General features: G+C 70.9%; 65 protein-coding genes (1 of these 65 only partly in view). 50 read left to right on the plus strand and 15 right to left on the minus strand.

Translation table 11 applies throughout. From position 1 onward, the window contains the following. Positions 1-310: 310 nt before the first annotated feature. Positions 311-2,452 (minus strand): S8 family serine peptidase, encoded by a 2,142-nt coding sequence (locus EJF31_RS19880; RefSeq protein WP_185736360.1) that lies wholly within the window; start codon positions 2,450-2,452, stop codon positions 311-313. A gap of 108 nt (positions 2,453-2,560) precedes the next feature. On the opposite strand from EJF31_RS19880, the gene EJF31_RS19885 reads away from it, so the two are divergent. The 3 genes from EJF31_RS19885 (at position 2,561) to EJF31_RS19895 (ending at position 5,198) form a co-directional block, all read left to right on the plus strand. Then, positions 2,561-3,994 (plus strand): HAD hydrolase-like protein, encoded by a 1,434-nt coding sequence (locus tag EJF31_RS19885; RefSeq protein ID WP_221767674.1) that lies wholly within the window; start codon positions 2,561-2,563, stop codon positions 3,992-3,994. 2 nt (positions 3,995-3,996) lie between these two features. Beyond that, complete coding sequence (locus tag EJF31_RS19890; protein ID WP_221767675.1) at positions 3,997-4,695, plus strand: M50 family metallopeptidase; 699 nt, start codon at positions 3,997-3,999, stop codon at positions 4,693-4,695. Positions 4,696-4,802: 107 nt separating this feature from the next. Next, entirely contained in the window at positions 4,803-5,198 is a 396-nt protein-coding gene (locus EJF31_RS19895) for a cold-shock protein (protein WP_125038941.1), read from the plus strand. A 6-nt stretch (positions 5,199-5,204) separates the two neighbouring features. On the opposite strand, the gene EJF31_RS19900 is transcribed toward EJF31_RS19895, so the two are convergent. Beyond that, positions 5,205-6,668, minus strand: a complete 1,464-nt coding sequence (locus EJF31_RS19900) for an MFS transporter (RefSeq protein WP_125038942.1) — start codon at positions 6,666-6,668, stop codon at positions 5,205-5,207. A 107-nt stretch (positions 6,669-6,775) separates the two neighbouring features. On the opposite strand from EJF31_RS19900, the gene EJF31_RS19905 reads away from it, so the two are divergent. After that, positions 6,776-7,549: a DUF3027 domain-containing protein gene (locus tag EJF31_RS19905; RefSeq protein ID WP_185736379.1), complete on the plus strand. Its 774-nt coding sequence runs from the start codon at positions 6,776-6,778 to the stop codon at positions 7,547-7,549. A 4-nt stretch (positions 7,550-7,553) separates the two neighbouring features. On the opposite strand, the gene EJF31_RS19910 is transcribed toward EJF31_RS19905, so the two are convergent. Then, the gene (locus tag EJF31_RS19910) at positions 7,554-8,180 is read right to left on the minus strand and encodes a bifunctional 2-polyprenyl-6-hydroxyphenol methylase/3-demethylubiquinol 3-O-methyltransferase UbiG (protein WP_125038944.1); all 627 of its coding nucleotides are present in this window, start codon (positions 8,178-8,180) and stop codon (positions 7,554-7,556) included. Next, positions 8,173-8,487 (minus strand): DUF2530 domain-containing protein, encoded by a 315-nt coding sequence (locus EJF31_RS19915; RefSeq protein WP_260430987.1) that lies wholly within the window; start codon positions 8,485-8,487, stop codon positions 8,173-8,175. Before EJF31_RS19915 ends, EJF31_RS19910 begins: the two co-directional genes overlap by 8 nt. A 74-nt stretch (positions 8,488-8,561) precedes the next feature. Here EJF31_RS19915 and EJF31_RS19920 point away from each other — a divergent pair, with 74 nt between their 5' ends. The 8 genes from EJF31_RS19920 to trmB all read left to right on the plus strand — a co-directional run bounded on the left by EJF31_RS19920 (position 8,562) and on the right by trmB (position 17,159). Beyond that, positions 8,562-10,046 carry an NCS2 family permease gene (locus EJF31_RS19920; RefSeq protein ID WP_125039204.1) on the plus strand — a complete coding sequence of 495 codons (1,485 nt, stop codon included), beginning with the start codon at positions 8,562-8,564 and terminating at the stop codon, positions 10,044-10,046. A 90-nt stretch (positions 10,047-10,136) separates the two neighbouring features. After that, positions 10,137-10,586, plus strand: coding sequence for a MarR family winged helix-turn-helix transcriptional regulator (locus EJF31_RS19925; RefSeq protein WP_260430989.1), 450 nt, complete (start codon positions 10,137-10,139; stop codon positions 10,584-10,586). Between the two features lie 5 nt (positions 10,587-10,591). Continuing rightward, complete coding sequence (locus tag EJF31_RS19930) at positions 10,592-11,884, plus strand: MFS transporter (RefSeq protein WP_125039205.1); 1,293 nt, start codon at positions 10,592-10,594, stop codon at positions 11,882-11,884. Between the two features lie 124 nt (positions 11,885-12,008). Next, the gene (rpsL, locus tag EJF31_RS19935; RefSeq protein ID WP_011757353.1) at positions 12,009-12,383 is read left to right on the plus strand and encodes a 30S ribosomal protein S12; all 375 of its coding nucleotides are present in this window, start codon (positions 12,009-12,011) and stop codon (positions 12,381-12,383) included. A gap of 1 nt (position 12,384) precedes the next feature. Then, complete coding sequence (gene rpsG, locus EJF31_RS19940; RefSeq protein WP_125038947.1) at positions 12,385-12,855, plus strand: 30S ribosomal protein S7; 471 nt, start codon at positions 12,385-12,387, stop codon at positions 12,853-12,855. Positions 12,856-12,989: 134 nt separating this feature from the next. Continuing rightward, a complete protein-coding gene (gene fusA, locus EJF31_RS19945) occupies positions 12,990-15,050 on the plus strand; it encodes an elongation factor G (RefSeq protein ID WP_373994736.1) in 2,061 nt (686 codons plus the stop codon). A gap of 69 nt (positions 15,051-15,119) precedes the next feature. Next, on the plus strand, positions 15,120-16,313 hold the full coding sequence (gene tuf / locus EJF31_RS19950; protein WP_125038949.1) for an elongation factor Tu: 1,194 nt from the start codon (positions 15,120-15,122) through the stop codon (positions 16,311-16,313). Positions 16,314-16,436: 123 nt separating this feature from the next. Beyond that, the gene (gene trmB / locus EJF31_RS19955; RefSeq protein WP_125038950.1) at positions 16,437-17,159 is read left to right on the plus strand and encodes a tRNA (guanosine(46)-N7)-methyltransferase TrmB; all 723 of its coding nucleotides are present in this window, start codon (positions 16,437-16,439) and stop codon (positions 17,157-17,159) included. 6 nt (positions 17,160-17,165) lie between these two features. Here trmB and EJF31_RS19960 read toward each other — a convergent pair whose 3' ends face one another. Continuing rightward, positions 17,166-17,564 carry a hypothetical protein gene (locus tag EJF31_RS19960; RefSeq protein ID WP_125038951.1) on the minus strand — a complete coding sequence of 133 codons (399 nt, stop codon included), beginning with the start codon at positions 17,562-17,564 and terminating at the stop codon, positions 17,166-17,168. A gap of 50 nt (positions 17,565-17,614) precedes the next feature. Then, on the minus strand, positions 17,615-18,325 hold the full coding sequence (locus tag EJF31_RS19965) for a tetratricopeptide repeat protein (protein WP_125038952.1): 711 nt from the start codon (positions 18,323-18,325) through the stop codon (positions 17,615-17,617). 96 nt (positions 18,326-18,421) lie between these two features. Here EJF31_RS19965 and EJF31_RS19970 point away from each other — a divergent pair, with 96 nt between their 5' ends. Then, positions 18,422-19,756 carry an MFS transporter gene (locus EJF31_RS19970; protein ID WP_260430990.1) on the plus strand — a complete coding sequence of 445 codons (1,335 nt, stop codon included), beginning with the start codon at positions 18,422-18,424 and terminating at the stop codon, positions 19,754-19,756. A gap of 109 nt (positions 19,757-19,865) precedes the next feature. Here the strand turns inward: EJF31_RS19970 and EJF31_RS19975 are convergent, their stop codons facing one another. After that, entirely contained in the window at positions 19,866-20,675 is an 810-nt protein-coding gene (locus tag EJF31_RS19975; protein ID WP_125038953.1) for an RDD family protein, read from the minus strand. Positions 20,676-20,698: 23 nt separating this feature from the next. On the opposite strand from EJF31_RS19975, the gene EJF31_RS19980 reads away from it, so the two are divergent. Then, positions 20,699-21,694 (plus strand): stage II sporulation protein M, encoded by a 996-nt coding sequence (locus EJF31_RS19980; protein ID WP_125038954.1) that lies wholly within the window; start codon positions 20,699-20,701, stop codon positions 21,692-21,694. Between the two features lie 111 nt (positions 21,695-21,805). Continuing rightward, complete coding sequence (locus EJF31_RS19985; RefSeq protein ID WP_182536264.1) at positions 21,806-22,222, plus strand: cyclic nucleotide-binding domain-containing protein; 417 nt, start codon at positions 21,806-21,808, stop codon at positions 22,220-22,222. Between the two features lie 9 nt (positions 22,223-22,231). On the opposite strand, the gene EJF31_RS19990 is transcribed toward EJF31_RS19985, so the two are convergent. From EJF31_RS19990 to EJF31_RS20015, 6 genes are read right to left on the minus strand one after another with little or no spacing between them, the layout of a single operon-like run. Next, a complete protein-coding gene (locus EJF31_RS19990) occupies positions 22,232-25,429 on the minus strand; it encodes an adenylate/guanylate cyclase domain-containing protein (protein ID WP_125038956.1) in 3,198 nt (1,065 codons plus the stop codon). A gap of 55 nt (positions 25,430-25,484) precedes the next feature. Then, positions 25,485-26,777: a DUF58 domain-containing protein gene (locus tag EJF31_RS19995; RefSeq protein WP_125038957.1), complete on the minus strand. Its 1,293-nt coding sequence runs from the start codon at positions 26,775-26,777 to the stop codon at positions 25,485-25,487. After that, complete coding sequence (locus EJF31_RS20000; RefSeq protein WP_125038958.1) at positions 26,777-27,772, minus strand: MoxR family ATPase; 996 nt, start codon at positions 27,770-27,772, stop codon at positions 26,777-26,779. Before EJF31_RS20000 ends, EJF31_RS19995 begins: the two co-directional genes overlap by 1 nt. Then, positions 27,769-28,887, minus strand: coding sequence for a DUF4350 domain-containing protein (locus EJF31_RS20005; RefSeq protein WP_125038959.1), 1,119 nt, complete (start codon positions 28,885-28,887; stop codon positions 27,769-27,771). Before EJF31_RS20005 ends, EJF31_RS20000 begins: the two co-directional genes overlap by 4 nt. Continuing rightward, on the minus strand, positions 28,884-29,489 hold the full coding sequence (locus EJF31_RS20010; RefSeq protein WP_125038960.1) for a DUF4129 domain-containing protein: 606 nt from the start codon (positions 29,487-29,489) through the stop codon (positions 28,884-28,886). Before EJF31_RS20010 ends, EJF31_RS20005 begins: the two co-directional genes overlap by 4 nt. Next, entirely contained in the window at positions 29,486-30,466 is a 981-nt protein-coding gene (locus tag EJF31_RS20015) for a hypothetical protein (RefSeq protein ID WP_125038961.1), read from the minus strand. The genes EJF31_RS20010 and EJF31_RS20015 overlap by 4 nt, the downstream gene beginning before the upstream one ends. A gap of 599 nt (positions 30,467-31,065) precedes the next feature. Here EJF31_RS20015 and rpsJ point away from each other — a divergent pair. The 33 genes from rpsJ to rplQ all read left to right on the plus strand — a co-directional run bounded on the left by rpsJ (position 31,066) and on the right by rplQ (position 49,876). Beyond that, positions 31,066-31,374: a 30S ribosomal protein S10 gene (gene rpsJ / locus EJF31_RS20020; RefSeq protein ID WP_008360994.1), complete on the plus strand. Its 309-nt coding sequence runs from the start codon at positions 31,066-31,068 to the stop codon at positions 31,372-31,374. An 11-nt stretch (positions 31,375-31,385) separates the two neighbouring features. Beyond that, on the plus strand, positions 31,386-32,045 hold the full coding sequence (gene rplC, locus EJF31_RS20025) for a 50S ribosomal protein L3 (RefSeq protein ID WP_125038962.1): 660 nt from the start codon (positions 31,386-31,388) through the stop codon (positions 32,043-32,045). A 2-nt stretch (positions 32,046-32,047) separates the two neighbouring features. Continuing rightward, complete coding sequence (rplD, locus tag EJF31_RS20030; RefSeq protein WP_125038963.1) at positions 32,048-32,740, plus strand: 50S ribosomal protein L4; 693 nt, start codon at positions 32,048-32,050, stop codon at positions 32,738-32,740. Next, positions 32,737-33,042, plus strand: coding sequence for a 50S ribosomal protein L23 (gene rplW, locus EJF31_RS20035; RefSeq protein ID WP_125038964.1), 306 nt, complete (start codon positions 32,737-32,739; stop codon positions 33,040-33,042). The genes rplD and rplW overlap by 4 nt, the downstream gene beginning before the upstream one ends. A 27-nt stretch (positions 33,043-33,069) precedes the next feature. After that, complete coding sequence (gene rplB, locus EJF31_RS20040; protein ID WP_125038965.1) at positions 33,070-33,906, plus strand: 50S ribosomal protein L2; 837 nt, start codon at positions 33,070-33,072, stop codon at positions 33,904-33,906. A gap of 5 nt (positions 33,907-33,911) precedes the next feature. Beyond that, positions 33,912-34,193, plus strand: coding sequence for a 30S ribosomal protein S19 (gene rpsS, locus EJF31_RS20045; RefSeq protein ID WP_125038966.1), 282 nt, complete (start codon positions 33,912-33,914; stop codon positions 34,191-34,193). Further along, positions 34,190-34,615 (plus strand): 50S ribosomal protein L22, encoded by a 426-nt coding sequence (gene rplV / locus EJF31_RS20050; protein WP_125038967.1) that lies wholly within the window; start codon positions 34,190-34,192, stop codon positions 34,613-34,615. Before rpsS ends, rplV begins: the two co-directional genes overlap by 4 nt. Beyond that, on the plus strand, positions 34,615-35,454 hold the full coding sequence (rpsC, locus tag EJF31_RS20055; protein ID WP_125038968.1) for a 30S ribosomal protein S3: 840 nt from the start codon (positions 34,615-34,617) through the stop codon (positions 35,452-35,454). Before rplV ends, rpsC begins: the two co-directional genes overlap by 1 nt. Before the next feature lie 5 nt (positions 35,455-35,459). After that, positions 35,460-35,879, plus strand: coding sequence for a 50S ribosomal protein L16 (gene rplP, locus EJF31_RS20060; RefSeq protein ID WP_125038969.1), 420 nt, complete (start codon positions 35,460-35,462; stop codon positions 35,877-35,879). Further along, positions 35,873-36,118: a 50S ribosomal protein L29 gene (rpmC, locus tag EJF31_RS20065; RefSeq protein ID WP_373994737.1), complete on the plus strand. Its 246-nt coding sequence runs from the start codon at positions 35,873-35,875 to the stop codon at positions 36,116-36,118. Before rplP ends, rpmC begins: the two co-directional genes overlap by 7 nt. Next, positions 36,115-36,384 carry a 30S ribosomal protein S17 gene (gene rpsQ / locus EJF31_RS20070; RefSeq protein ID WP_125038971.1) on the plus strand — a complete coding sequence of 90 codons (270 nt, stop codon included), beginning with the start codon at positions 36,115-36,117 and terminating at the stop codon, positions 36,382-36,384. Before rpmC ends, rpsQ begins: the two co-directional genes overlap by 4 nt. 94 nt (positions 36,385-36,478) lie before the next feature. Further along, on the plus strand, positions 36,479-36,847 hold the full coding sequence (gene rplN / locus EJF31_RS20075) for a 50S ribosomal protein L14 (protein ID WP_090849740.1): 369 nt from the start codon (positions 36,479-36,481) through the stop codon (positions 36,845-36,847). 2 nt (positions 36,848-36,849) lie between these two features. Next, positions 36,850-37,212, plus strand: a complete 363-nt coding sequence (rplX, locus tag EJF31_RS20080) for a 50S ribosomal protein L24 (protein ID WP_220481223.1) — start codon at positions 36,850-36,852, stop codon at positions 37,210-37,212. Continuing rightward, positions 37,212-37,784: a 50S ribosomal protein L5 gene (rplE, locus tag EJF31_RS20085; RefSeq protein WP_125038972.1), complete on the plus strand. Its 573-nt coding sequence runs from the start codon at positions 37,212-37,214 to the stop codon at positions 37,782-37,784. Before rplX ends, rplE begins: the two co-directional genes overlap by 1 nt. Position 37,785: 1 nt before the next feature. Beyond that, a complete protein-coding gene (locus tag EJF31_RS20090; RefSeq protein ID WP_011757321.1) occupies positions 37,786-37,971 on the plus strand; it encodes a type Z 30S ribosomal protein S14 in 186 nt (61 codons plus the stop codon). A gap of 94 nt (positions 37,972-38,065) precedes the next feature. Next, on the plus strand, positions 38,066-38,473 hold the full coding sequence (rpsH, locus tag EJF31_RS20095) for a 30S ribosomal protein S8 (RefSeq protein WP_125038973.1): 408 nt from the start codon (positions 38,066-38,068) through the stop codon (positions 38,471-38,473). Between the two features lie 29 nt (positions 38,474-38,502). Further along, on the plus strand, positions 38,503-39,045 hold the full coding sequence (gene rplF, locus EJF31_RS20100) for a 50S ribosomal protein L6 (RefSeq protein WP_125038974.1): 543 nt from the start codon (positions 38,503-38,505) through the stop codon (positions 39,043-39,045). 2 nt (positions 39,046-39,047) lie between these two features. Beyond that, positions 39,048-39,431 (plus strand): 50S ribosomal protein L18, encoded by a 384-nt coding sequence (gene rplR, locus EJF31_RS20105; RefSeq protein ID WP_125038975.1) that lies wholly within the window; start codon positions 39,048-39,050, stop codon positions 39,429-39,431. A 34-nt stretch (positions 39,432-39,465) separates the two neighbouring features. Then, on the plus strand, positions 39,466-40,089 hold the full coding sequence (rpsE, locus tag EJF31_RS20110) for a 30S ribosomal protein S5 (protein ID WP_125038976.1): 624 nt from the start codon (positions 39,466-39,468) through the stop codon (positions 40,087-40,089). Continuing rightward, positions 40,089-40,271, plus strand: a complete 183-nt coding sequence (gene rpmD, locus EJF31_RS20115) for a 50S ribosomal protein L30 (RefSeq protein ID WP_125038977.1) — start codon at positions 40,089-40,091, stop codon at positions 40,269-40,271. Before rpsE ends, rpmD begins: the two co-directional genes overlap by 1 nt. 1 nt (position 40,272) lies before the next feature. Next, positions 40,273-40,713 carry a 50S ribosomal protein L15 gene (gene rplO / locus EJF31_RS20120; protein WP_125038978.1) on the plus strand — a complete coding sequence of 147 codons (441 nt, stop codon included), beginning with the start codon at positions 40,273-40,275 and terminating at the stop codon, positions 40,711-40,713. Positions 40,714-40,889: 176 nt separating this feature from the next. Beyond that, positions 40,890-42,185 carry a preprotein translocase subunit SecY gene (gene secY, locus EJF31_RS20125; RefSeq protein WP_125038979.1) on the plus strand — a complete coding sequence of 432 codons (1,296 nt, stop codon included), beginning with the start codon at positions 40,890-40,892 and terminating at the stop codon, positions 42,183-42,185. Position 42,186: 1 nt separating this feature from the next. Beyond that, positions 42,187-42,762, plus strand: a complete 576-nt coding sequence (locus EJF31_RS20130; RefSeq protein WP_125038980.1) for an adenylate kinase — start codon at positions 42,187-42,189, stop codon at positions 42,760-42,762. 5 nt (positions 42,763-42,767) lie between these two features. Next, positions 42,768-43,580 carry a type I methionyl aminopeptidase gene (map, locus tag EJF31_RS20135; protein ID WP_373994738.1) on the plus strand — a complete coding sequence of 271 codons (813 nt, stop codon included), beginning with the start codon at positions 42,768-42,770 and terminating at the stop codon, positions 43,578-43,580. 79 nt (positions 43,581-43,659) lie between these two features. Beyond that, complete coding sequence (locus tag EJF31_RS20140; RefSeq protein ID WP_125038982.1) at positions 43,660-44,640, plus strand: TerC/Alx family metal homeostasis membrane protein; 981 nt, start codon at positions 43,660-43,662, stop codon at positions 44,638-44,640. A 27-nt stretch (positions 44,641-44,667) separates the two neighbouring features. After that, positions 44,668-45,723: an LLM class flavin-dependent oxidoreductase gene (locus EJF31_RS20145; RefSeq protein WP_260430991.1), complete on the plus strand. Its 1,056-nt coding sequence runs from the start codon at positions 44,668-44,670 to the stop codon at positions 45,721-45,723. A 290-nt stretch (positions 45,724-46,013) separates the two neighbouring features. Continuing rightward, complete coding sequence (gene infA / locus EJF31_RS20150; protein ID WP_011757309.1) at positions 46,014-46,235, plus strand: translation initiation factor IF-1; 222 nt, start codon at positions 46,014-46,016, stop codon at positions 46,233-46,235. A 27-nt stretch (positions 46,236-46,262) separates the two neighbouring features. Then, positions 46,263-46,376 carry a 50S ribosomal protein L36 gene (gene rpmJ / locus EJF31_RS20155; RefSeq protein WP_004008316.1) on the plus strand — a complete coding sequence of 38 codons (114 nt, stop codon included), beginning with the start codon at positions 46,263-46,265 and terminating at the stop codon, positions 46,374-46,376. Positions 46,377-46,604: 228 nt separating this feature from the next. Then, positions 46,605-46,979, plus strand: coding sequence for a 30S ribosomal protein S13 (gene rpsM, locus EJF31_RS20160; RefSeq protein WP_125038983.1), 375 nt, complete (start codon positions 46,605-46,607; stop codon positions 46,977-46,979). A 73-nt stretch (positions 46,980-47,052) separates the two neighbouring features. Beyond that, positions 47,053-47,460 (plus strand): 30S ribosomal protein S11, encoded by a 408-nt coding sequence (gene rpsK, locus EJF31_RS20165; protein WP_125038984.1) that lies wholly within the window; start codon positions 47,053-47,055, stop codon positions 47,458-47,460. Between the two features lie 31 nt (positions 47,461-47,491). Further along, on the plus strand, positions 47,492-48,100 hold the full coding sequence (gene rpsD, locus EJF31_RS20170) for a 30S ribosomal protein S4 (protein ID WP_125038985.1): 609 nt from the start codon (positions 47,492-47,494) through the stop codon (positions 48,098-48,100). 106 nt (positions 48,101-48,206) lie between these two features. Further along, positions 48,207-49,223 carry a DNA-directed RNA polymerase subunit alpha gene (locus EJF31_RS20175; RefSeq protein ID WP_125038986.1) on the plus strand — a complete coding sequence of 339 codons (1,017 nt, stop codon included), beginning with the start codon at positions 48,207-48,209 and terminating at the stop codon, positions 49,221-49,223. Positions 49,224-49,330: 107 nt separating this feature from the next. After that, on the plus strand, positions 49,331-49,876 hold the full coding sequence (gene rplQ, locus EJF31_RS20180) for a 50S ribosomal protein L17 (protein WP_125038987.1): 546 nt from the start codon (positions 49,331-49,333) through the stop codon (positions 49,874-49,876). 127 nt (positions 49,877-50,003) lie between these two features. Here rplQ and EJF31_RS20185 read toward each other — a convergent pair whose 3' ends face one another. Then, positions 50,004-50,369: a GntR family transcriptional regulator gene (locus tag EJF31_RS20185; protein WP_125038988.1), complete on the minus strand. Its 366-nt coding sequence runs from the start codon at positions 50,367-50,369 to the stop codon at positions 50,004-50,006. 56 nt (positions 50,370-50,425) lie between these two features. Between EJF31_RS20185 and EJF31_RS20190 the strand changes: the two genes are divergently transcribed. Further along, entirely contained in the window at positions 50,426-51,337 is a 912-nt protein-coding gene (locus EJF31_RS20190) for a carbohydrate kinase (protein WP_125038989.1), read from the plus strand. A gap of 6 nt (positions 51,338-51,343) precedes the next feature. Here the strand turns inward: EJF31_RS20190 and EJF31_RS20195 are convergent, their stop codons facing one another. Then, on the minus strand, positions 51,344-52,990 hold the full coding sequence (locus EJF31_RS20195; protein WP_125038990.1) for an FAD-dependent oxidoreductase: 1,647 nt from the start codon (positions 52,988-52,990) through the stop codon (positions 51,344-51,346). A 34-nt stretch (positions 52,991-53,024) separates the two neighbouring features. On the opposite strand from EJF31_RS20195, the gene truA reads away from it, so the two are divergent. Further along, on the plus strand, positions 53,025-53,835 hold the 5' portion of the coding sequence (gene truA, locus EJF31_RS20200) for a tRNA pseudouridine(38-40) synthase TruA (RefSeq protein ID WP_125038991.1). The gene runs 26 nt beyond the window's last position; 811 of the gene's 837 nt are visible here — the first part of the coding sequence; its start codon is at positions 53,025-53,027; the stop codon falls past the right edge of the window.

Consider the following 53,835-nt stretch of genomic DNA (forward strand, 5'->3'; position numbering starts at 1 on the left):
CTGAATGCGCATCGAGCTGGGTCGTGGAGAACGCGCGATCGAATCGACTCAAAGTCAGTCAGCGACGACAGGGCGCAACTCGGGTCAGCACGTCCTCCACGACACCGACACAAGTCTCACTGGCGCACCTGCCGCGCGCGAACCTCGTCCTGGCGACCGGGCTGGTCCTGCTCCGGAGACGGCGTCGGGGACCACACGCGTCACACGGGACCCACCGACCGGGCACTCCCTGACGTTCTGGAGGGTTGCAACCCCCCGGAACGTCCGGGATCGCCGGTCAACCGGCGATTCCAACCGGTCGCCGCCAACCTCAGCGAGTGACCAGCACCGGGATCCGGGCGCGCGACCCGTCGGCGCCGGCCCACGTGATCCAGCCGTCGTCGAGGGGCGAGACGCCGGGGCCCGAGACGCGCACCGTGAAGGTGACGCTCGCGCCGGGCGCGAGTCGCACCGCCGCGGGCGTGACGCGGACGGCGTGCCGCGTGAAGCCGGCGACGGCGCTCGAGAAGTACATCGGCCGGGCGCCGACGTTGGTGATCGTCCGGTGCGCGACCCGCGCCGTGCCGGCGAGGACGAGCGAGGGGGTGTTGACCGCCCGCGACATGAGCCGGCCGTCGAGCCAGCGCCGGTAGTCGCCGGGGCGGACGGCGTAGGCGACGCCCGGCCGGTCGGCGACGAGCGGGCGGACCCGCCCGGCGCCTTCGCGGAGCAGGGTGGGCGCGCGGTCGACGGGCGCCGCGGTCGTGGCGAGCGCGGACCGGACGACGTCGGCCGACCAGTCGTGGCGGGCGAGGAGCACGGCCGCCGCTCCGCTGGTGTACGCCGTGGCCGCGCTCGTGCCGGACGCGAAGTCCCAGCGGGTGCCGTGGACCGACGGCGGCACCGCACCGAGTACGCCGGCTCCCGGTGCCACGACGTCCGGCTTCAGCAGACCGCCGGTCGGGTCGCCGCCGCTCGACCAGGGGGTGACCCGCGCAGGGGTCTCCTCGGTGCCGAGCGGCTGCAGCGAGACGCGACCGTGCGGGTGGGCGGCCAGCCAGTGGCGCAGCGTCCGGCCGGCGACCCGGTCGACGTGCACGGTCGGCACGCTGTGGAAGTCGGCGTCGACGGACCCGGGTCGGACGTTGGCCAGCACCATGCCGACGCCGTCGGCGCGCTGGACGGCCAGTGACTTGTCGACTCGGCCGATCTCGCCGCGCTCGCACAGCACGACCGCTCCGGCCACCCGCGCCGCGTCGAGGCTGCCGGGCGCGCACACGCGGGCGTCCACTCGGGTCGCGCCGGGCGCGGCCACGTCCGCACCGACGACCAGTCGGGCCGGGCGGGTGCCGCGGGTCGAGGCCATCGCGCCGGTCAGGGTCGGGCCGTCGGGGCCGAGCCGCACGCGGCCGCGGCGGACCTCGCCGGTGGTCGCACCGACGGTGGTCACCCACGGCGTGGTGTGGGCGGCGAAGGTGCGGGCGCCGTTGCCGGCGGCGGCCACGACGACCACGTCGTCCTCGGCCGCACCCAGCAGGGCCCGCTCGACGGTGTCGAGGCCGGGCGAGCCGGCCACGGAGAGGTTGAGGACGTCCACGCCGTCGGCGGTCGCCTTGTCGATGGCGGTGACCAGGTCGGCGGTCGCGCAGCCGTCGTCGTCGGGGTCCGGGGCGGTCCAGCAGGCCTTGTAGACGGCGAGCCGCGCCTGCGGTGCCACACCGCCGTAGCTGCCCAGCCGCTGGCCGTTGACCTCGACCGAGACGCCGGCGTCGCCGGCGGCGATGGAGGCGACCTGCGTGCCGTGCCCGTCGTCGTCGAGCGGCGACAGCGAGGCCGAGGACCGCACGCGGTCGGCGCCGAAGCCCTCGACGAACCAGCGCGCCCCGACCAGCTTGCGGTTGCACGACGACGCCGGGAAGTCGGTGGCCCCGTCGCAGCCGCCGGTGAACCCGGCAGGCCGGTGACCCAGCCGCGGCACCGAGGAGAAGAGCGGGCTGTCGGGCCAGATCCCCGAGTCGACGACGCCGATCACCACGCCGGCGCCGCCGCGCTGGCGGCCCGGCCCCACCATCCCGGAGGCGGTGTGGCTCGGGGTGCCGGCGAGCCGGCGGACGGAGTTCTTCTCGACCAGGGCGACGTGCGGCTGGGTGTTCAGCGTCTCGGCGTCGGCGCGGTCGAGTCGTACGGCGAAGCCGTTGAGCGCGGTCGTCCACCGGTAGACCGGCGCCGGCGAGCCGACCGAGGCGAGCACCACGTCCTGCTGGTGACGCATCGCGAGCTGCTCGATCCCGACCGGCACGACCCCGCGGTAGCCGGCGGTGCCGGGTCCGTCGAGGGTCACGAGGTAGAGGGCGTCGTGGGTGGCCGGCGCCGCGTGGGCCGCGCGGGCCGGTGCGGACACGGCGATCGACGTACCGAGGAGGGCGCAGGCCAGCGCGGCCGCACCCGCAGCCACCAGCCCGGTCCGTCCCACCACGTTCCCCTTCCGTCCCATCCGCATCGAAGCCGACATTCTGACCCACCCGACAACGACGTGGCAGTCGATTGGGTCACCTTCGACGTGCCTGCCTACCCTGACACCATGCAGGAGACCCCCTCGACCGAGCCGCTGGTGGTGGGGTTCGACCTCGACATGACCCTGATCGACACGGTGCCCGGCTTCGCCCGGGTGCTGGTCGCCCTCGGCGGCGAGCTCGGCGTCGACTTCCCGGTCGAGCAGATGACCAGCAAGCTGGGTCCGCCGCTCGACCTCCTCCTCGCCGACCACCTCGACGAGGAGCGCATCCCGAGCGCCTCCGACCGGTTCCGCGAGCTCTACCCCGACCACGCGATCGAGTCCGTCCCCGCCCTGCCCGGCGCCCACGACGCCCTCGCCGCCGTACGACGCCACCGCGGGCGGGTCGTGGTGGTCACCGGCAAGTTCCCGGCCAACGCGCGCCGCCACGTCGACCACCTCGGCCTCGACGTCGACCACCTCGAGGGCTGGGTCTGGGGCGTCGGCAAGGCCGAGGCGCTGCGCCGCGAGGGCGCCAGCATCTACGTCGGCGACCACGTCCACGACGTCGAGGGCGCGCTCGCCGCGGGCGTGACCAGCGTGAGCGTGCTGACCGGCGGGTGCACCCGCGAGGAGCTGCTCGCCGCCGGCACCCACGTGGTGCTCGACGACCTCGCCGACTTCCCGGCCTGGCTGGACGCCCACCTCCTCGAGCGCCGCGTCGGCGCCCTGCTCGCCGACCTCGAGCGGCGGGGCTCGGTGCTGGTCGCCTACAGCGGCGGCGCCGACAGCGCGTTCCTGCTGGCCGCCGCCGTCCGGGCGCTGGGTCCCGACCGCGTCGCCGCCGCGACGGGCTACTCCGACTCGCTGCCGCAGGTCGAGCGCGACCCGGCCCGGGCGTTCGCCGAGTCGCTGGGCGTCGACGTGCTCACCCCGCAGACCCACGAGATGGAGCGCGAGGGCTACCGCGCCAACGCCGGCGACCGCTGCTTCTTCTGCAAGGCCGAGCTGCTCGACGTGCTCACCCCGATCGCCGCCGAGCGGGGCATTGCCCACGTCGCCACCGGCACCAACGCCGACGACGCGGTCGCGGGCTTCCGGCCCGGCATCCGCGCGGCGGCCGAGCGCGGCGCGATCACCCCGCTCCGCGACGCCGGCCTGACCAAGGACCAGATCCGGGCCGCCTCGCAGGCCTGGGGCCTGCCGACGTGGGACAAGCCCGCGGCCGCATGCCTGTCCAGCCGGGTCGCCTACGGCATCGAGGTGACCCCGCACCGGCTCGCCCGGGTCGAGCGGGCCGAGGCCGCCGTCCGCGCCGCCCTCGCCGGCACCGGCCTGCTCAACCTGCGCGTGCGCGACCTGGGCGAGCGGGCCAGCATCGAGATCGACGCCGCCCTGCTCCCGCTCGACCCGGCCCTCGAGGCCTCCGTGCTCGACGCCGTCCGCGCGATCGGCTTCCCCGACGCCGCCGTCGACGCCCGCGGCTTCCGCTCCGGCTCCCTGAACGACGCCCTTCGCTGACCGTGGAGCGCATCTGGCACCGGGTCCTCGCCGAGCAGCCCGTCCCGTCCGCGACGGTCGTGCTGCTGACCGGTCTGGTCGCCCTCGCGCTGGTCCTCGCGCCGGGCACCTGGCCGCGCGTGCGGATGGGGGTCACCATCGTCCACGAGGCCGGCCACGCGGCGATCGGCGTACTCGTCGGTCGGCGGCTCACCGGCATCCGCCTGCACTCCGACACCTCCGGCGTCACCATCACCCGCGGCAAGCCCCGCGGCCCCGGCATGGTCGTGATGCTGCTCGCCGGCTACCTCGCGCCCGGCCTGCTGGGGTTGGGCGCGGCCCTGCTCCTCGCCGCCGGGCACAGCGTCGCCCTGCTCTGGGGCCTGGTCGCCCTGCTGGTGCTGATCCTGCTCTGGGTGCGCAACCTGTACGGCGTCCTGGCGGTGCTCGTCACGGGCGGCGCCGTCGGCCTCGTCAGCTGGTACGCCCAGCCCGACCAGCAGTCCGTCGTGGCCTACCTGATCGCGTGGCTGCTGCTCCTCGCGGCGCCCCGCCCGCTGGTCGAGCTGCTCGCCGACCGGCGCCGCTCGCGCACCTCCGACCCCGACCAGGTCGCCCGGCTGACCCACGTCCCTGCGGTCGTCTGGATGGTGCTGATGCTGGCCGCCAACCTCGCCGGGCTCGTCGTCGGCGCCGGCACGCTCGCCCCGCGCCTGCTCTGAGCCGGCCCCGGGGCAATCCCGTTCGCCACCCACAGCGGCGTCCCCTAGGCTTTGCCGTCGCACGCGGCACCCGGCCGCGCGCACGAGCAGGTTGTGAGGTCGAGACCGTGCCCACTGGCAAGGTGAAGTGGTACGACGCCGAGAAGGGCTTCGGCTTCCTGTCCCAGGACAGCGGCCCGGACGTCTACGTCCGCTCCGAGGCGCTGCCCGAGGGCACCACGACCATCAAGGCCGGCACCCGCGTCGAGTTCGGCATCGCCCAGGGCCGCCGCGGCGACCAGGCGTTGCAGGTCCGGATCATCGACGCCCCCGCATCGGTCTCCCGCAGCCAGTCGGCGGCCCGCCGCAAGAAGCCGGAGGAGATGGTCTCGATCGTCGAGGACCTCATCCGCCTGCTCGACGACGTCGGCGAGGGCTACCGCCACGGTCGCCACCCCGACGCGCGGACGGCGAAGCCGACGGCCAAGCTGCTCCGCGCGCTCGCCGACGAGCTCGAGCTCTGACGCAGGTCAGGCTCGGACCTCGACCGACCGCGGTCGCGTGACCAGGACGAAGGCGAACCACGCGGTCAGCACGGCGGCGGCCACGCCCAGGCCGAGCCGGGGCCACAGCGGCAGGGCGATGCCCAGGAAGCCGCCCAGGACCCACGCCAGCTGGAGCGTGGTGTCCGAGCGCGCGAACGCGCTCGACTGCACCCGCTCCGGCACGTCGCGCTGGATCGTCGCGTCCAGCGACAGCTTGGCCAGCGACTGGGCGAGGCCGGCAGTGAGGCCGAGCAGCGCGACGGTGACCACGCCGTAGAACAGGGCGGCGAGCAGCACCAGCACGGCGTCGGCGGCCAGGGCCAGCACCACCGTGACGGCGGGGTTGACCTGGCGCAGCACCGAGCCGAGCCCGATCCCGACGGCGTTGCCGAGCCCGGCGGCGCCGACCACGATCCCGAGCAGCACCTCGGGTCGCCAGTCGCCGATGGGGTTCTCGCGCAGCAGGAACGCCATGAACATGATGAGGAAGCCCGACAGCCAGCGCGGCCCGCAGTTGGCACGGAGCGCGAACGCCACGGCCGGCGGCACGTGGGCCCGGACCTTGGTCGAGGACGCGGTGCGTGAGCTCGGCCCCGGACCCAGCGCGAGGCGCACCTCGCCCTGGCTGACGTCGACCTTGGGTGGGAGCAGGATCGCCAGCACCGTGGCGATCACGAACAGCACGAACGCGTAGCGCAGCGACCACTCGGGTCCGAACGTCGAGGCCAGGCCGGCGATCGGCGCGGACACGGCGGCGCCGACGATGCCGGACAGCGAGATCCGGGCGTTGGCCTTGACCAGGGTGAAGCTTGCGGGCACGAGCCGCGGGACGGCCGCGGCCCGGGTGACGCCGTAGGCCTTCGAGGCGACCAGCGCCCCCAGGGCGGCGGGGAAGAGCCAGGCCGACTTGTCGATCACGGCGGTGGCGAGCACCCAGCACAGGAAGGCACGGATCGCCATCGTCGCGCCGATCGCCCACCGGCGGCCGTGGCTGAAGCGGTCGAGGAAGGGGCCGATGAGCGGCGCCACGATCGCGAACGGCAGCATCGTCAGGCCCAGGAACAGCGCCACCTGGCCGCGCGCCTCGCCGGTCGGCACCTGGAAGAAGAGCGTGCCGGCGAGCGAGATCGCCAGGGCGGCGTCGCCGGCGGTGTTGAAGGCGTGCATCTCGATCAAGCGGAAGAGCCCCGAGTCGCCGGCGCCCTCGGCCCGGGCCGCCCGCCGGGCCTGGCGCAGCGTGAAGCCGCCGGCCCGGCCGGTCACCCGCGCCACGCCGCGCAGGCCCCTGCCGGCCGCCCTGGCGCCGGTCCCGAGGCCGCGGCCGACCGCCTTCGCCCGGTCGGCGCGCCCGACCCGCACGGTGGGATCCGGGGCCTCGTCGGGCCGGGTCGGATGGGTGTCCCGCCAGCGCTGCTCCTCGGCCGAGGAGTCGGGGCGGGACGTCGTCATGTCCCTATCCTGCCCCCTGCGACCGACACCCACGGCCAGCAACACGAGGGCCGCGAATGGCCCCGACCTGACAGCGCACCCGGTCATGGGCCATGATTTCGCCCGTGATGACCATCGTGCGCGCCAAGCCCGACACCGCAGCCGTCGCGGCCGTGGACGCGGCCCGTGCCGCGCTCCTCGAGGAGGTCGACGCCGCGGACGTGGGCGCCCACCTCGGCCACGTGGTCGAGGGCGAGCGCCTCGTCACCCACCTGTTCGCCTGCGAGCGCGCCGGTTACGTCGGCTGGCGCTGGTCGGTCACGATCACCCGTGCGCCGCGGCAGAAGACCGTCACCGTCGACGAGGTCGTGCTGATCCCCGGCGACGAGGCGATCGTCGCCCCCGAGTGGGTGCCCTACCGCGAGCGGATCAAGCCCGGCGACCTCTCGCCCGGCGACCTCCTCCCGGTCGAGGAGGACGACCCGCGCCTGGTCCCCACCTACTCCTTCGGCGACGACCCGCTCGACCCCGACGAGCAGGCCCAGGTCCGCCGGGTCGCCCAGGACCTCGGCCTCGGCCGGGTCCGGACCCTGTCGCTCGAGGGGCGCGAGCTCGCCGCGCAGCGCTGGTACGACGGCGACGGCGGCCCGCAGGCCCCGCTCGCCCAGTCGGCTCCCGACAGCTGCACGACGTGCGGCTTCCTGATGCGGATCGCGGGGCCCCTCTCGGAGATGTTCGGCGTCTGCGCCAACGGCGACGCCAACGACGACGGCCGTGTGGTCTCGCTGGACCACGGCTGCGGCGCCCACTCCGAGGTCCGGCTGGCCAAGAAGCACGAGCCGGTGCCGCTGCCCGAGCCGGTCGTCGACACGATCACGCTCGACGACCTCGAGCAGTTCTGACCGGTCACGCCTCCGGCGACAGCACCCACACGGCGTACGTCTCCAGGGGCGGGTGCAGCTCGTAGGTCCCGAACCGCAGGTCCACCCGCAGTCCCGACGCCTCGGCGTCGGCGACGAACTCCTCCGGCGGGTAGGTCCGGCTGTTGGTCGGACCGTCCACCGGGTGGAAGCCGACGAGCATCCGCCCACCCGGTGCCAGCAGCGACCGCAGCCGCGCCAGCACGGCCCGCTCGGTGCCCTCGGCGAGGTAGATCATCACGTTGCCGACGCACACCACGAGGTCGAACAGGCCCAGCTGCTCGGCCGTGACGCCGAGGATGTCGCTCTCAACGACCTCGAGCCCGGGGAAGGTGTGCCGGCACTGGGCCACCAGGGCCGCATCGGGCTCGATCCCCACGACCCGGTGCCCGCGGGCGGCGAGCGCGGCGGACACCCGGCCCATCCCCGAGCCGGCGTCCAGGACGCGAGCGCCGCGGGGGAGGAGAGTGTCGGCGAGTCGGGCCTCGCCGTCGACGTCGGTCCCCGCCGAGACCAGCTCGCCGAACATCCGGCCGTAGCCGTCGTTGCCGGCTCCGCCCACCGCCCAGCGGGTCAGCGGCGCCGCACCGGGACGGGGCTCGGACTCAGACATCGTCGGCGGGCAGCCCGTCGCGCGGCTCGTCCCGCATCTCGGTGCGCACCTTGCGGCGGCGCCGGCAGTACTCCAGGCCGAAGAGGCCGAGCCCGAAGCCGGCCAAGCAGGTCCACAGCCACCACAGCCGGCCGGAGTCCTCGAGGCGGGAGTAGAAGGGGAGCAGGGCGATGAAGCCGATCAGCCACAGCGCGACGCCGACCTCGACCGTGCGGACCCCGTCGACGTCGAGGGGCTCGACATCGGCCACGATGAACGTGCGCTTGCCGATCTCGTGCTGGGTCGGCTGGTCGTCGCGGAGCTCCACGGGATGCACGCTAGTCGACCGGTCACGTCCGTGAAACGTCGCGGGCATGCGTCGTGCCACGTCGTCGTGCCAAGATGCCGCGCGTGACCAACCAGAGCGAGACCGACGCAGCGGTCAGCAGCAGCCCCAGGGCCACCGGCATCGACGGCTTCTTCCACATCAGCGAGCGCGGCTCGACCGTCGCGCGCGAGGTCCGCGGCGGCCTCGTCACGTTCTTCACGATGGCCTACATCATCGTGCTCAACCCGCTGATCCTCGGCTTCGCGGCCGACGCCGACGGCAAGTTCCTCGGCGGCGGCACCGGCCACGGCGAGAACCTCGCGATCATCGCGGCCGGCACCGCCCTGGTCGCGGGCCTGATGACGATCCTCATGGGCGTGGTGGCCAACTACCCGCTGGCGCTGGCCACGGGCCTGGGCCTCAACGCGTTCGTCGCGTTCTCCATCGCCACCCAGATGACCTGGGCCGACGCGATGGGCCTGGTCGTGATCGAGGGCCTCCTCATCCTGGTCCTCGTCCTGACCGGCTTCCGGCAGGCGGTCTTCCACGCAGTGCCGGCCCACCTCAAGGTCGCGATCTCGGTCGGCATCGGCCTGTTCATCGCGCTCATCGGCTTCGTCGACGCGGGCTTCGTCCGTCCCGGCGCCGGTACGCCGGTGCAGCTCGGCCCCACCGGAGAGCTGGCCGGATGGCCGGTCGTGGTCTTCATCGTCGGCCTGCTGCTGGTGATCACGCTGTGGGTGCGCCACGTCAAGGGCGCGATCTTGATCTCGATCATCGCCACCACCGTCGTCGCGGTGGTCGTCGAGGCGATCGGCGACCTGGGCCAGAAGTCCTCGGACAACCCGCTCGGGTGGAGCCTGAGCGTCCCGAGCTTCCCCGACAAGGTCTTCGACACCCCGCACTTCGACACCCTCGGCCACTTCTCACTGCTCGGCTCGTTCCAGTCCGTCGGCGTGGTCACCTCGGTCCTGCTCATCTTCACGCTGATGCTGGCCGACTTCTTCGACACCATGGGCACGATGACCGCCATCGGCGCCGAGGCCGGCCTGCTCGACGAGGAGGGCACCCCGCCCCACAGCCAGCGCATCCTGGTCGTCGACTCCATCGCCGCAGCGGCCGGTGGCGCCGCGGGCGTCTCGTCGAACACCTCCTACATCGAGTCGGCCTCGGGCGTCGGTGAGGGTGCCCGCACCGGCCTGGCCTCCGTGGTCACCGGCGTGCTGTTCCTGCTCTCGATCCTGCTCGCGCCGCTCGTGGCGATGATCCCGTCCGAGGCCGCCGTCCCGGCCCTGGTCCTGGTCGGCTTCCTGATGATGCAGCAGGTCAAGGGCATCGACTGGGACGACCTGGAGGTCGCCATCCCGGCGTTCCTCACCATCGTCCTGATGCCGTTCACCTACTCGATCACCGTCGGGATCGGCGCGGGCTTCCTGGCCCACGTCCTGATCAAGCTGGTGCGCGGCAAGGCCTCCGAGGTCCACGCGCTCCTGTGGGTCGTCGCGGCGCTCTTCGTCGTCTACTTCGCGATCAGCCCGATCACCGACTGGCTGAGCTGACCCCGAGCCCAGGAGAGCGCCCCGCGGCCCGGCCGCGGGGCGCTCTCTTCGGTGGAATAGTTAGCAAGGCTAATGAGTTACGCTCACGACATGCCCACCGTGGAGAAGGTTGCCCGCACCGACGCCGGACTGGCGTCGGAGCTCCGGCTGTCCGTGATGCGCCTGCGTCGACGGCTGGCCAACGAGCGACACCCCGACAACGAGCTCAGCCTCAACCAGATGGCAGTCCTGGGGGCGCTCTACCGCGCCGGCGACCTCACCATCGGCGAGCTGGCCGGCCGCGAGCGGGTGCAGCCCCCGAGCATGACCCGGACCGTCAACTGCCTCGAGGGGGACGGGTACGTCGCCCGCCGCCCCCACGAGACCGACGGCCGCCAGGTCCTGGTGACGCTGACCGACTCCGGCCGCGCGACCGTCCTGGCCGACCGCGCCCGGCGCGACGCGTGGCTGGCCCGCCGCCTCACCGACCTCTCCCCGGAGGACCGCGCCGTCCTCCGCGCCGCCGCCCCCATCCTCGAACGACTCGCCCAGAAGGACTGATCGGCCTGAGCCCCACCTTCCGCTCGCTCTCCAACGCCAACTACCGGCGCTACGCCGCCGGTGGTGTCGTGTCGAACGTCGGCACCTGGATGCAGCGCGTGGCCCAGGACTGGCTGGTCCTCCTCCTCACCGACAACTCCGGCACGGCGATCGGCATCACCACCGGCCTGCAGTTCTTGCCGTTCCTGCTGCTCTCGCCGTGGGCCGGCCTCGTGGCGGACCGGATCCCCAAGCGCCGCCTTCTCCAGCTGACCAACCTCGGCATGGCCGTCCCGGCCCTCGTCCTGGCCGCGCTCGCCCTGACCGGCAGCGTCGAGATCTGGCACGTCTACGTCCTGGCCCTGGTCCTCGGCACGGCCGCGGCGTTCGACGCCCCGGCGCGGCAGTCGTTCGTGTCCGAGATGGTCGACCACGACGACCTGACCAACGCGGTGGGCCTCAACTCGGCGAGCTTCAACGCCGCCCGCATCGTCGGCCCGGCGGTCGCCGGCGTGCTGATCGCGGCGTTCGGCGGGGGAGTGGGGGCGACCGGGCTCGTCATCCTCTTCAACGGCCTGAGCTACGCCGCCCCGATCTTCACGCTCCACACCCTCGACGGGTCCCGGCTGGCCACCCCGGCCCTGGTGAAGCGCGAGAAGGGCCAGATCCTCGCCGGCGTCGCCTACGTCCGTGGCCGGCCCGACCTGCTGCTGATCCTCGGGATCGTGTTCTTCACCGGCACCTTCGGGCTCAACTTCCAGATGACCTCGGCGCTGATGGCCACCCAGGTGTTCCACAAGGGCTCGACCGAGTACGGCCTGCTCGGCACGTTCATGGCGATCGGCTCGCTCACCGGCTCGCTCATCGCGGCCCGTCGCGAGCGGGTCCGGCAGCGGCTCGTGGTGGGCGCGGCGATCATGTTCGGCGCGGTCGAGGTGGTGGCCGGCCTCGCTCCGTCGTACGTCGTCTTCGCGCTGCTGTGCCCGCTCCTGGGGATCAGTGCCCTGACCATGATCACCAGCGCCAACGCCTTCATGCAGCTGCACACCGACGCCGGGATGCGCGGCCGCGTGATGGCCCTCTACATGATGATCTTCATCGGCGGCACGCCGCTCGGATCGCCGTTGATCGGCTGGGTCGGGGAGGCGTTCGGCGCCCGGTGGACGCTGCTGGTCGGAGGGGCCCTGACGATGCTCGGCGCAGGCGTCTCCGGACTGCTCTACCTGCGCGGTCGGCGCGTTTTGACCCCCGACGCAGGCCCGAGTAATCTCTTTCCTCGTGTCTGGGACAACCAGACCGTTGCGCGTGCTCGGAAATAGCCAGCGGCCAGATCGTGGTCGCCGAGAGGCGTCCAGCACTCACTTCAGGCACACAGATCGCTTCATCATCGTGCCCGGCAAAGCGCCGGGTTCTGACTAGAGGAAAAGAAGGGGAACCAACAAGGTGCCCACCATTCAGCAGTTGGTCCGCAAGGGCCGCCAGGACAAGGTGTCGAAGAACAAGACGCCTGCCCTCAAGGGTTCGCCCCAGCGTCGCGGCGTCTGCACGCGCGTCTACACCACCACCCCGAAGAAGCCGAACTCCGCTCTCCGCAAGGTCGCCCGCGTGCGCCTGTCGAGTGGCGTCGAGGTCACCGCTTACATCCCGGGTGTCGGTCACAACCTTCAGGAGCACTCCATCGTGCTCGTCCGCGGCGGTCGCGTGAAGGACCTCCCCGGTGTTCGCTACAAGATCATTCGCGGCACGCTCGACACCCAGGGCGTGAAGAACCGCAAGCAGGCCCGCAGCCGTTACGGCGCGAAGAAGGAGAAGAGCTGATATGCCGCGCAAGGGTCCCGCTCCCAAGCGGCCTATCGACGTCGACCCGGTCTACGGGTCGCAGCTGGTCACCCAGCTCGTCTCCAAGGTCCTGATGGACGGCAAGAAGCAGGTTGCTCAGCGCATCGTCTACACCGCGCTCGAGGGCTGCCGCGAGAAGACCGGCACCGACCCCGTCGTCACGCTCAAGCGTGCGATGGACAACGTGAAGCCGGCCATCGAGGTCAAGTCCCGCCGCGTCGGTGGCGCGACCTACCAGGTCCCGATCGAGGTCAAGGGCACGCGTGGCACCACGCTCGCGCTGCGCTGGCTCGTCGGCTACGCCCAGGACCGTCGCGAGAAGACGATGTCCGAGCGCCTCATGAACGAGATCCTCGACGCCTCCAACGGCCTCGGTGCCGCTGTGAAGAAGCGCGAGGACACCCACAAGATGGCCGAGTCCAACAAGGCCTTCGCGCACTACCGCTGGTGACCACGGGCGGGGCGGTTCACCCGTGCGGTGCGCCGTCCCGCTCCACCTGACTTTCCACAAACTTTCTAAGGACGCTGACCACAGTGGCTGTCGACATCACCACGGACCTCAACAAGGTCCGCAACATCGGCATCATGGCGCACATCGACGCCGGCAAGACCACCACCACCGAGCGCATCCTCTTCTACACCGGCATCACCTACAAGATCGGTGAGGTCCACGAGGGCGCGGCCACGATGGACTGGATGGAGCAGGAGCAGGAGCGCGGCATCACCATCACGTCGGCCGCGACGACCTGCTGGTGGAAGAACCACCAGATCAACATCATCGACACCCCCGGCCACGTGGACTTCACCGCCGAGGTCGAGCGCTCGCTGCGCGTCCTCGACGGCGCCGTGGCGGTGTTCGACGGTGTCGCCGGTGTCGAGCCGCAGACCATGACGGTGTGGCGTCAGGCCAACAAGTACTCCGTGCCCCGCATGTGCTTCGTGAACAAGCTGGACCGCACGGGTGCCGACTTCTTTCGTTGCGTCGACATGATGGTCGACCGCCTCAACAGCACCCCGCTGGTCCTCCAGCTGCCGATCGGTGCCGAGTCGGACTTCCTCGGTGTCGTCGACCTCGTGGGCATGCGCGCGCTGACCTGGCGCGGCGAGACCACGATGGGTGAGGACTACACCGTCGAGGACATCCCCGCGGACATGGCCGAGCAGGCCGCCGAGTACCGCGAGAAGTTCCTCGAGACCCTCTCCGAGGCCGACGACGCCATCATGGAGAAGTACCTCGAGGGCGAGGACTTCACCGTCGAGGAGCTCGAGGCCGCGATCCGTCGCGCCACGCTCGCCGACAAGCTCAACCCGGTCCTGTGCGGCACCGCATTCAAGAACAAGGGCGTCCAGCCCCTGCTCGACGCGGTCGTCAAGTACCTCCCCTCCCCGCTCGACATCGAGGGCATCATCGGCCACTCGGTGAAGGACGAGGACGAGGAGATCGTCCGCAAGCCCTCCGACGACGAGCCGTTCTCCGGCCTGGCGTACAAGATCGCCTCCGACCCGCACCTGGGCAAGCTGATCTACGTCCGCGTCTACTCCGGCAAGCTCGAGGCCGGCTCGACCGTGGTCAACTCGGTCAACGGCCGCAAGGAGCGCATCGGCAAGGTCTACCAGATGCACGCCAACAAGCGTGAGGAGATCGCGTCGGTCGGCGCCGGCCAGATCGTGGCCGTCATGGGCCTCAAGGACACCAAGACCGGCCACACGCTCTGTGACCCGCAGAACCAGGTCATCCTCGAGTCGATGACGTTCCCGGCCCCGGTGATCGAGGTCGCCATCGAGCCGAAGACGAAGTCCGACCAGGAGAAGCTGGGCATGGCGATCCAGCGCCTGTCCGACGAGGACCCGACCTTCACGGTCAAGTCCGACGAGGAGACCGGCCAGACGATCATCGCCGGCATGGGCGAGCTCCACCTGGAGATCCTCGTCGACCGCATGAAGCGCGAGTTCCGCGTCGAGGCGACCGTCGGCAAGCCGCAGGTGGCCTACCGCGAGACCGTCCGCAAGGAGGTCAAGAACCACAGCTACACGCACAAGAAGCAGACCGGTGGTTCGGGCCAGTTCGCGAAGGTCGTCATCTCCCTCGGCCCCAACATCGACCCGGAGACCGGCACGGGTGCCGGCTACGTGTTCGAGAACAACGTGTCCGGTGGTCGCGTGCCGAAGGAGTACATCCCCTCGGTCGACCAGGGTGGCCAGGACGCCATGGAGTTCGGTGTTCTCGCCGGCTACCCCATGGTCGACGTGAAGTTCTCGCTCGAGGACGGCGCCTACCACGACGTCGACTCGTCCGAGCTCGCGTTCAAGATCGCCGGCAACCAGGCCTTCAAGGAGGCCGCACGCATGGCCAAGCCGGTGCTGCTGGAGCCGATGTTCGCCGTGGAGGTGACCACCCCCGAGAGCTTCCTCGGCACGGTCATCGGCGACATCAACAGCCGCCGCGGCCAGATCCAGGCACAGGAGGAGCGTCACGGTGACATGGTCATCAACGCCCTTGTGCCGCTGTCCGAGATGTTCGGGTACGTTGGCGACCTGAGGTCCAAGACCTCCGGCCAGGCTTCGTACTCGATGGAGTTCGACTCGTACGCCGAGGTTCCGACGAACATCGCCGACGAGATCATCAAGAAGGTCCGCGGCGAGTAATCGTCAGGACCCTCGGCACCACCCCTTGCAAGTACGAGTCAAGTAACAACCACACCAGGAGGAGCCCCAGTGGCTAAGGCGAAGTTCGAGCGGACCAAGCCGCACGTCAACATCGGCACCATTGGTCACATCGACCACGGTAAGACGACGCTGACCGCAGCGATCACGAAGGTGCTGCACGACAAGTACCCCAACCTGAACGCCGCTTCGGCGTTCGACGAGATCGACAAGGCTCCCGAGGAGCGTCAGCGCGGCATCACGATCTCGATCGCGCACGTCGAGTACCAGACCGAGGCGCGTCACTACGCCCACGTCGACTGCCCCGGTCACGCCGACTACATCAAGAACATGATCACCGGCGCGGCGCAGATGGACGGCGCGATCCTCGTGGTCGCCGCCACCGACGGCCCGATGCCGCAGACGCGTGAGCACGTGCTGCTCGCCCGCCAGGTCGGCGTGCCGGCCCTGGTCGTGGCGCTCAACAAGTGCGACATGGTCGACGACGAGGAGCTCATCGAGCTCGTCGAGATGGAGGTGCGCGAGCTCCTCTCCGAGTACGAGTTCGACGGCGACGACATCCCCGTCGTGCGCGTTGCTGCCTTCCCGGCGCTCCAGGGCGACGAGAAGTGGGGCGAGTCGATCATCGAGCTGATGAACGCGGTCGACGAGGCCATCCCGACCCCGGCGCGTGAGACGGACAAGCCGTTCCTCATGCCCGTCGAGGACGTCTTCACGATCACCGGTCGTGGCACCGTCATCACCGGTCGTATCGAGCGCGGCATCGTCAAGGTCAACGAGGAGGTCGAGATCATCGGCATCCGCGAGAAGGCCCAGAAGTCGACCGTCACCGGTGTCGAGATGTTCCGCAAGCTGCTCGACGAGGGCCAGGCCGGCGAGAACGTCGGGCTCCTGCTCCGTGGCACCAAGCGCGAGGACATCGAGCGCGGCATGGTCGTCATCAAGCCGGGCACCACGACCCCGCACACCAACTTCGAGGCCTCGGTCTACATCCTCTCGAAGGAGGAGGGCGGCCGCCACACGCCGTTCTTCAACAACTACCGTCCGCAGTTCTACTTCCGTACGACGGACGTGACGGGCGTTGTGACCCTGCCCGAGGGCACCGAGATGGTCATGCCGGGTGACAACACCGAGATGTCGGTGGAGCTCATCCAGCCCATCGCCATGGACGAGGGTCTCCGCTTCGCGATCCGCGAGGGTGGCCGCACCGTCGGCGCCGGCCGGGTCACCAAGATCACCAAGTGATCTGACCTGGTGGTCGAGCCTGTCGAGACCACCAGCTGATCCACCAGAACGGCCCCGGACCTCGGTCCGGGGCCGTTCTGCATGCCCCCTGCAGTGCCCCGCGCCCCGAGGAGAATGGGACCGATGAACGAGCGAGTGCGCCCCGCGCGCCCCCACCACAAGCTGACCGAGGACGGCCGGCCGATGCGTGAGGTCCTCAGCTACTCCCGGCGCGGCAGCCGCTTCACCCCCAACCAGCAGGCGGCCTGGGACGCCCACCACGAGGCGTGGTGGGTCCCGGACGACGTCGTGGACCGCGACGACTTCGACCTCACCGCGTGGTTCGGCCGCGAGGCCCCCCTCGTCGTCGAGATCGGCTGCGGCATCGGCGAGTCGACGGCGGCGCTGGCGGCGACCCGCCCCGGCACCAACGTGCTGGGTATCGAGGTCTGGGTGCCGGGCATCGCCGACACCCTGGGCAAGGTCGGCGAGGCGGGCCTGGACAACGTCCGGATGATCGGCGTGGACGCCGCGTGGTCGATGGAGCACCTCTTCGAGCCCGGTTCGCTGGCCGGGGTGTGGACGTTCTTCCCGGACCCGTGGCACAAGAAGAAGCACAACAAGCGCCGTCTGGTGAACGCCGCCTTCGCGGCCGTCGTCGCCAGCCGGCTCGAGGTCGGCGCCGAGTGGCGGCTGGCCACCGACTGGGCCGACTACGCCGAGCAGATGGTGGAGGTGCTCGACGCCGAGCCGCTGCTCGAGGGCGGCGTCACCGAGCGCTGGGACGAGCGGCCGCTGACCCGCTTCGAGCGCAAGGGGCTCGACAAGGGCCGCGACATCACCGACCTCTGCTACCGCAGGGTCTGACAAACCCTAGGCCGCGTCGTCCAGGTGGAATCCGAAGTCGTCGAGCAGAAGCTCGATCCGGTAGCGCTCGGCGTCCCGCTCGCTGCCCGGGGGCAGCACGTCGAAGAGGTGCTCGTGGCCCAGCGCCCGGCATGCCTCCGCGAGCACCGCGTCGTAGGCGCACCGCAGTCCTTCGTACTTCGCGAACCGGAGCCCCCGGGGCGGGTAGCGGTAGCGCACCCGTAGCCGACGGGCGTCCACGGCAATCAGCTCGATCGGGCGCCCCGCGGGCTCGGGGCGACGGGCGCGGTGGAGCCGGTCGTTCAGGCGCCCGCAGGCGCGCGCCACGTCCTCGCTGTGCGCGACACCCACGTGCAGCGCCACCAGCAAGGCCATGAGGACCAGGACGCCCACGGTGGAGCCCATGCCGAAAACGGTACGTCCGCCACCGTCCACCGGCAACGGATCGGGCCGGGTCAGCCCTCGAGCAGGGCGAGCTCCTCGTCGACGTACGGGTCGTGCTCGCCGGCGGCCTCGAGGTCGGCCTTGAGGGCCCGCTGCAACGCCAGCGCCTCGTCGGTGCGGCCCAGGTTGCGCAGCGCCCAGGCGACCATCCAGCGAGCGGTGCGGGTGCGCGCCGCCACGCCGATCCGCTCGCGCGCGGCGAGAGCGTGCTCGAAGGAGTCGAGAGCCTCCCCCCAGCGCCCGGCGTCCGCGTGGACCATGCCGATGTTGTTGAGCAGGGAGGCGTCCCAGTCGCGCGCCGCCGGGTCCGAGGCGTTGCGGGCGACGGCCAGGGCGCGCTCGTTGACGGCGAGCTGCTCGGCGGGGTCGGCGACCAGGGCCAGCATGTGCAGGGCGTCGACGTGAAGCGCCTCGAGCCCGGCCTGCGACGCGGTCGCGACGGCCGCCTCGAACGACGGTCGGGCCTCGTCGGGCGAGCCGGCCGAGCGGAACAGCCGGCCACGCTCCAGCACGATCCGGACCGCGACCTCGTCCTCGGTCGGGGAGAGGTCGTCCAGGACGGCATGGCCCTCGTCGTACTTCTCCTGGAGGCCGAGGGCCCGCGCCACCTGGGTCATCAGCACCAGGCGGTCCTCGGGGTCGGCGGCCTCCGCCTCGGCGCGGAAGCGCTGCTCGGAGCCGGTCGGGTCGTCGAAGTCCCACAGGGGCGTCGGGTCGATCATGGCGCCCATCCTGACAGCCGGAGGCTGGCGGGAACTCGGCGCCCGGTGGCTGCCGGCGGGCTCCTGGCCGGGACCTGCCGTCCCTAGGATCGGCGGGTGACCGTGCACGCCCCGATGTCCCCCTCTCCCACACGCGGTCTCCACCGGGCCTGGCTCGTCGCCGCCGTCACGATGGGCGCCTTGATCGCCGCCGCCGGCTTCCGGTCCTCGACGGGGGCGCTGCTCGAGCCCCTCGAGGCCGACTTCGGCTGGAGCCGCGCCACCACCAGCGGGGCCGTCAGCCTCAACCTGGTGGTCTACGGGCTCACCGCGCCCTTCGCCGCCGCGCTCATGGAGCGCTTCGGCGTACGCCGCGTGGTGGCGGCCAGCCTCGCGCTCGTGGCGCTCGGGTCCGGCCTGACCCTGGTGATGACGCAGGCGTGGCAGCTGTGGGTGCTGTGGGGCTTCGCGGTCGGGATCGGCACCGGGTCGCTGGCCCTCGTGTTCGGCGCGATCGTGGCCAACCGGTGGTTCGTGGCGCACCGCGGCCTCGTGGTGGGCGTCTTCTCCGCCGCCAGCTCGACCGGCCAGCTGGTGTTCCTGCCGGCCATCGCCCACCTCGCCGACGGGCCCGGCTGGCGCTGGGCCGGCGGCCTCGTGACGGCGTTCGCCCTGCTGCTGGCCCCGCTGGTCTGGCTGGTGATGCGCGACCACCCCGCCGACCTCGGCACCACGCCGTACGGCGCCCCCGCGGGCTGGACCCCGCCGCCCGCGCCGCCGGTGGAGCGCGGCGCCGCCCGGGTCGCGCTCGGCACGCTGGCCGAGAGTGCGCGGTCGCGGACCTTCTGGGCGCTGTTCGCGACGTTCTGGATCTGCGGCTGGTCGACCAACGGGCTGATCGGCACGCACTTCATCCCCGCTGCCCACGACCACGGCATGCCCGAGACCACGAGCGCGAGCCTCCTGGCGCTGATCGGGGTCTTCGACATCGTCGGCACCATCGCCAGCGGGTGGCTCACCGACCGCGTCGACAGCCGCTACCTGCTCTTCGGCTACTACTTCTTCCGCGGCCTCTCGCTCCTCTTCGTGCCCGCGCTGCTGGGGCCGCACGTGCACCCGAGCCTGTTCCTGTTCGTGCTGTTCTACGGGCTCGACTGGGTGGCGACGGTGCCCCCGACCGTGGCGCTGTGCCGCCAGCACTTCGGGGTGGAGAAGGCCGGCGTGGTCTTCGGGTGGGTCTTCGCCAGCCACATGGTCGGGGCCGGCGTGGCCGCGAGCTTCGCGGGCTGGGTCCGCCAGGTCAACGGCGACTACTTCGCGGCGTGGATGACCGCTGGCGGGCTCTGCGTCGCCGCGGCCGTGGTGTGCCTGACGATCCCGCGGCGACCGGTGGAGGTGGCGCCGGCCCACGAGGACGCCGAGGTCGGCGACTGCGTGACCGACTCGATGTAGGTTCTCAACCTTTCCGGGCCGTCGACCCGACGACCCCACCGGCACCCTCACCCTCGGCTCCCAGGACCAGCTCACCGTCCCGGACGCCGGCTGAGCCGTCGGGTCGGGCTCACCGGCGGGCGGTCAGCCGGGCGCGCAGGTCGGCCTCGCGGGCCAGCCGGGCCCGGTCCCGCTCGCGGCGGGACGCGACGACCGCGGCGAGGAACGCCTCGGGCGGCGTGCCGGGCGGCGGCGGAGGAGCGACGTACTCGCTGACCTGGTTGGCCAGCCGCCCGCCGAGCGAGGCCCGCGATGCGGGGTCGATCTGGGGCAGGCGGGACAGGAACTGGCGGACCGCGAGCGCCAGTCCGGTCGGCAGCGAGGCCATGTCGGCGCCGGCGGCCCACTGCGCGAGCGGCGGCGGCATCAGCGGCGGCGGGGCCAGCCGCAGCCGGACCCGCTCGCGGACGACGTAGGTGCCGGCGGCGTAGTCGCCGAGCCGCTTGCCGCGCCCGCTGAGCAGCGCCGAGAAGAACGCCGGGGCACCGGAGAAGAGATAGATCTCCACGATCCCGATCAGGGCCCGGACGAAGGCGTGCTGGAAGGAGATCGGGCCGGCGTCGTCGCGCACGGTGCGCAGGCCCAACGCCCACTTGCCCAGCGACTTGCCGCGGGTGAGGGTCTCGACGGTGGTCGGGAAGACCAGGAACACCAGGATCATCGTGCTGACGAAGGCGACCCACAGCAGCGCCTCGTCGGTCTGGAGCGCGGCCACGGTCAGCAGCAGCACCACCCCGACCAGCAGCAGCACGGTCACCACCACGTCGATCAGCCCGGACGCGATCCGCGGGCCGAGCCCGGCGGGGGGCAGGTCGAGGGCGACCGCCTCACCCGTCACCAGGTCGTCGGTCGTCAGCGTCGCGAACTCCGGTGTCGACATCGGTCCCACCATAGGGTGACGACGTGGACCTCGATGCCTACGTGCTGGCGCAAGCCCACGAGTGGCAGCGCCTGGAGAAGCTGACGCGCAAGCGCCGGCTCACCGGCGCGGAGAGCGACGAGCTCGTCGAGCGCTACCAGCAGGTCGCCACCCACCTCTCCGTCGTGCGCACCTCGGCACCCGACGCCTCGCTCATCGCGCACCTCTCCTCGCTGCTCGCCCGCGCCCGCAACCGCGCCGCCGGCACCCGCGTCAGCACTTGGCACGGCCTGGCCGGCTTCTTCGTGCACCGCTTCCCGGCCGCGCTCTACCGCCTGCGCTGGTGGTGGCTCGGCACGCTCGCGGCCAACGTCGCGGTCACCGCCGTGATGATGCTGTGGCTGCTCGACCACCCCAACGTCGAGCAGAGCATGCTGTCGCCGGCCGAGATCGACCAGCTGGTCAACCACGACTTCGAGGGCTACTACAGCGAGTACGCCGCCGGGCACTTCGCCGCTCAGGTCTGGATCAACAACGCCTGGGTCTCCGCGCTGTGCCTGGCGATGGGAGTGCTGGGCTTCCCGGTGGTCATCGCGCTGTTCCGCAACATCGCCAACTTGGCGGTGATCGGATCGATCATGACCCGGCACCACCAGGGCGGGCACTTCTGGGGGCTGATCCTCCCGCACGGCCTGCTCGAGCTGACCGCCGTCTTCGTCGCCGGCGGGGTCGGGCTGCGGCTCTTCTGGTCGTGGGTCGAGCCGGGCGAGCTGACGCGCGGCCAGTCGCTGGCGCGTGAGGGGCGCACGGCCGGCACCGTGGCCCTCGGGCTCGTGGCGGTGCTGTTCGTCAGCGGCCTGATCGAGGCGTTCGTGACCCCCTCACCGCTGCCGACCTGGGCGCGCATCGGCATCGGGGTGCTCGCGGAGTCGTGCTTCCTCGCCTACGTCTTCGTCGTCGGCAGGTCGGCGTACCTCCGTGGGCACACCGGGGACCTCGACGCCGCGCTGCTCGAGGACCGGGTCGCCACGCAGGCCTGACCGATGGTTGCCGCTCGGTGCCAGTCCGGCGGTTCTCTGGACCGTGCCGAGCGGAGCGGGATAGGTTCGCGCGCAACGCACCGTGTCCCGGCCGACTTCGAGAGGGAACCCATGAGCGACAAGTCCGAGCTCGAGTCCAAGCTCGCCGCACTCCCCATCTTCGCGGGCCTGAGCAAGCGCAAGGTCGCCAAGCTCGTCGACCAGTCCCGCACCGTCGACCACCAGGCCGGCCGCGAGGTGGCCACCGAGGGCGAGGGCGCGCTCGCCCTGCACCTGATCGTCTCCGGCGAGGCCGAGGTGTCCCTGCGGGGCGAGAGCAAGCGCACCCTGCGTGAGGGCGACTACTTCGGCGAGATCAGCATGATCGACGGCAAGCGCCGCTCGGCCACCGTCACGGCCGTCACCCCGATGACGACGCTCGCGGTCCAGCACGTCGTGTTCGAGAAGATGCTCGAGGACGACGCCAAGTTCGCCGCGGAGCTCCTCAAGCTGCTGTGCGCCCGGCTCCGTGAGGCCGAGTCGGCCTGACCCGGTCCCTCAGGCCAGCTCCGCGATCCGGGCCGCCAGCCGCGGGTCGTAGAGCGTGATCTCCTTGACGCGGTAGAGCCTGCGCGCGTCCTCGAGCAGCCGCCGCTCCGCGTCGCGGTCCCCGCGCAGCCGCGCCACCTCGCTGAGCCACCGGGTGCAGTCGGCCTGCTGCCACGCCTGGTCGGTCCGGCCGACCAGCTCCAGCGTCTCCCGGGCGATGGCCCAGGCACGATCCAGGTCTCCGGCCCGGGCCGTGACGAGCGCGCGGCAGCAGGCCACGAGCACGACCGAGATGATGTCGTGCTCCGAGGTGTAGCGCTCGGCCTCGTCGACCAGGGGCGCGACGACCTCGACGGGGTCGCCCCGCTCGAGCATCGCGGCGCACTGCATCGCGATGTACGTCGACGCGTGGGACAGGTCGCCGAGCGCCCGGAACTCGTCGTTCACCCGCTGCAGGAAGGCGATCCCGCTGTCCAGGTCGTCGCTGATGAAGTAGGCGTGCGCGAGGAACGGGTGGCTGAAGTGCCGCCCGTCGGCCTCCAGCGCGTCGATCCGGGCGAGCGCGGCCGCGCAGGTGGCCGCGGCCTCCGGTGAGCCCGCCGCCGCCGCGACGATGGCGCGCATGCACTCGATGCGCACGAGCGCGCGCTCGGTGAGGCCGCCGTGGGAGGCCTGGCTGTCCATCACCGCGGCCGCCTCGCGGAGTGGAGCCCGACCGTAGAAGAGGGCGGCCCCGCGCTGCATGTGCGCCATCCGGACGTCCTCGGCCCCGCCGATGTGGAGGATCTCCTCGACCACCTCGGCCCCCTCGGTCCACCGGGCCCGCATCATGCAGGTGTCCGCCCTGGCCCGCAGGCCGCGGACCACCAGCCGGGGGCGCCCGGCCGCCCGGGCCAGGGCGATGAGCTCGTCGGCCGCCTCGACGACGTCGGCCGGGTCCATCGCGCCACCGGCGTCCATCGTGACGAGGCGTCGCAGCGTGGTGAACAAGGCACGGTCGAGGTCGGTGGCCGTCTCGTCGAGCTCCGCCTCCAGGAGGGCGAGCGTCGGCTCGAGCTTCTCGAGCTCGAGAAGGTCCTGCTGCAGCTCGGCGAGGCGCTCCAGGAGGTCACGGCGGCTGGCGGAGGTCGCGGGACGCAGCTCCAGCGCCCGCTGCAGCAGGACCACCCCGGCCTCGTGCTGCTCCCGGTCACGCGCCTGGCCGGCGGCCCGGGCCATCGCGGTCGTGGCCCGGTCGACGAGCGCCTCGACCTCCGGTCCGCGGACGCCGAGCTCGCGCCGGTAGCGCGCGGCCTGCTCCAGGTGGTGGGCGACGAAGGACATCGTCTCGCCGGCCGCCTGCTCGCCCCCGGCCTCCAGCCCCGTGGCGAAGCGCTCGTGCAGCTCGGCGCGCAGGGACTTGGCCAAGCCGTCGTACGCCGCGTCGCGCACCATGAGGTGCTTGAACGCCCAGGTGTCGCCGCCGGTGCCACGCACCCGGCGCAGCAGGTCGCGGCGGGCGAGCGAGGCCAGCCGCGAGCCCAGGTGGGCGACGGCGTCGGGCTCGACCAGCAGGGTCGCGTCCTCGGTGCCGAACTCCAGGCCGATCACCGACAGCCGCTCGAGCAGGTCCCGCTCCTCCGCGGGGAGACGGTCGAGCCGGGAGGCGAGCAGGGCCGCGACGGTCGGCGGCATGTCGGTCAGGCTCAGCTCGCCGGTGAGCAGCCAGGAGCCGTCCCCGTCGCGGGCGAGCACCCCGGACTCCACCAGGTGCGCGACGATCTCCTCCACGAAGAGCGGGTTGCCACCCGACCACGCGGCGACGGTGTCACCGAGGCCGCCGGGGAGGTCGGCCCCCAGGAGCGCGGCGACGGACTCGTCGGTCTCGCTCGGCGTGAGCGGGTCGAGCCCGAACGTCAGGGAGTTCAGGGCCCCCGACCCCCAGCCGGGGTTGTCCTCGAGCAGCTCGGGGCGGGCCTGGCAGAGCAGCAGGAGGGGCAGGTCGGCGACCTCGTCGCGGACCCGTTCGAGCAGGTCGAGGAGGGTGGGCTCGGCCCAGTGCAGGTCGTCGACGGTCAGCACGAGGGGATGTCGGGAGGCGAGCTCCTCGAGGAGGCGTCGTACGGCCCAGACGGTGTCGGACGTGCCGCCCGGGGTGCCGGACTTGCCGAGCAGCGGCATCAGGAGGTCGGCCACGTCGCCACCGTCGCCGGCCGCCGTGAGCGCCTGCTCGAGCGCGTGCCGGGTGATCTCGTCGGACTCCGTGCCGTTGAGGTGCAGAGCGCCGCGGAGGGCCTGCACGAGCGGCCAGTAGGTGATGCCCTGCCCATAGGACACGCAGCGGCCCGACGCGACGGCGGCGCGGTCCCCGACCCGGGCGAGGAACTCGGTCACCAGCCGCGACTTGCCGATCCCGGCCGGTCCCAGCACGGTCACCAGGTGGCTGCGCCCGCTGCTCAGCGTCCGCTCGAGGGCGTCGTCGAGGGCGCGCGTCTCCTGCAGCCGGCCCACGAGCTGGGCGTCCTGGCGGCGCCGACGTCCCCGGTCGACGTCGAGGACCTCGCGCAGGAGGTACGCCGCGACCGGCTCCGACTTGCCCTTGGCGAGCACCGGCTCGGCCGGCTCCACGTCGACCGCGTCCCGCACCAGCGCCCACGTGTCGGCCCCCAGCAGGATCCGGCCGGGGGGAGCGGCCTGCTCCAGGCGTGCGGCGGTGTTGACGGCGTCGCCGGTGGCGAACGAGCCACCCGCCCGGGCGGCACCTGTGACGACGGAGCCCGTGTTGACGCCGGTCCGGATCACCAGCCGTACGCCGATCTCCGCGGCCAGGTCGTCGGAGAGCGCCGCGACGGCCTCGCCGAGCTCCTGGGCCGCCCGGACCGCGCGGAGGGCGTCGTCCTCCCGCACTTCCGGCACCCCGAAGACGGCCAGCACGGCGTCGCCGACGAACTTCTCGACCGTCCCGCCGTGCCGTTCGACGGCCGCGCGGGCCACCTCGAAGTAGCGGGTCATCACGCCCCGGTAGGCCTCGGGGTCCAGCCGCTCGCCCAGCGCGGTCGAGCCGGTGACGTCGGTGAACAGCAGCGTGACGGTGCGCCGCGTCTCGCGCTCGGCGCCGGTCGGCACGGGCGTCCCGCAGGACAGGCAGAAGCGCGCCTTCGCAGGGAGCTCCTCCCCGCACTGGGCACAGCTGAGACCACCGGGGTCCGGTGGCTGCCCGTCCGCCATGCATCGGATCGTAGGCCCGAACGCGGCCCGTGGCGTCCCCTATCGGAGTTCGGCCTCAGAGCAGGCCGCGCGCCTTCAGGGCGAGGTAGTGGTCGGCCAGCGCCGGAGGCAGCCGCTCCGCGTCGGCGTCGACGACGTCCACGCCGAGCGCCTGGAGGAGGTCGGCCGTGTGCCGGCGTCGCACCAGGACCTGCTCGGCCGCGGCGGCGTCGTACACCTCGTCGACGGTGCCGCGCGTCGCGGCGAGCTGCTCCAGCGCCGGGTCCTTGACCGAGGCCAGCACCACCCGGTGGTGCCGGGTCAGCGCCGGGAGCACCGGCAGCAGCCCCTCCTCGACGGCCGATGGCTCGAGCGGGGTGAGCAGGACGACCAGGGCGCGCTGGCGGCCGAAGCCGGTCACCGCACCGGCCAGGGAGGTCCAGTCGGCCTCGGCGATGACCGGCTCCAGGTCCGCCATGGCCTCTTGCAGGTTGGCCGAGACGTCCCGGGCCCCGGCGGAGCGCAGCCGCGCGCGCACCCGGCGGTCGCCGGCGACGAAGTCGATCCGGTCGCCCGCGCGGGCGGCGAGCGCGGCGAGCAGCAGGGCGGCGTCCATGGCGGAGTCGAGGCGCGGCACGTCGTCGACCCGGCCGGCCGACGTCCGGGACGTGTCGAGCACGAGCACGACCCTCCGGTCGCGTTCGGGCTGCCAGGTCCGCACCACGACGTTGCGGTTGCGGGCGCTGGCCCGCCAGTCGATCGAGCGCACGTCGTCCCCGCGGACGTACTCCCGGAGCGAGTCGAACTCCGTCCCCTGCCCGCGCACCCGGACCGCCGCCCTGCCGTCGAGCTCGCGCAGCCGGGCGAGCCTGCTGGGCAGGTGCTTGCGGGACTCGAAGGGCGGCAGTGACCGGACCGCGCCGGCGACCTCGATCGTCCGCTGCCGAGCCGCCAGGCCAAGCGGTCCGCGGCTACGGACGGTCACGCCGATCGCGCGGAGGTCGCCCCGCCGACGGGGCTGCAGCGGCGTGCGCAGCAGCACCCGGTCACCCGGCCCCAGCCGGACCCGGTGCCGGTTGTCGCTGGCGCCGGCGGTCGGCTGCCACGCGTCGCGCACCAGGGCGGTCACCGTGCGGCGGCCCCCGTTGGTGGCCACGACGAGGGTCTCGGTCGGGTGCCCCATCCGGACCGTGCCCACCGGCCGGCGGTGCATCGTGACCGACGCCGGTGCCGGCGCGACCAGCCAGTCGACGAGGACCGCGACCCCGACCGCGAGCACCCACAGCCAGACCGTGCCCAGGGACGGTCGCAGCACCACCGGGACCAGGCCCAGGAGGAGCAGGAGGGGGACGCGGCCGGAGAGTGCCATCAGCGGGGGACCGGCACCGAGCCGAGGGCGCTGGCGAGCACCTGGCCGACGTCGACACCCTCGAGCTCGGCCTCGGGCCGCAGCCCCAGCCGGTGCACCAGGGTGGCGTGCGCGAGCGCCTTGACGTCGTCGGGCGTCACGAAGTCGCGCCCCGTCAGCCACGCCCAGGCCCGCGCGGCCCGGAGCAGTGCGGTGGCGCCGCGGGGGCTGACGCCCAGGCTGAGCGAGGGGGAGTCGCGCGTCGCCCGGGCGATGTCGACGATGTAGCCGGCCACCTCGGGGGACACCTGCACCTGCCCGACGGCTGCCCGCCCGGCCGCGATGTCGTCGGCCCCCGCCACGGCGCGTACGCCGGCTCCGGCGACGTCGCGTGGGTCGAAGCCGTCGGCGTGCCGCCGCAGGATCTCGAGCTCGGCGGTCCGCTCCGGGATGGGCAGCACCACCTTCAGCAGGAACCGGTCCAGCTGTGCCTCGGGCAGGGGGTAGGTGCCTTCGTACTCGACCGGGTTCTGGGTCGCCGCGACCAGGAAGGGTCGCGGCAGGGGACGCGAGACCCCGTCGACCGAGACCTGTCCCTCCTCCATCGCCTCGAGCAGCGCCGACTGGGTCTTGGGCGGCGTCCGGTTGATCTCGTCGGCGAGCAGCAGGTTGGTGAAGACCGGCCCCTCACGGAAGGTCAGCTCGCCCTGCCGGCTGTCGATCACCATCGACCCGGTGATGTCGCCGGGCATCAGGTCGGGGGTGAATTGCACCCGCCGGGTGTCCACCGACAGCGACGCGGCCAGGGTCCGGACCAGCAGGGTCTTCGCCGTGCCCGGCACGCCCTCCATCAGCACGTGGCCGCCGCAGAGCAGCGCCACGAGCAGGCCGGAGACCGCAGCGTCCTGCCCGACGACGGCCTTGGCCACCTCGGCGCGGACGGCGGCCAGCCGTTCGCGGGCCGCCTCGCCGGCGGGGGCCGCCACGGTGGTGGTGGGGGATGGCTGCTCGCTCATGAACGGCGTACCTCTCTGTCGAGTGCGGCCAGCTGGGTGGCCAGGGCGATCAGGTCGTGGTCGTTGCCGGGGGCCCGCGCGCCCGGCCCGAGGAGGGCCTCGACGTCGCCGACCGGGCGGCCGGTGTGCCGGGCCACGTCACGCACGAGCGTGGCGGGATCGGGATGACCGAGCCGGAGCCGCTCGGCGGCCCGGGTCCGGGCGGCACTGCGCAGCGCCTCGGCGGCGTGGGCGCGGTCGCCGGCCTTGCGGTAGAGCCGGCCGCGGCTGCGGGTGGTCTCGATGGCCTTCACGACCACCGGCAGCGGCTCGGTGGCCAGCGGCCCGAGCCGGCGCGCCCGCCACAGCACCAGCGCCACCACGGCGATGGCGCCGAGCCACAGCCCGGGCCGGATCCAGCGGGGGAGCAGGGTCTGCAGGCTCACGCCGTCGTCGCCGACGAGGTCGTCGACGCTGGGGACGTACCAGACGAGCCGGTCGTGCCCGCCCAGCAGGCGCAGCACCACCGCCGCGTTGTCGGCCCGGAGGATCTCGCCGTTGTCCAGCGCGTCGGCCGCCCCGAGCAGCACCACGCCCGGCCGGGCCTCGGCCAGCAGCGTGCCGTGCTTCCCGGGGAAGCAGCCCCCGTCGAGGGGGTACTCCAGGGCGTGGTCGACCTGCAGCCGGAGCCCGTCGTACGTCGGGTCGGAGCAGTCCGCGGCACGCGGGGAGCCGACGGAGACCTGGTAGGGCAGCTTGCTCACGCCGAACGCCTTGGTCGTGCCCGGTCCCGGGCCGGCGAGCACGAGGTCGGCGTCGCCGGTCGCGCGGAGCAGGCGCCGGGTCGTGCTCGCGCCGAGCTGCTCGGTCGAGGTGACCAGCACGGTCGTGCCGGGCCCGGTGTCGGCGGCGTCGAGCGCGTCGGCGCCGCGCGCCACGGACACGTCGACGCCGTGGTCGGCCAGGACCCGGGCCAGGGCCTGGGCGCCCGCCGGGTCGGGGTTGTCGGGGTCGAGCGGCGTGGTGGTGCGGACCCCCGAGCCGAGCAGGACCACCACGACCAGCGCGGCCACGAGCCCACCCGCGATCAGGAACGAGGTGCGCCGCTCGCGCACCCACGTGCCGGCCCGGCTCACCGGACCGCCGCCAGCTCGTCGTCGAGCGCCAGCACGCCGCCCGCCTGGTCGGCCGTCGCTGGCCGGTGGCCGTAGAGCACCGAGTCGAAGAGCAGCGCCGAGCCGTCCACCCGCTCCCGCTGCTGGGGGTACGTCGACCCCAGCTGCCCGGCGACCTCGTGCGCGGTCGCGCCGGGGGCGTCGTCGAGGCGTCCCCGCTCGACCTCCCGGGCCGTGAGCGCCCGGAAGCCGTCGACGAGGGCGTCCTCGTGGCGGCCCTGCGCCAGGGCCTCCTCGGCCCGGCGGCGCAGCTCGGCCGCCGTCACGGCCTCGTCGGTCAGCACCGACCGCGACTCCGGCTCCGCCTGCGGAGTCCGGCGGGCCCGGGACAGCAGCCAGCCCAGCCCGAGCGCGAGGGCCAGGAAGACCACGATGGCGGCGAACGTCGACAGCGGGGGTGCCTGCGAGGCGGCGTCGATGCCGCGCCCGACCTGGCGCTGCAGCCAGCCGATCACCTGCGCGACGACGTTGGTGCGGTGGTACTCGGCGTGCAGCAGCTCGCGGCGCAGCCAGGACCGGGCCTCGTCGGCCGAGGGGTCCAGCGGCGGGGCGGGCAGCATCACGAGGCGGTCAGCCCTGCCCGGGTCATCAGCTCGACGTCGTACGCCTCCTTGCGCATCCGCTGGTCGAGGTACTGCAGGGAGGCAACCGCGGTGGTGAACGGGGCGACGAAGGCGGCCGAGATGACCGAGGTCAGCGCGTTGGTGAGCACCAGGCCGAGCACCGCGAACTTCGTCGACCCGGCCCCCGCGAGGATGCCCTGCCCGACGAGGGAGACCGGCATGGCCAGCATGCCGCCGGCGATCTGGCCGATGACCACGGTCAGCAGGGCGATGCCGAAGGTCCGCCAGAACTGCCTGCGGGTCAGCCGGAAGCCGCGGCCGATGGCCCCGCCGATGCCGACGTCCTCGAGCATGAGCGCGGGAACGGGCAGGTAGTAGACGCGGATCCAGAACCAGCACATGCCGGCCAGGAAGAGCGGCACGCTGACCAGGCCGTAGACCACGATCTGCCAGGTCTTGAGGAAGAGGACGACCGGCACCCAGCTGAGCGCGTAGACCAGGAGGATCCCGGTGACCATCAGCCCGAGCAGCACGGTCAGCCCGATCAGGCGCCACCGCTTGCCGCGGGTCGCGGCCCAGGCCTCGCCGAGGGTCAGGCGCCGGCCGATCGCCGCCGCCGCGGTCACGTGGGCGATCATCCCCGTGACCAGCACCAGGCCGATCGTCTGCAGGATCGAGCCGAGCCCGAGTGAGCCGAAGGACCCGATCAGCCCCGCGACGTCGGCGGTCGAGGTCGAGCCGCCGGTGCGGTCGAGGGAGAGGTCCACCGTCCACGTCAGCACCGCGGTGACCAGCACCGGGATCGCCATCGACACCGCGGCGACGAGCACGGCGCTGCCGACGGTCGCCTTCGGGTTGAAGCGGATGATCCGGAACGCCGCGTCGTACATGTCCGAGAGCCCCAGCGGTCGCAGCGGCATCGCGCCGGGCTTGTGCGCGGCGCCGAGCATGCCGGGCGCCCAGCCCTGGGCGGGCACCTGGCCAGGCACCGGTCCCGGCAGCTGACCCGGCACCGGGGGCCCCGCGGGCGGCCCCCACGGGGGCGGCGGCGGGGGGGCCTCCCGGCCCGGGGTGCTGCCCCCCGGAGGGGGGTACCACTCGTGCCCGGACATAGGATTCCCCCTCGTGACGTGCGCCTTTCCGGCGGGCCCACATCCTGTCAGGTCGGGCCCTTTCGGGCGCCACCGATCGGATTTGGCCTGAGGCGGGATGTCTGCCAAGATAGTCCGGTTGCTCCGGCGGGTTGTCGGAGTGCGGCACATCTTGACTACTGAATCGCGTCTCCTGGACTGAATCGGTGGTTGGCGTGCGGCCGCACCGTTCCTGCAGCGATGCAGGGGGAGACCCGATGAGCCCGACGAACCCGTCGGGCGCCCACAACGAATGAAGCAGGACCGCGGTCTTGTGTTGCGCCTTTTCAGTTCCACCAGGTGCGACACGCCCGACCGCGGGGGTCGGCCAAGAGGCCGGCGCTTCACGGGCGGAGCAGGGCGGCAGGGCCTCACCCGGGGGCCTGTCGAGAAGGCACAGCACGCGGTACCACCCGGTACAGACTGACTAAGGACGAGAGAGACCTATGGCGGGACAGAAGATCCGCATCAGGCTCAAGGCCTATGACCACGAGGTGATCGACACCTCGGCGCGCAAGATCGTGGACACCGTCACCCGCACGGGTGCCAAGGTCGCCGGCCCCGTGCCGCTGCCGACCGAGAAGAACGTGTACTGCGTCATCCGCTCGCCCCACAAGTACAAGGACAGCCGCGAGCACTTCGAGATGCGCACCCACAAGCGCCTCATCGACATCATCGACCCCACGCCGAAGACGGTCGACTCGCTCATGCGCCTCGACCTGCCTGCCGGTGTCGACATCGAGATCAAGCTCTGAGGTCTGACGAGATGACTTTCGAACGTAACGTGAAGGGCCTGCTGGGCACCAAGCTCGGCATGACCCAGCTCTGGGACGAGAACAACCGCGTCGTCCCCGTGACCGTGATCGCCGCGAGCACCAACGTGGTCACCCAGGTCCGCCAGCCCGAGACCGACGGCTACAACGCCGTCCAGGTCGGCTTCGGCGAGATCGAGGGCCGCAAGGTGACGAAGCCGCAGGCCGGTCACTTCACCAAGGCCGGTACGACCCCGCGTCGTCACCTGGTCGAGATCCGCACCGCCGACGCCTCCACCTACTCGGTGGGCCAGGAGCTCGGTGTCGACACCTTCGCCGCTGGCGAGGAGATCGACGTCACGGGCACCAGCAAGGGCAAGGGCTTCGCCGGAACCATGAAGCGTCACGGCTTCTCCGGCGTGTCCGCGTCGCACGGTGCGCACCGCAACCACCGCAAGCCCGGTTCCATCGGTGCCTGCGCCACGCCGGGCCGCGTCTTCAAGGGAATGCGCATGTCCGGCCGGATGGGTAACGACACCGTCACCACCCAGAACGTCACCGTGCACGCGGTCGACGCCGAGAAGGGCCTGATCCTGCTCAAGGGTGCCGTTCCCGGCCCCAAGGGTGGTCTCGTCGTGCTTCGCTCGGCCGCCAAGAAGACTCAGGAGGCCTGAGCATGGCTACCAAGACCGCCAAGGGTGCGAAGACCGTCAAGGTCGACCTCCCCGCCGAGATCTTCGACGTCGACGTCAGCATCGCCGTGATGCACCAGGTCGTCGTCGCCCAGCAGGCTGCTGCTCGTCAGGGCACGCACTCCACCAAGCGCCGCGGTGAAGTCCGCGGTGGTGGACGCAAGCCCTACAAGCAGAAGGGCACCGGCCGCGCCCGTCAGGGCTCGACCCGCGCTCCGCAGTTCGCCGGCGGTGGCGTCGTGCACGGCCCCAAGCCGCGCGACTACGACCAGCGCACCCCCAAGAAGATGAAGGCCGCCGCCCTGCGCGGTGCCCTCACCGACCGTGCCCGCAACGACCGCATCCACGTGGTCGACGGCCTGGTCTCCGGCGACAAGCCGTCGACCAAGCTGGCGCTGGCCACCCTTGCGGACATCTCGACCCGCGCGCACGTCCTCGTGGTGCTCGAGCGCACCGACGCGATCACCTGGCTCTCGCTGCGCAACGCGCCGCAGGTCCACATCGTCGCCGTCGACCAGCTCAACACCCGCGACGTGCTCGTGTCCGACGACGTCGTCTTCACCAAGGGCGCGTACGACGCACTCGTCTCCGGCACCGCCTCGGCGACCGAGCGCAAGGCCAGCATCGTCGAGGCTCCGGCCGCCGACGCTGTGACTGACGAGGAGGCCTCCAAGTGAGCACCCTGCACAAGGACCACCGCGACATCCTGCTCGCGCCGGTCGTGTCCGAGAAGAGCTACGGCCTCCTCGACGCCAACAAGTACACCTTCATCGTGCGTCCCGACGCCAACAAGACCGAGATCAAGATCGCGGTCGAGAAGATCTTCGGCGTCAAGGTCACCTCGGTGAACACGATCAACCGTCAGGGCAAGACGCGTCGCACGAAGAACGGCCTGGGCAAGCGTGCCGACACCAAGCGCGCGATCGTCAGCCTCGCTGAGGGCCACCGCATCGACATCTTCGGAGGTCCGGTCTCCTGACCGGGCTCCTGACTGAGGACTGAAGACATGGCTATCCGCAAGTACAAGCCGACCACCCCGGGCCGTCGTGGCTCCTCGGTGGCCGACTTCGTCGAGATCACCCGGACCACTCCGGAGAAGTCGCTGACGCGTCCGCTGCCCAAGAAGGGCGGCCGCAACAACCAGGGCCGGATCACCACCCGGCACCAGGGTGGCGGTCACAAGCGGGCCTACCGCATCATCGACTTCCGTCGCTACGACAAGGACGGTGTCCCGGCGAAGGTCGCTCACATCGAGTACGACCCCAACCGCACGGCGCGCATCGCGCTGCTGCACTACGCCGACGGCGAGAAGCGCTACATCATCGCGCCGAAGGGCCTGGAGCAGGGCACCCCCGTGGAGTCCGGCGTGGGCGCCGACATCAAGCCCGGCAACAACCTGCCGCTGCGCAACATCCCCGTCGGTTCGACGATCCACTGCGTGGAGCTGCGTCCCGGTGGCGGTGCGAAGATCGCCCGCTCGGCCGGCAACAGCGCCCAGCTCGTCGCCAAGGAGGGCTCGCGCGCCACCCTGCGTCTGCCCTCGGGCGAGATGCGGTTCGTCGACGTGCGCTGCCGCGCCACCATCGGTGAGGTCGGCAACGCCGAGCAGTCGAACATCAACTGGGGCAAGGCCGGCCGGATGCGCTGGAAGGGCAAGCGCCCGACCGTCCGCGGTGTCGTCATGAACCCGGTCGACCACCCGCACGGTGGTGGAGAGGGCAAGACGTCCGGTGGACGTCACCCCGTGTCCCCCTGGGGCAAGCCCGAGGGCCGCACGCGCAAGCGCAAGGCCTCCGACTCCCAGATCATCCGTCGCCGCAAGTCCGGCAAGGGTAGGAAGTAAACGAGATGCCTCGCAGCCTGAAGAAGGGCCCCTTCGTCGACGGCCACCTGCAGAAGAAGGTGGACGCGGAGAACGACAAGGGCTCTCACAACGTCATCAAGACCTGGTCGCGCCGTTCCATGATCGTGCCCGACATGATCGGTCACACGATTGCCGTGCACGACGGTCGCAAGCACGTTCCCGTGTTCGTGACCGACGCGATGGTCGGCCACAAGCTCGGGGAGTTCGCTCCCACCCGCACCTACCGCGGGCACGTGAAGGAAGACAGGAAGGGACGTCGTCGATGAGCACCACTGAGCGCAACCGCGTCAGCGCGCGCCGCGAGTCTCTCCTCGGCGACCAGCCGGGAGCCTTCGCGAGCGCCCGATTCGTGCGGATCACGCCGATGAAGGCCCGCCGGGTCGTGGACATGGTCCGCGGCATGCACGTCGACGAGGCCCTGGCCCTGCTGCAGTTCGCGCCGCAGGCCGCCTCGGAGACCGTCTACAAGGTGCTCGAGAGCGCGATCGCCAACGCCGAGACCACTGAGGGTCTCGACGCCGGCGACCTGGTCGTCTCCGTCGCCCAGGTGGACGAGGGTCCGACCATGAAGCGCTGGCGTCCGCGTGCCCAGGGCCGCGCGACGCGCATCAACAAGCGCACGAGCCACATCACCCTGGCGGTTCAGCCCGCCGGTGCTGTTGCACTGAAGAAGGGACGGAAGGCCTGATGGGCCAGAAGATCAACCCGAACGGCTTCCGCCTCGGCATCTCCACGGACCACAAGTCCCGCTGGTACGCCGACAAGCTCTACAAGTCGTACGTCGGCGAGGACGTCGCCATCCGCAAGCTGCTCTCCAAGGGCATGGAGCGGGCCGGCATCTCCAAGGTCGAGATCGAGCGCACCCGTGACCGCGTCCGTGTGGACATCCACACCGCGCGTCCCGGCATCGTGATCGGTCGCCGTGGCGCCGAGGCCGACCGCATCCGTGGCGAGCTCGAGAAGCTCACGGGCAAGCAGGTCCAGCTGAACATCCTCGAGGTCAAGAACCCCGAGATCGACGCGCAGCTCGTTGCCCAGGGCGTCGCCGAGCAGCTGTCCGGCCGCGTGCAGTTCCGTCGTGCCATGCGCAAGGCGATGCAGACCTCGATGCGTTCGGGTGCCAAGGGCATCCGGATCCAGTGCTCGGGCCGCCTCAACGGCGCCGAGATGTCGCGCACCGAGTTCTACCGCGAGGGCCGCGTCCCGCTGCACACGCTGCGTGCCGACATCGACTACGGCTTCTACGAGGCCCGCACGACCTTCGGCCGCATCGGCGTGAAGGTCTGGATCTACAAGGGCGAGGTGTCCGGCTCCCGTGCCGAGCGCCAGGCCCAGGCCGCAGCTCGCGCCGGTGTCCCCGGTCGCGGCGGCCGTCCGACCCGTGGCAACGAGCGTGGCGGCGAGCGCCCCAGCCGTGGCTCGCGTGGCGACCGTCCGACCCGTTCGGACCGTGGCACCGACGCTCCGGCGACCGAGGCTCCGGCCGAGGCCGCTGCTCCCGCCGCTGACTCCGGTAAGGAGGCCTGAGCCCCATGTTGATGCCCCGTCGTGTCAAGCACCGCAAGCAGCACCACCCCAAGCGGACCGGTGCGGCCAAGGGTGGCACGAAGCTCGCCTTCGGCGACTTCGGCATCCAGGCGGTCGAGGGTCACTACGTGACCAACCGTCAGATCGAGTCGGCGCGTATCGCGATGACCCGTCACATCAAGCGCGGTGGAAAGGTGTGGATCAACATCTACCCCGACCGCCCGCTGACCAAGAAGCCCGCCGAGACCCGCATGGGTTCCGGTAAGGGTTCCCCCGAGTGGTGGGTGGCGAACGTCAAGCCCGGCCGCGTCATGTTCGAACTTTCCGGTGTTTCGGAGGAAGTTGCCCGCGAGGCCATGCGCCGCGCGATGCACAAGCTTCCGATGAAGTGCCGCTTCATCTCGCGAGAGGCGGGTGAATTCTGATGGCTACCCTCGCCCACGAGCTCGACGAGATGACCAACATCGACCTCGAGGCCAAGCTCCGCGAGGCCAAGGAGGAGCTCTTCAACCTCCGTTTCCAGGCGGCCACCGGCCAGCTGGAGAGCCACGGCCGGCTTCGCACGGTCAAGAAGGACATCGCCCGGATCTACACCGTGGTGCGTGAGCGCGAGCTCGGCATCCGGACCACCCCGGGCTCCAGCAATGAGGATGGTGCCGCATGAGCGAGCAGGCAGTCGAGCGCAACGCTCGCAAGGTCCGTGAGGGCCTGGTCGTCAGCGACAAGATGGACAAGACCGTCGTCGTGTCCGTCGAGGACCGTGTCAAGCACGCGCTGTACGGCAAGGTCATGCGCCGCACCAGCAAGCTGAAGGCGCACGACGAGCAGAACGAGTGCGGCATCGGTGACCGCGTCCTCCTCATGGAGACGCGTCCGCTGTCCGCCACCAAGCGGTGGCGCGTCGTGCAGATCCTCGAGAAGGCGAAGTAACCCTCTCGCCTTGCGGCGAGGACAACCACATCAGTTCGGCCAGGCTCAACAGCACGTGATGCGTTGAGAACCGGCTCGACAACCAGGAGAGACAATGATCCAGCAGGAGTCGCGACTCAAGGTCGCCGACAACACCGGTGCGAAGGAAATCCTTTGCATCCGTGTTCTCGGTGGCTCGGGTCGGCGCTACGCCGGTATCGGCGACGTCATCGTCGCCACCGTGAAGGACGCGATCCCCGGTGGCAACGTGAAGAAGGGTGACGTCGTCAAGGCCGTCATCGTGCGCACCGTCAAGGAGCGCCGCCGTGCCGACGGTTCGTACATCCGCTTCGACGAGAACGCCGCGGTGATCCTCAAGAACGACGGCGAGCCGCGAGGCACCCGCATCTTCGGCCCCGTGGGCCGCGAGCTGCGCGAGAAGAAGTTCATGAAGATCATCTCGCTCGCACCGGAGGTGCTCTGAACATGGCCAAGAGCGTGAACATCAAGAAGGGCGACACCGTCAAGGTGATCGCTGGCAAGGACAAGGGTGCCGAGGGCAAGGTCATCCAGGTGCTCCGTGAGGAGAACCGGGTGATCGTCGAGGGCGTCAACCGCATCAAGCGGCACACCAAGGTCGTGAACCAGGGCGGTCGCGCCGGCAACACCGGCGGCATCATCACCGCCGAGGCTCCGATCCACGTCTCCAACGTCATGCTCGTCGAGGGCGACGGCGTGACCCGGATCGGCTTCCGCCGTGACGAGGTCACCAAGCGCCGCCCGGACGGCTCGACGTACACGTCGACGCGCAGCGTCCGCATCTCGCGCAAGACCGGCAAGGAAATCTGATGACCGAGACCCAGGCCTCCGCCGCGGTGACCCCGCGGCTCAAGACCCGCTACCGCGAGGAGATCCTCCCCGCGCTGCAGGCGGAGTTCGAGATCAAGAACGTCATGCAGGTTCCCGGCCTGACCAAGATCGTGGTCAACATGGGTGTCGGCGAGGCTGCTCGCGACTCCAAGCTGATCGAGGGTGCCATCAAGGACCTCACCGCGATCACCGGCCAGAAGCCGCTCGTGACCAAGGCCCGCAAGTCCATCGCGCAGTTCAAGCTCCGCGAGGGCATGCCGATCGGTGCGCACACCACGCTGCGCGGCGACCGGATGTGGGAGTTCCTGGACCGTCTGCTGTCGCTCGCGCTGCCGCGTATCCGCGACTTCCGCGGCCTCTCGCCCAAGCAGTTCGACGGCCGTGGCAACTACACGTTCGGTCTGACCGAGCAGGTCATGTTCCACGAGATCGACCAGGACAAGGTCGACCGTTCGCGCGGCATGGACATCACCGTCGTGACCACCGCGACCAACGACGACCAGGGCCGCGCGCTGCTCAAGCAGCTCGGCTTCCCGTTCAAGGAGAACTGACATGGCGAAGACCGCACTGAAGGTCAAGGCCGCCCGCAAGCCGAAGTTCGCGGTGCGTGGCTACACGCGCTGCCAGCGTTGCGGCCGGCCCAAGGCCGTCTACCGCAAGTTCGGCCTGTGCCGCATCTGCCTGCGGGAGATGGCGCACCGGGGCGAGCTGCCGGGCGTCACCAAGTCCTCCTGGTGACCTCGAACTTCCACTCTTTTCACAACCAACGATCGCTGCAGGTCGCACCTGAGGTTCAGGTGCGAAACCACGGTGGAGAAAGGGCCTCGCGGCCATGACGATGACTGACCCGATCGCAGACATGCTCACTCGTCTGCGCAACGCCAACCAGGCGTACCACGACGCGGTTTCCATGCCGTACAGCAAGCTCAAGCAGGGTGTCGCCGACATCCTGAAGCAGGAGGGCTACATCACGTCGTACGACGTGACGGACCCGGCCGAGGGCGAGGTCGGCAAGACGCTGACCATCACCCTCAAGTACGGCCGCAACCGTGAGCGCTCCATCGCGGGTGTTCGCCGCATCAGCAAGCCCGGTCTCCGGGTCTACGCCAAGCACACGGGTCTCCCGAAGGTGCTCGGCGGCCTGGGTGTCGCGATCATCTCGACGAGCCAGGGCCTGCTGACCGACCGCCAGGCCAACCAGAAGGGCGTGGGTGGGGAAGTCCTCGCCTACGTCTGGTAACGACGAGACCGAGAAGGAGAAACACAGCTATGTCGCGCATTGGCAAGCTCCCCATTCCGGTCCCGTCCGGTGTGGACGTCGCGATCGCCGAGAGCCTCGTGACCGTCAAGGGCCCCAAGGGCACCCTGTCGCACTCCGTGGCGGAGCCGATCACCGTCGAGAAGGGCGAGGACGGCATCCTGGAGGTCAAGCGTCCGAACGACGAGCGTGAGTCGCGCTCGCTGCACGGCCTGACCCGCACGCTGATCAACAACATGGTCGTCGGTGTCACCGACGGCTACGAGAAGAAGCTCGAGATCGTGGGCGTCGGTTACCGCGTCCTGTCGAAGGGCCCGACCCAGCTGGAGTTCCAGCTCGGTTACTCGCACTCGATCGTGTTCGACGCGCCCGAGGGCATCACGTTCACCGTGGAAGGCCCGACCAAGCTCGGCGTCCAGGGCATCGACAAGCAGCTCGTCGGCGAGACCGCCGCGAAGATCCGCAAGCTGCGCAAGCCCGAGCCCTACAAGGGCAAGGGCGTCCGTTACGCCGGCGAGCACATCCGCCGCAAGGTCGGAAAGGCTGGTAAGTGACCATGGCGATCTCGCTGAACAACAACAAGCACACCGCTGCTCGGGTGAAGTCGCGCCTGCGTCGTCAGGTTCGTGGCCGCAAGAAGGTGTCCGGCACTGCCGAGCGCCCTCGCCTCGTGGTCACGCGCTCCTCGAAGCACATCACCGTCCAGGTCGTCGACGACCTGGTCGGGAAGACCCTGGCGTTCGCGTCGACCACCGAGAAGGACCTCCGGTCCTTCGAGGGCGACAAGACCGCCAAGGCCAAGAAGGTCGGTGAGCTCGTCGCCGAGCGCGCCAAGGCCGCCGGCGTCGCCGGTGTGGTCTTCGACCGTGCAGGCAACAAGTACCACGGCCGCATCGCGGCCCTTGCTGATGGCGCCCGCGAGGGCGGCCTGACGTTCTGATCGCAGTACGCGAGAGAGAGAAGAGGAAACACTCATGAGCGGAGCCCAGCGCGGACAGCGTTCGGGTGGCGAGCGCCGTGGAAACCGCGACGACCGTCGCGGAAACCAGGGTGCTGACAAGACCGCCTACATCGAGCGCGTCGTTGCGATCAACCGTGTTGCGAAGGTCGTGAAGGGTGGTCGTCGCTTCAGCTTCACCGCCCTCGTGATCGTCGGTGACGGTGAGGGTCTGGTCGGCGTCGGCTACGGCAAGGCGAAGGAAGTTCCCGCCGCCATCGCCAAGGGTGTCGAGGAGGCGAAGAAGGCTTTCTTCCGCGTCCCCCGCATCCAGGGCACCATCCCGCACCCCGTCCAGGGTGAGAAGGCCGCCGGCGTGGTCATGCTGCGCCCGGCCGCGCCCGGTACCGGCGTCATCGCCGGTGGTCCGGTGCGTGCCGTCCTGGAGTGCGCCGGTATCCACGACATCCTGAGCAAGTCGCTCGGTTCGTCGAACCAGATCAACATCGTGCACGCCACCGTCGAGGCTCTCCGCATGCTGGAGCAGCCCGAGGCCGTGGCCGCCCGTCGTGGTCTCCCCGTCGAGGACGTCGCCCCGGCGGCGCTCCTCAGGGCGCGCCTGGAGGTCCCGGCTGGTGTCTCCCAGGAGGTGTCGGCCTGATGGCTCAGCTGAAGGTTCAGCAGAAGCGCGGCACCGTGGGCATCAAGTCCAACCAGCGCGAGACCCTGCGGACGCTGGGTCTCAAGCGCATCGGTGACGTCGTCGTCAAGGAAGACCGCCCGGAGATCCGGGGCATGGTCAACACCGTCCGTCACCTCGTGACGGTCGAGGAGGTGGAGTGACATGACGCTCAAGCTGCATCACCTGCGTCCCGCCCCCGGGGCCAAGACCGCCAAGACCCGTGTTGGTCGTGGTGAGGCCTCCAAGGGCAAGACCGCGGGCCGCGGTACCAAGGGCACCAAGGCTCGCTACCAGGTTCCGGTCGCCTTCGAGGGTGGCCAGATGCCGATCCACATGCGTCTCCCCAAGCTGAAGGGCTTCAAGAACCCCTTCAAGGTGGAGTTCCAGGTGGTCAACCTGGACCGCATCAACGAGCTGTTCCCCGAGGGCGGCGTCGTGACCGTGGACGAGCTGGTTGCCCGTGGCGCTGTGCGCGACGGCCACCCGGTCAAGGTCCTCGGCCAGGGCGACCTGTCCGTCAAGGTCGAGGTGAGCGCCAACGCGTTCTCCGGCTCGGCCAAGGAGAAGATCGAGGCGGCCGGCGGCACCACCACCGTGGTGTGACGGTCTCCTGACCTGGCTTCAGTGACAGCACCGATGGGGCGCGGGCGGCGTGAGCCGACCGCGCCCCGTCTGCTTCATCTGGGCACCATCGGACCCTGTGGGGAGCCTGTTAGGCTTCCCCGGGTCTTCGCGGGTGACGTGCGAGGGCCGCACCCCGCTTGGAGAAAGAGGATCTCGTGCTAGCCGCGTTCGCGAACGCATTCCGGACTCCGGACCTGCGCAAGAAGCTGCTGTTCGTCCTGCTGATCATCGCGATCTTCCGGCTCGGATCTCAGATCCCGACGCCGGGCGTCGATGTCGCCAACGTCCAGTCCTGCATCAAGGACGTGGGCAACTCCGGCGTCTACAGCCTCATCAACCTCTTCTCCGGTGGTGCGCTGCTCCAGCTCACCATCTTTGCGCTCGGGATCATGCCGTACATCACGGCGAGCATCATCCTGCAGCTGCTCGTCGTGGTGATCCCGCGGCTGGAGGCCCTCAAGAAGGAGGGTCAGTCCGGCCAGACCAAGATCACCCAGTACACCCGCTACCTCACGCTGGGCCTGGCGCTGCTCCAGGCGACCGGCATCGTGGCGCTGGCCCGCTCGGGCAACCTGCTCCAGGGCTGCCAGAAGCCGCTGCTGCACAGCAACGGCACCGAGACCTTCCTCGTCATGGTCGTCACCATGACCGCCGGCACCGCCGTCATCATGTGGCTCGGCGAGCTCATCACCGAGCGCGGCATCGGCAACGGCATGTCGCTGCTGATCTTCACCCAGGTCGTCTCCCGCTTCCCGACCTCCCTGTGGGCGGTCGGCAAGGAGAAGGGCTGGTGGGTCTTCTCCGTCGTCATCGCGATCGGTCTCGTGATCATCGCCGCGGTCATCTTCATCGAGCAGGCGCAGCGCCGGATCCCGGTCCAGTACGCCCGCCGCATGGTGGGACGCAAGATGTTCGGCGGCTCCTCGACGTACATTCCCCTCAAGGTGAACCAGGCCGGTGTCATCCCGGTTATCTTCGCCTCGTCGCTGCTCTACCTGCCGGCCATGGCCGTGCAGTTCAACCAGAACAGCGACTCCAAGTGGGTCACCTGGATCAACGACTACCTCGTCCGTGGCTCGCACCCGCTCTACATGCTGTCGTTCTTCCTGCTCATCGTCTTCTTCACCTACTTCTACGTCTCGATCACCTTCAACCCCCAAGAGGTGGCGGACAACATGAAGAAGTACGGCGGCTTCATCCCCGGGATCCGGGCGGGCAAGCCGACCGAGGACTACCTGTCCTACGTCCTGTCCCGCATCACGCTGCCCGGCGCGCTCTACCTCGGTCTGATCGCCCTCATCCCGCTCATCGCGTTCGTGTTCATCAATGCGAACCAGAACTTCCCGTTCGGCGGCACCTCCATCCTGATCATGGTGGGCGTCGCGCTGGACACGGTGAAGCAGATCGAGAGCCAGCTCCAGCAGCGCAACTACGAAGGATTCCTGCGCTGACATGAGGCTGATCATGATGGGCCCGCCCGGGGCCGGTAAGGGCACCCAGGCCAAGTTCGTGGCCGAGCACTTCGGGATCCCCGCGATCTCGACCGGAGACATCTTCCGCGCCAACGTCTCGAAGGGCACGCCGCTGGGCGTCAAGGCCCAGGGCTACATGGACGCCGGCGAGTACGTCCCCGACGAGGTCACCAACCTGATGGTGCGCAACCGCATCGACGAGGACGACGCCACCCCCGGCTTCCTGCTCGACGGCTACCCGCGGACGCTCGCCCAGGTCGAGGAGCTCGACGGGATGATCAAGTTCACCGGTCACTCCCTCGACGCCGTCGTCGTCCTGACCGTCGACGCCGAGGAGATCGTGCAGCGGCTCCTCCAGCGCGCCGAGGTCGAGGGCCGCGCGGACGACACCGAGGACGTCATCCGCCGTCGCCAGGAGATCTACACCGAGCAGACCGAGCCGCTCATCGACGTCTACCGCGGCCGCGGCCTCCTCATCGAGGTCGACGGCATGGGCGAGGTCGCCGACGTCACCGAGCGGATCTTCGCGGCGCTGGACACCGTCGCCCAGAGCTGATGGGACTGCTGGACCGCGGGATCGAGATCAAGACCCCCGACCAGATCGACGCGATGCGTCGCGCCGGCCTGGTCGTGGGGCAGACCCTCGAGCTGATGCGCTCGACCGTGCGCGCCGGGATCACCACGGGTGAGCTCGACGCGATCGCCGAGGACAACATCCGGTCGTCGGGGGCCACGCCCTCGTTCAAGGGCTACCACGGGTTCCCGGGCTCGATCTGCGCCTCGGTCAACGAGGAGGTCGTGCACGGCATCCCGGGGGAACGGATGCTGGCCGAGGGCGACGTCATCTCCATCGACTGCGGCGCCATCGTCGACGGCTGGCACGGCGACGCGGCCATCACGGTCCCGGTGGGCACCGTCCCGGCCGAGGTGACCGAGCTGATGCGGGTCACCGAGGAGGCCATGTGGCGCGGCATCGCCGCCGCGCACCTCGGGGGCCGGGTCACCGACATCTCCCACGCCGTCGAGCGGCACGTCCGCTCCCAGGGTCGCTACGGCATCCTGGAGGACTACGTCGGGCACGGCATCGGCTCCCAGATGCACCAGCCGCCCAACGTGCCCAACTACGGCCGTCCGGGCAAGGGCCCCAAGCTGGTCGAGGGCCTGGCGCTCGCAGTCGAGCCGATGATCACCCTGGGCACCAAGGACACCGAGGTGCTCGAGGACGACTGGACGGTCATCACCGCCGACGGCACCTGGGCCGCGCACTTCGAGCACACGTTCACGCTGACCCCGCAGGGCACCTGGGTGCTCACCGCGCTCGACGGCGGCGAGGCCGCCCTCACGGCGCTCGGGGTCCCTTGGGGCGGCAGGTAGGTTGGGGGAGCGTTTGCAGGGAGTTGGCAGGTGCCGACTCCTTCCCTGACCCGACACCGACCTTGAAGAGGCCGACGCCGTGGATGTTGCTCCCTGGATCTGGTGGTCCACCGTCCTCCTGACGACGGCGCTGCTGCTCGTCGACGTGTTCGTGATCGGGCGCCGTCCGCACGAGCCCACGATGGGGGAGTCGGGCCGGCACCTGGCGATGTACGTCGTGCTGGCCGTGGTCTTCGGGCTCGGTGTGTGGTGGTTCTCGGGCGCCCAGTACGGCGGAGAGTTCTTCGCCGGCTGGCTCACGGAGTACTCCCTCTCCGTGGACAACCTGTTCATCTTCATCCTGATCATGGCGAAGCTGAACGTCCCGCGGCAGTACCAGCAGACCGCCCTGCTCATCGGGATCGTCCTGGCGCTCGTGCTCCGCGGCATCTTCATCGGGCTGGGCGCGGCGGCGATCAGCCAGTTCAGCTGGATCTTCTACCTCTTCGGGCTCTTCCTCGTCTACACCGCGGTCAAGCTCGCCCGCGACGACGACCACGACGGCGACCAGTACGACCAGCCCCGGATCGTCGCCTGGGCCAGCCGGCACGTGCGGATGACCGACGAGTGGAGCGGCGTCCACCTCTCGACCAGGGTGAGCGGCTCGCGGGTCTTCACGCCGATGTTCGTCGTGGTCCTGTCGCTGGGCATGACCGACCTGCTGTTCGCGCTCGACTCGATCCCCGCGATCTACGGCCTCACCAGCGAGCCCTACCTCGTCTTCACCGCCAACGTGTTCGCGCTGATGGGCCTGCGCCAGCTCTACTTCCTGATCGGCGACCTGCTCCAGCGCCTGGTCTACCTGTCCTACGGGCTGGCGTTCCTGCTGCTCTTCATCGGCCTGAAGCTGATCCTGCACGCCATGCACGACAACGAGCTGTCGTTCATCAACGGCGGTCACCACATCGAGTGGGCGCCCGACATCCCGATCTGGGTGTCACTGCTCGTGATCGTCGGCACCCTGGCCGTCACGACCGTCGCCAGCGTGCTGAGGGACCGCGCCGTCGCACGCTCGGAATAGCCGCTCCGGCGACGGGGTTGGGTCGGGGTGAGCACCCGACCCCTGACCCTGTCCGTGCTCGACCTGGTGCCGGTGCGCAGCGACCAGTCCACGGGCGACGCGCTGGCCGCGACCCTGGCCCTCGCCCGGACGGCCGACGAGCTCGGCTACCACCGCTACTGGCTCGCCGAGCACCACAACATGCCCGCCGTGGCCGCCACCAACCCGCCGGTGCTGATCGGCATGGTCGCGGGCGCCACCTCGAGGATCCGGGTGGGTTCCGGCGGGGTGATGCTGCCCAACCACGCGCCGCTCGTCGTCGCCGAGCAGTTCGCGCTGCTGGAGGCGGCCTACCCCGGCCGGATCGACCTCGGCATCGGCCGTGCCCCCGGCACCGACCCGGTCACCAGCTACGCACTGCGCCACGGCGCCGGCGGCGTCAGCGACGAGGCGGTCACGCGCTTCCCCGAGTACGTCGACAACGTGCTGGCCATGATGGACGCCGGGGGAGTGCAGGTGGCGGTCCAGGGTCGCAGCCACCCGCTGCGGGCCACGCCGGTCGCCACCTCCGTCCCGGCCATCTGGCTGCTCGGCTCCTCCGACTACTCCGCCCGCCTGGCGGCCGAGAAGGGGATGCCCTACGTCTTCGCGCACCACTTCAGCGGGAGCGGGACCGCCGAGGCGCTCGAGCTCTACCGGTCGCAGTTCCGTCCCTCGGCCGAGCTCGCGGAGCCCCGCACCTTCCTGACCGTCAACGCCGTCGTCGCCGACACCCAGGAGGACGCCGACCGCCTGGCCCTCCCGCAGCTGCTCGCGATGCTGGCCCTGCGCACCGGAGGCCGGCTCGCACCGCAGCAGCTCGTCGAGGAGGCCGAGAAGGTCGAGGTGCCGGAGGCGCACCGGGGCCTGCTCGACGCGATGCGGTCCCGCTGGGTGATCGGCGACCCGGCGAGCGCCCGCGATCGACTGGAAACGCTCGCCGCGACGTATGGTGTGGACGAGGTGATGGTCCACCCGGTCGCGGGAAGCTGGACCGGCACCGAGCCCGGCCGGAGCCCCGCCCGCGAGCAGACCCTGCGCCTGCTGGCCGCTGCGGGTGCCTAGCGGAACCGATTCGTGTTTCCGGGCCGTTTCCCACTAAACTGGCGTGTCGGCCCAACGTGGGTCTGTTGCGTGGCGCCTCGCGGCTGCCCGGACCACAACCAGAACGCTCATTCGAGGGTTCGGTCGTGCGCCCGGGAATGAGGACCATACAGCGGCTTCACGAGGTCCACCGGTCCCCGGACCGGAGGTTCCCGGGCCACCCGGATCCGGTCGACACCGGCTCCGGTGCAAGGAACGGTAGACCGTCGGCTCTCTTCCCGAGGCCGTCCGAACAACAGATTGTGGAGGACATGCCGAAGAAAGAAGGCGTGATCGAGATCGAGGGCACCGTCGTGGAGGCCCTGCCGAATGCCATGTTCCGCGTCGAGCTGAGCAACGGGCACAAGGTTCTCGCCCACATCAGCGGCAAGATGCGCCAGCACTACATCCGGATCCTCCCCGAGGACCGCGTGGTGGTGGAGCTCTCGCCGTACGACCTCACCCGGGGTCGGATCGTCTACCGCTACAAGTAAGCAGCCGACACCTGAAAGGACCTCCTCGTGAAGGTCAACCCGAGCGTGAAGCCGATCTGTGACAAGTGCAAGGTGATTCGTCGCCACGGCCGCGTCATGGTCATCTGCGAGAACCCGCGCCACAAGCAGCGCCAGGGCTGAGGGTCTCGAGACGGTTGCAGAGCAACCTCCTCGACCACCGGATCCTGCACAACTGAACACACCTCAACGTGATCGCTTAGGTCTCGACAAGCTCGACCACCGAGTGGACGAGACCGAACCACCTCCGGAGCAGAAGGCCGGAGCCCGCCCGACGAGGGGCGGGGCGCGACACGACCAGAAACCTCTGTGAAAACCGAAGAGCACCGCTCTTCAAGAAAGGGCCAGTCAATGGCACGCCTCGTTGGTGTGGATCTTCCGCGTGACAAGCGGATCGAGATCGCACTCACCTACATCTACGGCATCGGCCGTACCCGCGCCCAGCAGCTGCTCGCCGAGACCGGCGTCAGCGGGGACCTCCGCGTCCACCAGCTGGGAGACGAAGAGCTGGTCAAGCTCCGCGACGCGATCGAAGCCAACTTCAAGATCGAGGGTGACCTCCGTCGCGAGGTCCAGGCTGACATCCGCCGCAAGATCGAGATCGGCAGCTACCAGGGTCGTCGCCACCGCATGGGCCTCCCGGTCCGCGGTCAGCGCACCAAGACCAACGCTCGCACCCGCAAGGGCCCGAAGCGCACGGTTGCCGGCAAGAAGAAGGCCAAGTGACGGCTCGCCTCACGGCGACCCACTGAGCCCCTCACTCGAACTCACAGCTTCCAGCTACCCCAGGAGAAACTGAATGCCTCCCAAGAGCCGCGCAGCGGCCGGCGCCAAGAAGGTGCGTCGCAAGGAGAAGAAGAACGTCGCTCAGGGCGAAGCCCACATCAAGAGCACGTTCAACAACACGATCGTCACGATCACCGACCCCACTGGTGCGGTGATCTCGTGGGCCTCGGCCGGCACCGTCGGCTTCAAGGGCTCGCGCAAGTCCACCCCGTTCGCCGCGCAGATGGCCGCCGAGGCCGCGGGTCGTCGGGCGATGGAGCACGGCATGAAGAAGATCGACGTCTTCGTGAAGGGCCCGGGCTCGGGCCGCGAGACGGCGATCCGTTCGCTGGGTGCGATCGGCCTCGAGGTCGGCACCATCCAGGACGTCACGCCCACGCCCCACAACGGATGCCGGCCGCCCAAGCGCCGTCGCGTCTGATCACCCGAGACTGAACAGGAGACTTTGAGCTATGGCCCGTTACACCGGCCCCATGACCAAGAAGTCGCGCCGTCTCGGTGTCGACCTCGTTGGTGGCGACCAGGCTTTCGAGCGTCGCCCGTACCCCCCCGGCCAGCACGGCCGCGGCCGCATCAAGGAGAGCGAGTACCTCCTCCAGCTTCGTGAGAAGCAGAAGGCGCGTATCTCCTACGGCATCCTCGAGCGCCAGTTCCACAACTACTACGTCGAGGCCTCGCGTCGTGCGGGCAAGACGGGTGACAACCTGCTGCAGCTGCTCGAGTGCCGCCTCGACAACGTGGTCTACCGCGCCGGCTTCGCCCGCACGCGTCGCCACGCCCGCCAGCTGGTCGTCCACGGCCACTTCAAGGTGAACGGCAAGAAGGTCGACATCCCGTCCTTCCAGGTCACCGCCCACGACGTCATCGACGTCCGGGAGAAGTCGCTGGAGATGACCCCGTTCATCGTGGCTCGCGAGACCCACGGCGAGCGCGTCGTCCCGGCCTGGCTCGAGGCGCTGCCGACGCGCATGCGGATCCTCGTGCACCAGCTCCCGGTCCGGGCCCAGATCGACATCCCGGTCCAGGAACAGCTGATCGTCGAGTACTACTCCAAGAAGTAATCCGGGTCACCGCGCCGGTCGCAGACCGGCGCGGTGTTCCGCTTCCTTTTCAACCACGCAGTTCGGGTCCGTCAAATAGCGGGTGGGCCCGGAAAGGAAAGAATCAGTGCTCATCGCACAGCGCCCCACTCTGTCGGAAGAGTCCGTCGACGAGTTCCGCTCGCGGTTCGTCATCGAGCCGCTGGAGCCCGGCTTCGGCTACACCCTCGGCAACTCGCTGCGTCGTACCCTCCTCTCCTCGATCCCCGGTGCCTCGGTCACGAGCATCAAGGTCGACACCGTGCTCCACGAGTTCTCCACGATCGAGGGCGTCAAGGAGGACATCACCGAGGTCATCCTGAACCTGAAGGGCCTGGTCGTCTCCTCCGAGCACGACGAGCCCGTCACGATGTACCTGCGCAAGTCCGGTGCCGGTGACGTCACCGCTGCCGACATCGCCCCGCCGGCCGGCGTCGAGGTGCACAACCCCGACCTCAAGATCGCGACCCTGTCCGACAAGGGCAAGCTCGAGATGGAGCTGGTCGTCGAGCGCGGCCGCGGCTACGTCTCGGCCGTCCAGAACAAGGGTGCCGACAACGAGATCGGCCGGATGCCGGTCGACTCGATCTACAGCCCCGTGCTGAAGGTGACCTACAAGGTCGAGGCCACCCGAGTCGAGCAGCGCACCGACTTCGACAAGCTGGTCATCGACGTCGAGACCAAGCCGTCGATCCGTCCCCGTGACGCGATCGCCTCGGCCGGCAAGACCCTGGTCGAGCTGTTCGGCCTGGCCCGTGAGCTCAACGTCGAGGCCGAGGGCATCGACATCGGTCCGTCGCCCGTCGACGAGCAGCTCGCGGCCGACCTCGCCCTCCCGGTCGAGGACCTGCAGCTGACCGTCCGCTCCTACAACTGCCTCAAGCGCGAGGGCATCCACACCGTGGGTGAGCTCATCAGCCGCTCGGAGCAGGACCTGCTCGACATCCGCAACTTCGGTGCGAAGTCGATCGACGAGGTCAAGGCCAAGCTGGTCGAGATGGGCCTGTCCCTCAAGGACAGCGCGCCCGGCTTCGACCCGCACGCTGCCCTCGCGGCGTACGGCGACGACGACGACGACGCCTTCGTCGAGGACGAGCAGTACTGATCACCCGGTGAGGGGAGGCCGGCCGGCCTCCCCTCTCACCAAACCGATCGGCGCACGCCGGTCGTCTACCCCGGTACCTGACACGGCCGGAGAGAAAAGAGAGAGCAATGCCTACTCCCAAGAAGGGCAAGCGCCTCGGCGGTAGCCCCGCCCACCAGAAGCTGATCATCAGCAACCTGGCGACCGCGCTGTTCGAGCACGGCCGGATCACGACCACCGAGGCCAAGGCGCGCGTCCTGCGCCCCCACGCCGAGAAACTGATCACCAAGGCCAAGAAGGGCGACCTGCACAACCGTCGCGAGGTCCTCAAGACCATCCGCGACAAGGGTGTCGTCCACATCCTCTTCACCGAGATCGCGCCGACCTTCGCCGAGCGTCCGGGTGGCTACACCCGGATCACGAAGATCGGTCCCCGCAAGGGCGACAACGCCCCCATGGCCGTGATCGAGCTCGTGACCGAGGCCTACAAGCCGGCCCCGAAGGCTGCCAAGCCCGCCAAGACCGAGGCCGCTCCGGCTGCCCCCGTCGAGGAGGCCCCGGCCGAGGACGTCGTCACCGAGGCCGAGCCGACCGAGGCTCTCGAGACCGAGGCCCCGGCCGCCGAGGAGGCTCCCGCCGAGGAGACCACCGAGGACACCGAGGACAAGGCCTGAGCATCTCGCTCTGAGTCAGTCGAACGGCCCGTCACCCGCGAGGGTGGCGGGCCGTTCTGCCTGTCCGGGGGAGGGCCCTCCACTCCATGTAACGCCCTCGGCCGGACAACGGCGCGTTACGGGCACCTCACCGGCCGCTCGGCCAGGCGCGGGCGACGAGGTCCTGGGCCTCCTCCAGCCCGAGGCCGAGCCGGCGTGCGGTGGCGGCGTACGACGCTGCCGCGGTGCCCGCCTCACCAGAGAAGGCGACGTCGGACGGGGCGATGGAGGTGCCGCGGCGGCCCTCGGTGACCACGACCCCGTCGGACTCCAGCTCGCGGTAGGCGCGGGCCACCGTGTTGGCCGCGAGGTGCAGCTCGGCGGCGAGCGCCCGGACCGTGGGCAGGCGGGTCCCGGGGGCCAGCTCGCCCGAGGCGGCCCGACGCGCGATCTGGACCCGGAGCTGCTCGTAGGGCGGCCGGTCCGACGCGGGGTCCGGGGGAGCGACGTGCATGAGACGGACCCTACGCGCGGTTCCGCCCGGGGCCGAGATTCGATAGACAACTCCCCATGGAACACGACGTGCTGGTGGTGGGTGAGTCCCTGGTCGACATCGTCCGGGGGTCCGACGGGAGCACCGTCGAGTACGCCGGCGGGAGCGCGGCCAACGTCGCCGTCGCCCTGGCGCGGCTCGGCCGGTCGGTGCGGTTCGCGACCAGCTATGCCGACGACGCGCACGGCCGCCTGATCGTGGACCACCTGACGGCGGCCGGCGTCGTGCTGGCCGTGGACCCGGCCGCCGTGGCCCGCACGTCCACCGCGCTGGCGACCGTCGGCTCCGACGGGGCCGCCCGCTACGAGTTCGACCTGGAGTGGCGGCTCAACCCGATCGCCGACGCCGCTCCGCCGCTCGTGGTGCACACCTGCTCGCTCGGCGCCGTGCTGCTGCCCGGGGCCGACGACGTGCTGGCGCTGCTGGAGCGGCTGCGGCCGCACGCGACGATCAGCTACGACATCAATGCCCGGCCCGCGATCACCGGCACCGGCCCGGACCTGGTGGCCCGGGTCGAGCGGATGGTGTCGGTGGCGGACCTCGTGAAGGCCTCCGACGAGGACCTGGAGGCGCTCTACCCCGGGCAGGACCCAGTGTCCTCGGCGCGGGACCTGCTGGCCCGCGGTCCGGCCGCGGTCGTGGTCACCCGCGGCGGCGAGGGGGCGACCTGGGTCGGCCACCACGGCGAGATCGAGATCGCCTCGCTGCCGGTCGACGTGGCGGACACGATCGGGGCGGGGGACACCTTCGGGGCTGCCCTCGTGGACGCGCTGTGGGAGCGCGGCCGATTGGGTGGGGCGCTGCGCGAGGCGCTGCGCGACCTGGCCGCCGAGGAGGTCGCCGACGTGCTGGCCCACGCCGCCCGCGCGGCGGCCGTGACGGTGTCCCGGCCCGGGGCGGACCCGCCCTTCCGCCACGAGCTGGGCTGATCCGGGCTACTCCAGCCAGGTGTGGACCAGCGGCACCACCGAGGCGCCCTCGCCGCTGGCCGCCGCGACCCGCTTCATCGAGCCGGACCGGATGTCCCCGACCGCGAAGACGCCGGGCAGCGTGGTGGCGAGGTTGGCCGGCGGCAGCCCGTCGGCCCAGCGCTCCTTCGGCACGTCCCGGCCCGTCAGCACGAACCCCTTGGCGTCGCGCGCGACCTCGTCGGGCAGCCAGTCGCAGTGCGGCTCGGCGCCCAGCAGGAGGAAGAGCCCGCGAGCCGGGAGCCGGCGTACGTCGCCCGTCGTGGTGCCCCGGACCCCGAGCCACTCCAGGCGTCCCTCGCCGCCGCCGTCGACGACCTCGGAGCAGGGGAGCACCGTGATGCGCGGGCTGTGCTCGATCTCCGCGATGAGGTACTGCGACATCGTCTCGGCCAGCCCGGGCCTGCGGACCAGGATCGTCACCGACCGGGCGAAGCGGGCGAGGTGGATGGCGGCCTGGCCGGCGGAGTTGCCGCCGCCCACGACCACCACGTCGTAGTCCTCCATCTCGCGGGCCGCGGTCATCGCGCTGCCGTAGTGGACGCCGAGGCCGGTGAGCTCCTCGACCGCGGGCACGCCGAGCTTGCGGTAGGAGACCCCGGTCGCGACCACGACCGCGCGGGCGCGCACGTCCCCACCGTCGGTGCGGAGCACGTGGGGCGCGCCGTCCGCGCCGGGCTCGAGGGCCAGCACCTCCCAGCCGGTGAAGAAGCGGGTGCCGAACCGGATGGCCTGGTTGCGGGCGCGCTGGGCCAGCCGCATGCCGGAGATGCCGCGCGGGAAGCCGAGGTAGTTGCGGATCATCGAGCTGGTGCCGGCCTGGCCGCCGATCGCCTCGGCCTCGAGGACGACCGTCGAGAGCCCCTCGGAGGCGCCGTAGACCGCCGCGGCGAGCCCGGCCGGGCCTCCGCCGACGATGGCGAGGTCGACGACGGCCTCGACGTCGATGTCGGCCGGCTGGCCGTAGATCGTGATGGCCACGTCGCGGACCGTGCGCGGTGCGATCGGCGGGCGCTGCATGGCCGCGACGAGGGGGTACGCCGGCTCGCCGTCGTACCGCTCCACGATCGCGCGGCCGGTGTCGCTGTCGGGGGCGTAGACGCGGTTGGGCATGCCCATCCGGTCGAGGAAGTCGCGGATCGCGCCGGTGAGCGCGTCGCCGCCGGGCGTGACGATCTGCACCGTGTCGACCTCGGGGGCGGCGACGGTCGAGCCCCAGTCGCTGAGCAGCTCGCACACCGCGGTGTGGAACTCCTCGTCGCGGACGCCACGGGGCATGAGGAGGTAGGCGTCGAACTTGCCCTTGGCGAGCCCGGAACGCAGGCTGTCGGCGTCGGTGAGGAAGCGCGACCAGTGGGCCGCGACGATCCGTCGGGCGGTCGGGACGACCTGCCGCCACCGGGCGAAGGCCTCGAACACGGGGGCGTCCTGCGGGGCCGAGTCGGAGACGAAGAGCGCGACCTGTCCGCCCTCCTCCCGGATCCGGCGCGCGATCGCCTCGGCCCCCGCGACGTCGGTCGCGGTGTGCAGGTCGTAGTCGCGCGCGTAGCGGCCGAACTCGTCGAGGAGGAAGTCGGCGTGCTCGGCCGACATCAGGATCAGCGCGGGCTGCATGCGGCGAGCCTAGGGCGCCTGACAGAATCTCCGGGTGCGGATCCGGATCGACCTTGCCTACGACGGGGGCGACTTCCACGGATGGGCCGGCCAGCCGGGGCTGCGCACCGTCCAGGGCGAGCTCCAGCAGGCCCTGGCCACGGTGCTGCGGGTGCCGTCGGTCGCCGTCGTCTGCGCCGGACGGACCGACACCGGCGTCCACGCTCGCGGGCAGGTCGTGCACGTCGACGTCGACCCCGAGGCCCTCGCGGTGGCGGCGGGCCGCTCCGGCGAGCCACCGCTCGAGGCGCTGCTGCGTCGTCTGAACGGCATCCTCGACCCGGACGTCCGGGTCCGCGGGGTCGCGGAGGCGGCACCGGGCTTCGACGCCCGCTTCTCCGCGCTGTGGCGGCGCTACGTCTACCGCGTGTGCGACGACCCCGCCGGGCTCGACCCGCTCCTCCGCTCGCACGTGCTGGCCTGGCCCCGACCGCTCTCGCTCGAGGCCCTCAACGAGGCGTCCGCGCTGCTGGTCGGGCACCACGACTTCGCGTCGTTCTGCAAGAAGCGCGAGGGCGCCACGACGATCCGGACCCTGCTCGAGCTGTCCTGGGTGCGCACCGAGCCGGGGGTCCTCGAGGCGACGGTCGTCGCCGATGCCTTCTGCCACAGCATGGTCCGTGCGCTGGTCGGCTGCCTGCTGGCGGTCGGCGAGGGGCGCCGACCGGTCGCGTGGGCCGGGGAGGTCCTGGCTGCCGGGCGGCGCGACCCCGCCGTGGCCGTCGTGCACGCGCACGGGCTGACCCTGGAGGAGGTCGGCTACCCCGTGGACGCCGAGCTCGCCGGCCGTGCCGACCAGACCCGCG

The sequence above is a fragment of the Nocardioides sp. LS1 genome, assembly GCF_003865225.1.
GTDB lineage: Bacteria > Actinomycetota > Actinomycetes > Propionibacteriales > Nocardioidaceae > Nocardioides > Nocardioides ginsengisegetis.

What these genes read in the sequence shown, in the direction of transcription:
- EJF31_RS19885 (WP_221767674.1), top strand. Translation starts at nt 2,561, where the DNA reads ATGCAGGAGACCCCCTCGACCGAGCCGCTGGTGGTGGGGTTCGACCTC.
- EJF31_RS19900 (WP_125038942.1), bottom strand. Translation starts at nt 6,668, where the DNA reads ATGACGACGTCCCGCCCCGACTCCTCGGCCGAGGAGCAGCGCTGGCGG.
- EJF31_RS19905 (WP_185736379.1), top strand. Translation starts at nt 6,776, where the DNA reads ATGACCATCGTGCGCGCCAAGCCCGACACCGCAGCCGTCGCGGCCGTG.
- EJF31_RS19910 (WP_125038944.1), bottom strand. Translation starts at nt 8,180, where the DNA reads ATGTCTGAGTCCGAGCCCCGTCCCGGTGCGGCGCCGCTGACCCGCTGG.
- EJF31_RS19920 (WP_125039204.1), top strand. Translation starts at nt 8,562, where the DNA reads ATGCCGCGCGTGACCAACCAGAGCGAGACCGACGCAGCGGTCAGCAGC.
- EJF31_RS19925 (WP_260430989.1), top strand. Translation starts at nt 10,137, where the DNA reads ATGCCCACCGTGGAGAAGGTTGCCCGCACCGACGCCGGACTGGCGTCG.
- rpsG (WP_125038947.1), top strand. Translation starts at nt 12,385, where the DNA reads ATGCCGCGCAAGGGTCCCGCTCCCAAGCGGCCTATCGACGTCGACCCG.
- fusA (WP_373994736.1), top strand. Translation starts at nt 12,990, where the DNA reads ATGGCGCACATCGACGCCGGCAAGACCACCACCACCGAGCGCATCCTC.
- trmB (WP_125038950.1), top strand. Translation starts at nt 16,437, where the DNA reads ATGAACGAGCGAGTGCGCCCCGCGCGCCCCCACCACAAGCTGACCGAG.
- EJF31_RS19960 (WP_125038951.1), bottom strand. Translation starts at nt 17,564, where the DNA reads ATGGGCTCCACCGTGGGCGTCCTGGTCCTCATGGCCTTGCTGGTGGCG.
- EJF31_RS19965 (WP_125038952.1), bottom strand. Translation starts at nt 18,325, where the DNA reads ATGATCGACCCGACGCCCCTGTGGGACTTCGACGACCCGACCGGCTCC.
- EJF31_RS19975 (WP_125038953.1), bottom strand. Translation starts at nt 20,675, where the DNA reads ATGTCGACACCGGAGTTCGCGACGCTGACGACCGACGACCTGGTGACG.
- EJF31_RS19985 (WP_182536264.1), top strand. Translation starts at nt 21,806, where the DNA reads ATGAGCGACAAGTCCGAGCTCGAGTCCAAGCTCGCCGCACTCCCCATC.
- EJF31_RS19990 (WP_125038956.1), bottom strand. Translation starts at nt 25,429, where the DNA reads ATGGCGGACGGGCAGCCACCGGACCCCGGTGGTCTCAGCTGTGCCCAG.
- EJF31_RS19995 (WP_125038957.1), bottom strand. Translation starts at nt 26,777, where the DNA reads ATGGCACTCTCCGGCCGCGTCCCCCTCCTGCTCCTCCTGGGCCTGGTC.
- EJF31_RS20000 (WP_125038958.1), bottom strand. Translation starts at nt 27,772, where the DNA reads ATGAGCGAGCAGCCATCCCCCACCACCACCGTGGCGGCCCCCGCCGGC.
- rpsJ (WP_008360994.1), top strand. Translation starts at nt 31,066, where the DNA reads ATGGCGGGACAGAAGATCCGCATCAGGCTCAAGGCCTATGACCACGAG.
- rplC (WP_125038962.1), top strand. Translation starts at nt 31,386, where the DNA reads ATGACTTTCGAACGTAACGTGAAGGGCCTGCTGGGCACCAAGCTCGGC.
- rplD (WP_125038963.1), top strand. Translation starts at nt 32,048, where the DNA reads ATGGCTACCAAGACCGCCAAGGGTGCGAAGACCGTCAAGGTCGACCTC.
- rplB (WP_125038965.1), top strand. Translation starts at nt 33,070, where the DNA reads ATGGCTATCCGCAAGTACAAGCCGACCACCCCGGGCCGTCGTGGCTCC.
- rpsS (WP_125038966.1), top strand. Translation starts at nt 33,912, where the DNA reads ATGCCTCGCAGCCTGAAGAAGGGCCCCTTCGTCGACGGCCACCTGCAG.
- rplV (WP_125038967.1), top strand. Translation starts at nt 34,190, where the DNA reads ATGAGCACCACTGAGCGCAACCGCGTCAGCGCGCGCCGCGAGTCTCTC.
- rpsC (WP_125038968.1), top strand. Translation starts at nt 34,615, where the DNA reads ATGGGCCAGAAGATCAACCCGAACGGCTTCCGCCTCGGCATCTCCACG.
- rplP (WP_125038969.1), top strand. Translation starts at nt 35,460, where the DNA reads ATGTTGATGCCCCGTCGTGTCAAGCACCGCAAGCAGCACCACCCCAAG.
- rpsQ (WP_125038971.1), top strand. Translation starts at nt 36,115, where the DNA reads ATGAGCGAGCAGGCAGTCGAGCGCAACGCTCGCAAGGTCCGTGAGGGC.
- rplN (WP_090849740.1), top strand. Translation starts at nt 36,479, where the DNA reads ATGATCCAGCAGGAGTCGCGACTCAAGGTCGCCGACAACACCGGTGCG.
- rplX (WP_220481223.1), top strand. Translation starts at nt 36,850, where the DNA reads ATGGCCAAGAGCGTGAACATCAAGAAGGGCGACACCGTCAAGGTGATC.
- rplE (WP_125038972.1), top strand. Translation starts at nt 37,212, where the DNA reads ATGACCGAGACCCAGGCCTCCGCCGCGGTGACCCCGCGGCTCAAGACC.
- EJF31_RS20090 (WP_011757321.1), top strand. Translation starts at nt 37,786, where the DNA reads ATGGCGAAGACCGCACTGAAGGTCAAGGCCGCCCGCAAGCCGAAGTTC.
- rpsH (WP_125038973.1), top strand. Translation starts at nt 38,066, where the DNA reads ATGACGATGACTGACCCGATCGCAGACATGCTCACTCGTCTGCGCAAC.
- rplF (WP_125038974.1), top strand. Translation starts at nt 38,503, where the DNA reads ATGTCGCGCATTGGCAAGCTCCCCATTCCGGTCCCGTCCGGTGTGGAC.
- rplR (WP_125038975.1), top strand. Translation starts at nt 39,048, where the DNA reads ATGGCGATCTCGCTGAACAACAACAAGCACACCGCTGCTCGGGTGAAG.
- rpsE (WP_125038976.1), top strand. Translation starts at nt 39,466, where the DNA reads ATGAGCGGAGCCCAGCGCGGACAGCGTTCGGGTGGCGAGCGCCGTGGA.
- rpmD (WP_125038977.1), top strand. Translation starts at nt 40,089, where the DNA reads ATGGCTCAGCTGAAGGTTCAGCAGAAGCGCGGCACCGTGGGCATCAAG.
- rplO (WP_125038978.1), top strand. Translation starts at nt 40,273, where the DNA reads ATGACGCTCAAGCTGCATCACCTGCGTCCCGCCCCCGGGGCCAAGACC.
- EJF31_RS20130 (WP_125038980.1), top strand. Translation starts at nt 42,187, where the DNA reads ATGAGGCTGATCATGATGGGCCCGCCCGGGGCCGGTAAGGGCACCCAG.
- infA (WP_011757309.1), top strand. Translation starts at nt 46,014, where the DNA reads ATGCCGAAGAAAGAAGGCGTGATCGAGATCGAGGGCACCGTCGTGGAG.
- rpsM (WP_125038983.1), top strand. Translation starts at nt 46,605, where the DNA reads ATGGCACGCCTCGTTGGTGTGGATCTTCCGCGTGACAAGCGGATCGAG.
- rpsK (WP_125038984.1), top strand. Translation starts at nt 47,053, where the DNA reads ATGCCTCCCAAGAGCCGCGCAGCGGCCGGCGCCAAGAAGGTGCGTCGC.
- rpsD (WP_125038985.1), top strand. Translation starts at nt 47,492, where the DNA reads ATGGCCCGTTACACCGGCCCCATGACCAAGAAGTCGCGCCGTCTCGGT.
- rplQ (WP_125038987.1), top strand. Translation starts at nt 49,331, where the DNA reads ATGCCTACTCCCAAGAAGGGCAAGCGCCTCGGCGGTAGCCCCGCCCAC.
- EJF31_RS20185 (WP_125038988.1), bottom strand. Translation starts at nt 50,369, where the DNA reads ATGCACGTCGCTCCCCCGGACCCCGCGTCGGACCGGCCGCCCTACGAG.
- EJF31_RS20190 (WP_125038989.1), top strand. Translation starts at nt 50,426, where the DNA reads ATGGAACACGACGTGCTGGTGGTGGGTGAGTCCCTGGTCGACATCGTC.
- EJF31_RS20195 (WP_125038990.1), bottom strand. Translation starts at nt 52,990, where the DNA reads ATGCAGCCCGCGCTGATCCTGATGTCGGCCGAGCACGCCGACTTCCTC.